Origin of the sequence: Arthrobacter sp. S2(2024), from assembly GCF_036662515.1 — a bacterium.
In the GTDB taxonomy this organism is placed as follows: domain Bacteria; phylum Actinomycetota; class Actinomycetes; order Actinomycetales; family Micrococcaceae; genus Arthrobacter.
The window spans coordinates 371,623-428,353 of the sequence record NZ_JAYKZI010000001.1 but is presented as its reverse complement, the minus strand read 5'-3'; the positions used below and the strand labels follow the sequence as shown (position 1 = coordinate 428,353).

Sequence of the window (56,731 nt, the reverse complement as noted above, 5' to 3'; positions counted from 1 at the left end):
TGAGGCGCTGGGCTTGCCCGAGGCCCTGGGATTGCCCAACTAACTCGCAGTAGTTGTCGTTTTCAGCCCTCAAAACGACAACTACTGCCAGTCAGTTGGGTCTCCACGCTGGCACAGGCCCACAAAGCCGCCCAGCTGCTCCAGCCCTTCCGGCCGGGTCGGCAGGTAGTTTGTCAGCTCCGGTGAGCGAACGACGACGGCGCGCCACTGACCGCGCGACACCGCCACATTGATCCGGTTGCGCGAGAGCAGGAACTCCATGCCGCGCGGCACCTCGGCGGCTGCGGACGCAGCCATGGACACAATCACCACGGGAGCTTCCTGCCCCTGGAACTTGTCCACGGTCCCCACCCGCACACCGCGAAGTCCGGCTGCCCTTAGTTCGTGCTGAATGAGCTGGACCTGGGCGTTGTAGGCAGCCACCACGAGGATGTCCTTTTCGGCCAGCGGCTGCTCCTCGGTTGATTCCCGGGGGTCCAGCCAAGCCAGCCCGAGGTGGGCCCTAACTTGCCGGACTACCTCCGCGGCTTCCTCGGGAGACTGGGTGGAGTTGCCGCCGTGCGGGACGTAGACGCATTCGACGCCGGCCCGAACGCCCGAGAGCCGCCGCTTGGAAGCAGCCGGTGCTGAATGCAGCCGACCATCGTAGGACAATTCCGAAACCGCGGCGCACAAATCCGGGTGCATGCGCCACGACGTCGCCAGGAAGTAGCCGAGCTTTGCGGGCAGCGTGTGCGCGCCGTGGGCCAGCCAGCCGAGAGCGGATTCATCGACGGGTTCCGGGTGCTTGCCCTGGGTGACCTGGGGAAGTTGCTGGGGGTCGCCAAGGAGCAGGAGCCGCTTCGTTGCCCGGCTCACGGCGAGGGTGTTGGCGAGCGAGAACTGACCGGCTTCGTCGATCACCAGCAAGTCCAGGGATCCCGGAGGAACGGTGCGGCCCGTCATGGTCCATGCCGTGCCGCCTACCAAGCAGCCTCCCCGCGATCCAAGCAGCCGCTCAATGTCGTCCTTGGCCTGCTGGTCCCAGGGAACGGGGTCGTCATGCTTCATTTCCTTGGCGATGAGCGAAGGATCCACCCCGGCCTTCACTGCGGCGTGCAGCATGTTCTCGACGACGGCATGGGACTGTGCAACAACCCCTACCTTCCAGCCCGCACGCACCAGGCGCTCGACAACATGCGAACCAACGTACGTCTTGCCCGTTCCCGGCGGGCCTTGGACAGCGAGATATGACTGGTCAAGATCCGACACGGCAGCGGTGATGGCATCCACATATGCATCGTCGCCAGGCCCGACGGCGGGCAGTTCCGCAAGCGTGGCCAGCCTCGGTGGGACGCGGCGCAACAGATCCAGCGCCGGATCCTTGGGCCACGACGGCAGACTGGAACGCACCCTGATGGCCAGTTCGCTCAAGGCCTTCCTCTGCCCGTCGGTGTTGACCGGAGCATCGGGCGTCAGGGCCATGGGAAGCTGGGAGTATTCCTCGCCACCCTTGGGCAGCCGCTCCGAAATGGTTACGGCATCCGAATCGCCGTCGTCGGGACCCGAAAGCAGGCCGCCGTCATCGAGGCCCTCGGGATCGCCGACCTCGGTCACCTCCGTGCCGGACATTCCCGACCTGCCCAGGGCGCTGACTGCCTTACCGTCGAAAGCCTCCGGCACGGGAGGCTCGTACATCCGGAAGTACTTCTTGCCGGGCGCGAAACCGGAGCCATCGGCTGCGTGGCCGAACAGCCTTACCTTCCGTGCCGGGTTGCTTCGGGGCGTCGGCTTGGCCCAGTCCTCCAGCACGTCGCCGCCCTCCACGATGAAGCAGTCCCTGGTGTCCTCCCATTCGGAGACTGGCCGGTCCAGGCGGTCGAAGTGTCCCCACCAGAATTGCTTGTCCTCACGCCGGTGAAAGCCGACTGCGGCCGCCACCAAGGCCACCGCCCTGTTGTCGTCGGAGCGGAGGGCATCGTCCGGCAAGTCGGCAAGGTACTCGAGGAGGGCTGTTTCCTCGGGCGCGGCCTGGTACTTGTCCGGCTCGGTCTCCGCGGGTAGCCCGGGTCCCGAGGTACCCGGAAAACCGGGTTCAATGGAGCGTTCGGCTGCCAGGCCCAGCAGCCAATTCCGCAGTTCCAGAGTGGAGAGGCAGTCATATTCGTTGTAGTCGGAGATGCCCGCCAGGATCGTTGCCGCTTCATCTTCGCGGTGTGCGTCCCTGGCCGTGCAGTAGTTGGCATAGGCAACCACGGAGGCCCCGGCGTCGGTCACGTCACCCGAGCGCAAATGTTCGCCCATGTACAGGGGCTCGAGTTTCTTGATGCTATAGGAGTCTTCGGAGATACGGATGCTGTGCCGCACGGTGTCGTAGAGGTCAACCAACACGCCTTCGCGGAGAAGGTTGTCCACGGCGGCCTCGCCCACGGTGTGGATGACCGACAGGTTCCGCAGCGCGGTTTTCTCGTAGGCGGCGTAGTGGTAGATCCGCATGTCCGGATACTTCATGCGGCGTTCTTCCACGTAGTCGAGGAAATCGATGAACGCCTGCCGTTCTTCAGCCCGGGAGTGTGCCCAGAACGGTTTGAACACGGGAGATCCGCCCGGCTCGGTCGGATTCTCGACCACCCCGAACAAGTACTCTAATCCCCAGCGGCCGGTTACCGGGTCTTGCCACAGGGGGTCTCCCTCGAAGTCGAAGAAGATGTCTCCTGCGTCGGGACGGGGGAGCCGGGCCAAGGAGTTCGACTCCAGCACGGAATAGCTGATGCTCTTGGCCGCGCCGGTCTTATCGGTGTAATTGACGGTTCCATCGGGCGTGGCCGTTCCGGTTTGCAGTCGGGCTTGTTCCTGTAGGCGCCGCGTGGCGGAATCGGCGGCGTCGGGCATCCCGGCGAGGGCGTCGATGGTGAAGATGCCGTTTTCCATGAGCTTCTTGCGCCGGGTGATTCTCATGCCCGCCACCATCAGCAGATCCCGGTGGAGGCGCACTTGTTCTTTGCAGTAGTCGCAACGACCGCATGCGGTGATTCCGGGCGCGCCCCATTGGATAGGCTCCAGCCGCGATCGGTGTGCGTACGTCAAGGCGAGGAAGCGGTCCCGGCGTTCCCGGAACACCGGGAGGACATCGGCGAGTCGGTGGTTGCTGTGCACGTAGTCGAAGCCGCCACGGCCGTCCGGATCAGCAGCGTCCCGCTGGATGGTGGCCCCAAGGACGAGGGTCAGATCCGGGGCCGGAGTGATTCCCGCCTTGAGTAGCTGCTCGCCGTAGGCCGCCAGTTGCAGGAGCGCCGTGACCTTGGCATGGCGGGCGAGCTTGGTGTCGTACACCGCATAGCTGCCGTCCGGCTGCTTGACGAGGAAATCGGACCGTCCGTGAAACTGACCGTCGAAGAACGCGGCCTGGAAGACCACGTCGGCGCCGGATCGCAACGCCTCGATGGATTCCGCATGCTTGGCTTGCAGGGTGGCGCGGTCCATCGCTTTGGCGGGAACGACGTCGAACACCCCCTTATGCGCGAGCGGATCCCAGGTGCCGAACTCGGCTACGAAACGGTCCAGAACCCTGTGCTCGTGAATGTCGCCCAGCGCGGCGGTCCGTTCCAGCATTTCGTCGACGTCGAAGGCCGGCTTCTGTGAGAGGCCCAGCTTTTCATCCAACGTGCGCAGCAATTGGTACTCGCAGGTGGAGGCCGTCACGAGGTCGCTCGCGGAAAACACCAAATCCTGCGCTTGCCCTGCATCTACCGATTCGAGAAAAAACACCGTGCCCCCAGACCGTTGAGCTGATGAAGCCAAGCTATCAGTGCGGTCCGACAGTAAGTGGTTGCCCAACAGGGCTTGTTAGCGCTAACATGTGACGCAGGTCAACCGGGGGTGATCTTCGGGGTTTTCTCGACAACGACGTCAACTGCAATCGAAGGACTGAAAGTGAAACTACGGAAGCTTATTGTCGGCGCTGTCGCCGTCAGTATGGCCCTCAGCGTTGCCGCCTGTGGTAGCCGCGGCGCTAGTGCCCAAAGCAGCGGAGGGGACAACAGCGGATCCTTGGTGGGCATTGCGATGCCGACAAAGACCTCCGAACGCTGGATCAAGGACGGTGATGCCATCAAGGCTTCGCTGGAAAAGCTGGGCTACAAGACGGACCTTGAGTACGGTGACGACAAGATTCCACAGCAGGTCCAGCAGATCAGCAACATGATCACCAAGGGCGCCAAGGTGCTGATCATCGCTGCGATCGACGGAACCGCGCTCAGCGACCAGCTGGACAACGCGGCCAAGGCCGGCATCAAGGTCATCGCGTACGATCGCCTGATCAACGGCAACAAGAACGTTGACTACTACACGACATTCGACAACAAGAAGGTCGGGGTCCAGCAGGCCACTTCGCTGCTGGCCGGGCTGGGGATCCTCGATAAGGACGGCAAGGAAACCGGGAAGAAGGGCCCATTCAATGTGGAGCTTTTCGCAGGCAGCCCTGACGACAACAACGCGACCTTTTTCTACAACGGCGCGATGGAGACATTGAAGAAGTACATCGACGATGGCACCCTTGTGGTCAAGAGCGGCCAGACGGGCTTTACGCAGATCGCCACGCTGCGTTGGGATCCCGCGACGGCCCAGAAGCGCATGCAGAACCTGATCGCCAGCACCTACTCGGGCGGCGCCAAGGTGCAGGGAATCCTCTCCCCTTATGACGGTCTCTCGATCGGGATCATCTCCGCGCTGACTGCTTCGGGCTATTCACCCTCGGCATTGCCGGTCATCACCGGTCAGGACGCGGAGGCTGCCTCCGTGAAGTCGATCATCGCCGGCCAGCAATACTCGACGATCTTCAAGGACACCCGCGACCTCGGAAAGCAGGCGGTCACCATGGCCGATGACCTGCTCAAGGGCAAGACTCCCGAGGCCAATGACACCAAGAGCTACGACAACAAGGCCAAGATCGTACCGACCTATCTGTTGCAGCCGGTCGTTGTCACGAAGACGAACTACCAGACCGTCCTTGTCGACAGTGGCTACTACAAAGATTCGGACCTGAAGTAGTCCAGCCCTGAACCGTGGTGGTGGCGGACCGTACCGCCACCACCACACTTCTGAGATCCACAGCGTGAAAACGCGAAAGCTAGGACTTGACGTGACGACGAATATTCTCGAGATGCGCGGCATCACCAAGACATTCCCAGGGGTCAAGGCCCTCCAGGATGTTTCCCTTGAGGTCCAGCGGGGCCACGTACACGCGATTTGCGGTGAAAACGGGGCCGGTAAATCAACGCTGATGAAGGTACTTTCCGGTGTCTACCCGGCCGGGACCTACGAAGGCGAAATCCATTTCGAAAACGAGCTTTGCGAATTCAAAGACATCAAAGGCTCCGAGGCCGCAGGCATCGTGATCATCCATCAGGAGCTCGCCCTGAGCCCCTACCTTTCCATCGCGGAGAACATCTTCCTCGGCAACGAACAAGCCAGGAACGGCTTCGTGGACTGGAACAAGACAAACCTCGAGGCCTCAAAGCTACTCGCGCGCGTGGGCCTCAACGACAACCCGATCACCAAGATCACGGATCTAGGCGTGGGCAAGCAGCAGCTGGTCGAAATCGCCAAAGCACTTTCCAAGCGGGTGAAGCTCCTCATCCTTGACGAGCCGACCGCGGCCCTGAACGACGAGGACTCGGCACACTTGCTGCGCCTGATCAAGCACTTGCAGGCCCAGGGCATCACCTCGATCATCATCAGCCACAAGCTCAACGAGATCAAAGCCATTGCGGATAAGGTGACCATTATCCGCGATGGCCGGACCATCGAGACTCTTGACATGCACAAGGATGACATCTCGGAGGAACGCATCATCAAGGGAATGGTGGGCCGGGACCTCGACCACCGTTATCCCGAACACGAGCCATCGATCGGGGAGGAAATCCTGCGGGTCGAGGACTGGACCGTGCACCACCCGGTGGACCAGAGCCGGCAGGTGGTCAAGAACGCGAGCTTCAACGTCCGCGCCGGCGAGATAGTCGGCATCGCCGGACTGATGGGCGCCGGACGCACCGAGCTCGCGATGAGTATCTTCGGCCACAGCTACGGGGCGAAGATCAGCGGCCACGTCTACAAAAACGGTCAAGAGATAAGAACCAACACCGTGGCCGCCGCGATTAATCACGGCATCGCGTATGCCACCGAGGACCGCAAGCACTATGGACTGAACCTGCTGGACAACGTCATGCGTAATGTCTCCGGCGCAGCCCTGGACAAGCTCTCTCGTTGGGGCTGGGTAGACAGCAACAAGGAGAACCTGGTCGCCGAAGGCTATCGACGCAGCATGAAAATCAAGGCAGCTACGGTCGCCGCGGTCACCGGAAAACTCTCCGGCGGCAACCAGCAAAAGGTCGTCCTGTCGAAATGGATGTTCGCCAACCCAGACGTCCTGATCCTGGACGAGCCCACCCGAGGAATCGACGTCGGCGCCAAATACGAGATTTATACGATCATCAACCAGCTGGCAGACGAGGGTAAGGGCATCGTTGTCATCTCCTCCGAGCTGCCCGAACTGCTGGGCATCTGCGACCGGATCTACACCCTCTCGGAGGGCCGGATCACCGCTAACATTCCACGGGAAAAGGCCACTGCCGAGTACCTGATGCAATACATGACCCTAGAAAAGGAAGCCTGATGTTTGCGCTTCGCTCCGCATTGCACTACCTGGCCGGCCAGTTGCGCCAAGTCGGCCTGTTCATCGCCCTGATTGTGATCATCCTGTTCTTCCAGGTCAGCACCAACGGCATCACGCTGGCTCCGATCAACGTCTCGAACCTGATCGTGCAGAACAGCTACATTCTCATTCTCGCCATTGGCATGGTGATGGTCATCATCGCCGGACACATCGACCTCTCCGTCGGGTCCGTGGTCGCCTTCGTCGGAGCAATGTCAGGTGTCATGATTACCCAATGGGGCGTGCCTTGGTGGCTCGCCATCATCCTTTGCCTAGCGATCGGCGCCCTCGTTGGCATGTGGCAGGGCTTCTGGATCGCCTACTTCGGCATACCGGCCTTCATCGTCACCCTGGCCGGTATGCTCACTTTCCGCGGGCTGACCCAGATCGCCTTGCAGAACCAGCAGATTTCCCCTTTCCCGGACGAGTTTCGATCCTTGGGCAGCGGCTTCCTCCCTGACCTAGGGGGCGGCACCTCCGCCCTTGAGCCACTCACAATGATCATCGGCATCGTCGCCACCATTGCTCTGGTTGTGCAGGACCTGCGCCAACGGGCGGCGCGCCGCAAGCACAACCTCGAGGACGAGCCGTTCGCCTGGTTTGTGTGCAAGATGGTCTTCACCGCGTTACTGATCCTGCTCATCACCTATCTGCTCGCAGGCTACCGCGGAACTCCGATCGTGCTCATCGTGCTCGGCCTGCTCACCGTCGCCTATTCAGCCGTGATGGCCAACTCGGTCTGGGGACGCCATATCTACGCTATCGGCGGCAACCGGTTCGCCGCAGAACTCTCCGGCGTGAAGGTCAAACGGGTCACGTTCACCCTGTTCGTGAACATGGGTGTTCTGGCGGCCTTGGCCGGCCTCGTCTTTACCGCGCAGCTGAACCTGGCCAACCCCAAGGCCGGGGACGGCTTCGAACTTGATGCGATCGCCGCGGTCTTCATCGGAGGCGCTGCCGTCACCGGCGGAATTGGAACGGTAATGGGCGCCCTCATCGGCGGCTTGATCATCGGCATCCTCAACAACGGCATGTCCATTCTTGGCGTCGGAACCGAATACCAGCAGCTGATCAAGGGCCTGGTACTTTTGGCCGCCGTCGCTTTCGATGTCTTCAACAAGCGACGCGCGGGAGGGTCGAACGGGAGCGGCCGCCAACGGAGGAAGACTACCCCCCGAAGTGCCCCCAGCGAGGCAAAGACCAGGACACCGGTCGCAAGCGCCTAAGCGAGATGGGCAAAAGCGCAGGTCCCGGCCCAACAGCCGGGGGCCTGCGCTTTTCAGCGCTACGCTGGGGCCAACACGGCAGTCCACGTCCCACTCGCAAAGCCCACCCGTTCCCCCACCTCCTGGAAAGCAGGCTCCGAATGACCCAGTCTGACGCCCAAACCTCCCACGATTCCGCCTTCGAAGCGGCCTATCAGGCAGCCCGGAAGAGCCTTGGCGAAGGCGGCATTCCCATTGGCGCAGCGCTTGCCCGTGGCGGGGTGGTGATCGCGAGCGGGCACAACGAACGTGTCCAGAACGGCGATCCCATCGCGCACGGGGAAATGTCGGCACTCCGCGCAGCCGGTCGGCAGAAGAGCTACCGGGACACCACCCTCTATACGACCCTCGCGCCGTGTGCCATGTGCACCGGCACCATCATCCAGTTCAAAATCCCGCGAGTGGTGGTGGGGGAGGCCCGCACGTTCGGCGGCGAATTCGAGCTGCTGCGGTCCCGGGGCGTGGAGGTGGTGGTCCTCGATGACCAGCGATGCGTGGACATGATGCGCACCTTCCAGGAAGAGAATCCGGAACTGTGGGCAGAGGACATCGCCGAGTAAGACCGGCAGAGCAACGAGTAATCCAGCGGGAGCAAACTGCATCTGGCCACAGCCAGACCCCAAGCGTAGGCTGACAGCATCGGCGTCGGTGCCGGGGGGTCCGCGTCGATACCCAATCGATCAAGGAGGACTCATGAGTGTTGTGCGCGAATTCATGACCACCAACGCCCAGTGCGTCAAGGAAGACCAGTCGCTGCTTGACGCGGCTGTCCTGATGCGCGATCTGGACGTCGGTTCCCTGCCGATCTGCGGCAACGATGGAAAACTCAAAGGATTCATCACTGACCGCGACATCGTGGTCAGGTGCGTTGCCGAGGGATTGGATGCTGCCCGGCTGACCGCGGCAGATCTTGCCCAGGGCACGCCGATCTGGATCGATGCCGATGCAAGCATCGACGCCGCCATCGACCTGATGGAAAAGCACCAGATCCGGCGCCTTCCGGTCATCACCGACCACAAGTTGGTGGGCATCATCAGCCAGGGCGACATCGCCCGGAACTACACCGAGGAACGCGTAGGCGAATTGGTGGAGCACATCTCCGCCAAGACTCCCATGGCGCAACTGGGCTAACCGCAAATTCCGCACCCATCAAGCGTCACGGCCCGCGGGCCGTGACGCTTCCGCATGCGGGTCAAGAAGCGCCGGAAGCTAGAGAAACGCTTCCCGCCCGGTGCCTTCCCGCATCACCAGTTCCCCGTCCTCGATGGACACCAGCAGGCTCTTTGCTTTTCCGTGGAGTTTCTTGCTCGCGCTCAGCCGACGGCTCGTGACCTCGACGCCCACGGTGGATCCCTTGGCGGGCAACTCCACGGAGATCTCTGCCGCCATTCCCAGCATCTCCCTGGTCGATACGTCGCGCTCGTGGTGGGCCTCTTTGTGGTTGACGGTGACTTCTACGTCATCTGCGTCAAAGCCGTCCTGCAGGATGATGAGCAGTTCTTGCATGATGCGCCTCTTCCTTGAGTAGCATTCCTGACCGGATCAACGGCGGCTCTTTCCACTACAGCACTCCGCGCCGTCTTTAGGTAGGGCAAAATGTCATGGTGACCCATCTTCCCCAGCCTCAGTCAGCACAGCCCCAGTCAGCAGACGCCGCCATCCACGCATTGATCGCCGAAGAGCTCGGCGTGAAGGCCTGGCAGGTCAAGGCCGCGGTTGAATTGCTTGACGCCGGATCCACCGTCCCGTTCATCGCCCGGTACCGCAAGGAAGTCACCGGGACGCTCGATGACACCCAGCTGCGCGAGCTCGAGGAACGGCTCCGGTACCTGCGGGACCTGGAGGACCGCCGTCGAACGGTCCTTGAGGCGATTGCCGCCCAAGGCAAGCTGACTCCGGAACTGGAGGCCGCCGTCGTCGGCGCCGATACCAAGTCCCGGCTCGAGGACATCTACCTGCCCTTCAAATCCAAGCGCCGCACCAAAGCGCAGATCGCCCGCGAGGCCGGCCTCGAGCCGCTTGCTGATGCGCTTCTCGCGAACCCGCAGCTGGAGCCTGAGCGTGAGGCGGCCAAGTATCTCAACGCTGAGCACTCCATTGACGATGCCTCCGCGGCGCTCGCCGGTGCCCGCTCGATCCTCGTGGAGCGGGTCTCCCAGGACCCTGATCTGGCCGAAACGCTGCGCGAGCGGTTGTGGACGCAGGGCCGGATGGTGTCGCGCGTGAAGAAGGGCCAGGAACTCGAGGGGCACAAGTTCAAGGACTACTTCGAGTTTTCCCAAGTGCCGTCCGGCATGCCTGGCCACCGCGTGCTCGCGCTCCTGCGCGGCGAGAACGACGGCGTCCTTGAGCTCGATCTCGCCGAGGCAGAACCAGCCGACGACGACGCCCTGGCCGCCGCGCGCGGCCGCTATGAGAACGCCGTGGCCACGTGCCTCGGGGTCGCCGAGCGTGGCCGGCCCGCCGATTCGTGGCTTGTCCAGACCGCACAGATCGCCTGGCGCTCGCGCATCCTGGACCGGCTGAGCAACGACCTGCGCGGTCGCATGTTCGCGCAGGCCGAGGACGAAGCCGTGCGGGTGTTCGCCGCGAACCTCCGCGACGTGCTGCTCGCGGCTCCGGCAGGAAACCGCGCCACACTGGGCCTGGACCCGGGACTGCGCACGGGCGTGAAAGTGGCTGTCGTCGATGGCACAGGCAAAGTCGTAACGACCGACACCGTCTATCCGCACGCCCCGGTCAAGAAGTGGGACGAGGCCTTGGTGACGCTGGAGCGTTTGGCGCGGCAGCACGGCGTCGAGCTCGTGGCGATCGGCAACGGCACGGCGTCGCGGGAAACGGACAAGCTCGCCGTGCAGCTCATCAAGTCGCTGGCAGCATCCGGCGGTCCCACGTTGCAGAAACTCGTGGTCTCCGAGGCAGGTGCTTCGGTGTACTCTGCGTCTGCGCTTGCAGCCGCCGAACTGCCGGGCATGGACGTGTCCTTGCGCGGAGCCGTTTCGATCGCCCGACGGTTGCAGGATCCGCTGGCCGAATTGGTGAAGATCGAACCGAAGTCGATCGGTGTGGGGCAGTACCAGCACGACGTCACGGCGGCGAAGCTCGACCGCTCGCTGGACGCCGTCGTCGAAGACTGCGTGAACGCTGTGGGCGTGGACGTGAACACGGCGTCGCCCGCGCTCCTGGCCCGGGTGGCCGGCGTCGGGCCGCTCCTGAGCGAGAACATTGTGGCGTACCGCAACGAGAACGGCCCGTTCGCCAAGCGAGCCGACCTCAAGAAGGTGCCGCGGCTGGGTGCGAAGGCGTTCGAACAGTGCGCTGGCTTCCTGCGGATCACCGGGGGAGCGGAACCGCTCGACGCGTCCAGCGTCCACCCGGAAGCGTATTCGGTGGCCCGGAAGATCGTGGCCGCCGCGCGTGGAGCTGCCGTGTCATCGCTCGATCCGCAGGCATTCGTGGATGGGACGTTTGGCCTGCCCACCGTGCGCGACATCATGTCCGAACTCGAAAAGCCGGGCCGCGACCCCCGTCCGGCATTCGCCGCGGCGACGTTCTCCGAGGGTATCGAGAAGATTTCCGACCTCAAGCCCGGCATGATCCTGGAAGGCACCGTCACCAATGTGGCGGCGTTCGGGGCTTTCGTGGATGTCGGAGTGCACCAGGACGGCCTGGTCCACGTCTCCGCGCTGGCCAATCGCTTTGTTTCCGATCCGCGCGAAATCGTGAAGTCGGGGCAAGTGGTACGCGTGAAGGTCCTGGAAGCCGATCCTGAGCGGAAGCGGATTTCGCTCACCCTCAGGCTCGACGACGAACCCGGCACCGAAGGCGGGTCCGGTTCGCGGGGCGGCGGGCGCGACCGTGGTGAGCGTGGTGGTGACCGGCGCCAAGGCGAGCGGAGTCAGCGCGGCCCGGCCCAGCAGGCTGGGCAGGGTGCCTCAGGCCGGAACGCGGCGCCTGCAAAGGGTTCGCCGGCGAAAGCCGCGCAGGGGAAGGCTGCGCCCAAGGCGCCAGTCAACACCGCGATGGCGGAGGCACTCCGCCGGGCCGGGCTGGGGAAGTAGCCTAGAGGGCCCCTCCGGTCGCCCGGACGGCGTTCTCTTCTACACCCGCAATGTCAACAGCTTCTTGACGACGAAGCACCTGTCCCAGGGCAATGCAGCACAGGGCGGACAGGAGCAGGGGGACGGCAAACACGTAGAAGATGGTGACGGGCGGCATGCCTGCTGCGATGAGATATCCCACCAGAATGGGCGCGACAATGGAGACCAGACGCCCGACGCCGATCATCCAGCCGAATCCCGAAGCCCGGGCCTTTGCCGAATACAGCGGAGGCACAATCGTGTAGTAACCGGCCACTCCTGCGTTGGTGAGCATGCCGACCATGGCAGCCAGGGCCAACGCAAGCCCGGTAGCACCGAAGGAACTGGCGAAGCCGACGTAGGCAATGCCGGCCAGAACGAGGCAGAGAGTGTTGAGGAGGCGGCTCTTGATCCACGTCGAAAGAATCCCGAATCCAAGGGCACCAACAATGCCGCCCGTGCTGATAAGGATGCCGGCCGTTACGCCGATCTGGTTGTTGCCTGCGGCCTCGGCCATGATCTTGGGTGTCCACGTATTGGCGAAATAGAACGCTGCGATGAGGAACGCATAGCCGATCCACATCAGGACCGTTCGGCTTAGCATCTTCGGCCCGAACACCTCCTTGAACACACTTCCCGATATCTGTTCCAAGGAAGCGGCCGGAGGGATCTCCTTAAGAAGGGGGCGGCCCATTTTGCCGAGAATCCTGTTGATCCGGGGAAGCGAGCTGGCAGTGCCCTTCTCGGCCAGATATTCGAGGGATTCGGGAAGGAGGAACCAACTGGCAACCAGCATGGCCACGCTGATGACGGCACCGAAAGCAAAGGCTGCCCGCCAGCCGTATCCGGCAATCAATGCCCCGGCGATGACACCGCCCATCGCGCCGCCAATCGGATAGCCGGCGGAGAAGATTCCCATGGCCAGGCCGCGCCGCCGGTCTGAAGAGTACTCGGACACAATGACGCTGAGATTGGCGATCATGCCGCCAATACCCAGACCGGTGAAGACCCTGCAGGCGATCAGCTGCTGGACGTCCGCCGCGCCCACGGACAGGATCATTCCTATCGAAATAATGGACAGCGCCACCAAGGTCAGGTTCCGGCGACCAATCTTGTCTGCGAGGGGCGTCAGGAAAATGGAGCCTGCCGACATGCCGAACAACCCGGCACTGAGGAGGTATCCCAGCTCGATGGGCGGGACCTTCCACTCTGCGGAGAGGGCCGGGGCTGTGAACGACATGACCAGCACGTCGAATCCGTCGATCATGATCAGGATCAGGCAGATCGAGACAGTCACGACCTGAAAGCGACTCATGGGTGAGTTTTTGATCTCATGCTTAATGTCCAAGGCAAACCTTTCGTAGGGATACTTCGTCGTATCGTGCGCTCCAGCGAACGGAAGACGTTGCCGCGGCGGCGGTCACGAGACCTCGATGGTGACTACCGCCGGGCCGGCGGCGGAGGCTTCTGCCGCCAGGCCGGTTGGGGAGGTGACGGCCCGGGAAACGCAGCAGGCCATCTTCTCCGTGGCGTTCTTCTGCCTGGCGCTGTAAAAGACGTCGCGGTGGTCGATGGCGCCTTGAAGCCCCAGGATCCGGACCTCGCAGAGCCCGCATTCGCCTTTGCGGCAGTCGAACATCATGTCCGCGCCGGCATCCTCAAGGGCTTCGAGCATGGAGCGGCTCTTGCCCACCGGCACCTCCAATCCCAGGCTCGGGATTTTGACAATGAATTCCTCCGGATCGTGCCAGCCGCTGTTGCCGAAGGTTTCGTAGCGCAGGTTGGGGTAGCTGAGCCCGCGCTCGGTCCAGGTGCGGCGGACTTCGTCCATTAGCCTGATGGGCCCGCACATGTACAGTTCAGTGTCTTCCGTGGCGGAGGCCACCAGGGCGTTGACGTCCAGGGGCGATCCCTCGCCATCGATGTGGACCACGAGGTTCTGCCCGTGCAGTTCCTGCAGTTCCGTCAGGTAGGCCATCACCGCGCGGCTGCGGCCCGCATACACGAGGGTGTAGTCCGCGTTGAGATTCCTCAGTACCCGGGCCATGTTGACCATTGCCGTGATGCCGATACCCCCGGCCAGCAGGATGTAGCGTCCCGCGCCCACGCGGAGCGGGAAGTTCTGCAACGGCTGCGTGATCTCCAGCTGGTCTCCGGGCTCGAGTGTGTGGATGAAAAGGGAGCCGCCTCGGGATAGGGGCGCTTTCAGCACGCTGATCGCCAAGCGGGTGCCGTCCTCGCTGGACTCGACGATGGAGTAGGAGCGTTTGTCCTCATGTCCGTCTATGTTGACCATGACGTCGATGTGTGAGCCCGGTTCGGCTTTCTTGGGCCGGGACGGCTCTATCACGATGCGCTGGATGTCCGTGGCGACGTTCCGGACTTCGACAACCGTTCCCAGCTGCCAGACCTCAATGTTTGTTGCTGCCATGCCTATATCAACCTGTCTCGCGCTTGCCTGTCTCCGCGCTACGCGAGAGGAATCAGGCGTCCTTCGGATTCGAGCTGGCGTTCGATGAGCCGGCGGACCCACATGCCTCCGGCGTCGATGTTGAGGTTGTAGAACTCGTAGTCCGGGTTGGCGTCGATGGCTGCCTGCTGCGCGGTGAGCATGGCCTCATCTTCGCCGAACACCCCGTGGACGCCCTCGCGCAGTTGGGTGGTGATGAGCTGGCTATCCAGGCGGTAGTTGCGCATGAACGCCCAGAAGTAGTGGCAGGACTTGTCGCTTTCGGGCGTGATCGCGTTCATCACGAAGCCGTTGACCCCTTGGCTGCGGTTCCCATCGAAGGCGCCGGTGCCGGCCTTGGCAACACCGACATCGATATTGATCACCGATGGCGAGCGGAAGGTGATGATCTGCCAGCGGTCCACTTTGCCTTCGAATCCGGGGAACTTGTCGCGCATGTTCTTGAGCCAGAACGGAGGCGCGTCGATGTTGAACATCCATCGGGACACTGTGACGGTCCCGTCGTCGTGGGTGACCGTGAAGTCCGATTCACTCAGCTCTTCTTGTCCGATTGAGGAGGAGTGGATGAATTCCTCGTGCGTCAGGTCCATGAGGTTGTCCAGCACCAGCTGGAAGTTGCACGGGGCGTAGATGGTTTCGCCATCTCCTGCCCATTCCGGGGAGTCCAGCTGGTGCATGTCCGGAACCAGTCCCGGATCGGCTTTCGTGGGGTCCCCGAGCCACACCCAGACATAGCGGTGGCGCTCCACCACCGGGAAGGACGGCACGGTAGCGCTGGGATTTATCGTCTCTTGCGCCGGCATGGAGACGCAGCGTCCGGCTGAGTTGTAGACGATGCCATGGTATGGGCACTGGATCTGGTCCTTCGCGAGGGTCTTGCCCATGGACAGCGGCGCCAACCGGTGCCAGCAGGCGTCAGCCAGGGCCACCGCTTTGCCGCCCTCCGTTCGGTACAGCGCGAGTGGGCGTCCGGCCACCTTGCGCGACATCGGCTTGCGCGTCACTTCCTTGTCCCAGGCGGCGACGTACCAGACGTTCAGCGGGTAGCCGAGGACCTTGTTGGTGGTGGAGCTCTGTGTCCGGACATCAGTCACGGTTCTTCCTTCCAGTCGCCGGCTCGGCGTCGACCATGACGCCGCCGGGTGGGTGGTCTTAGTAACTATCTCCATAGTTAGTGCGTTGGATCACACTATCTATGGATATAGTTATTGGCAAGAGCTAAGAAAGGGGTCATCCGTGAGTCTCCGGTACGCGTTGCTGGCACTGCTTTCCGTTGAGCCAATGACCGGTTACGACTTGTCCAAGCGTTTCGAGTCGTCGGTGGCCTACGTCTGGCACGCCCCCGATTCGCAGATCTATCCCGAGCTTCGGAAGATGGAAAAGGACGGACTGCTGGCCGGCGAGGAAATCCCCTGGGGGCCGCGCGGCAAAAAGACGCAATACCGGATCACCGCGGAAGGCCGGGCAGCCTTCCGGGACTGGATGAACACGCCCCTGGAGTACTCCCGCGAGCGCGATCCCGTTCACCTCAAGGCGGCCTACCTGGAATGGGCAGACCCTCGCGCCGCTCGAGCCCACATGCAGGCACACATCGACTACCACACGCTGCGCCGGGAGCAGTGGGCAGGCATGATCCAGGAACTGAAGAACGGCACGAACGTCATGCTGAGAAAACGGCTGGCCGTGACTCCGGACGCAGACCGCCGTCGCACCTTGGAGTACAAGATCTTCACCTACGAGGGCTTGGTTGCCCGCGCGGACACCGAAATAGAGTGGGCGCGCCGCGGTTTGGCTCTCATCGACTCCCTGGAGGAAGCACCGTGACCGCATCCAACCCCAGTTTGTGGATAAGGTGAAAGCCAGCATCATGTAGGAGATGAGCAGCGTTAGCTTGTGGCAGGGGGCCATGTTTCGAACGCGCGGGCCGAAGGAGAGCATTCGGGCGTCCATGCCCCGATGGTGGCTGCTTGTCATCATCGTCTTGGAGGCCGCTGTTGCCTTGACTGCAGGCCTTCCCTTGATGCTGGGCGAAGAACCTTGGGACAACTTCGGTTGGCCCGTCTGGATTCCTGATGTCATTGCGTTGCTCGTGGTTCCCGTCGTGGTTTTCGCGTCGTTTTCTTTGGTGCGGCAGCAGTTCCGGGAGCGCGCTGAAGCGTCCCGGACCACCCGCTTGATGGATACGGTGCTGACCACCAGCAAGGAGTGGTTGTGGGCCATAGGACCCGATGGGCGCTTCACCTTCTCGAGCCCGGCGGGAGCGGAATTGACCGGGTACGAGCCTGCCGAAATACTGGGCAGGCATTTCAGCCTGATCATTGATCCCGACGAGCTGGCGGAGGCCCTGCAAGCGCTGGCTTCCACCCAGGACGCAGATGCCGGCTGGTCCGGACTCCATGCCGTATGCCGCCGCAAGGATGGCAGCAAGGTCCCGGTCGAGGTGTCCGGAAGGTCACTTCGCGATGCCGCCGGACGGCCTGCTGGTTTCGAAGGTACGAGCAGGGCCCTTGATCCCGGGACAGCGGACACGCTCGCTGCCGGAGAGATCAGGAGCCGGATCGAAGCGACGCTCGCCGGGCGTTCCTTGATGACGGCGTTCCAACCGATCCGCTCCCTGGAATCAGACTCGATCACTGGAGCCGAAGCCTTGACCCGGTTTCCGGGCTCTCCGAGCATTTCCCCCGAGGGTTTGTTCGCTGAGGCTACCGCCGTCGGACTGGATGTTGAGCTTGAGATCCTCGCTCTTGAGACCGCACTCGCGGCTGCGAAGGGGCTGCCGCCCACGCTGTCGGTTTCTGTGAATCTCTCACCCCGGGCATGCCTTGACGCGAGACTCCCCGATATTCTCGCGGACTCCGGAATATCGACAGGCCGGATCGTGCTCGAGGTGACGGAACGCCACCACGTCGTGGATTATGGTCCCCTCGCAGCGGCGCTTGCACCTTTACGAGGCCGTGGATTGAGGATCGCCGTTGATGACGCAGGTGCTGGCTTTGCGTCCATGCGCCACGTCCTGCTCCTCAAGCCCGACGTGATCAAGCTGGACAGGGAGATCATCGCCGGCATCGACACGGACCCGGGCCAGCGGGCCCTGGGGGCGGCCATGGTCGGCTTCGCGAAGGAGATCGGAGCAGCCCTGGTGGCCGAAGGGATCGAAACCGAAGCCGAGTTGAGCGCGGTAGTCGAGCTCGGCATGACGGCCGGGCAAGGTTACCTGCTGGGCCGACCGTCGGTGCGGCCGGAGGACTGGGCACACTGGGGTGAGGCGCTCCAGCACCCGGGAAAGCCGAAGACATCGACGAACCCCGGGTCGAACTAGTCCCCATCGGCACCCTCGCCTCGCAAGTCCCCGCCGGCTCCCAGCCTTCGCAAGCTCAGGGCAGGGACCCTCGCGGTGGGCCCCACGGCCAGGCCAGGGAACCAGAGTGCCATCGTATTCACGAAGGAGCCTAACGGCGTCTTCAATGAAACTACTCATTCATCCGAGCAAAAACACTCATTTTTCCGCCAAACAACACTCAATTCGGCGCTATCAGCACCTGGTCGCGACTTTCCTCTAACAAATGCAACTTACGATGGTCACTCACTTGCTACAACTCAAAGGGGGGAGAAATGGGCATTGGGAAGAAAATACGAAGCGTCATTGCAGTTGTGGTGACAAGTGCCGCTCTGTTGGTTGGTGGAATTAGCGGCGCAATGGCGGCAACTGTTACAGCGCCACCGCCGCCAAAAACAACGTCGCAGTTGCAAACACCTGAACAGATTCAAACCGCGATTTCTGAGGCGTTCGACGGTGATAGCAACCGTCTAGCATTGCTCCTTGAAAGTCCTCAAGTCTCGGAGACGCAAGCGGCGCTAAAAATCCGGATTGAAGAGCGGGGCGACTTTTCGGGTGGCCACTTCCTAGCAAGCAAAAAGGCACCCGGCGGCGCCATTGCCCCTATGTCGACGGGACGATATGACTACTACTGCACGGGTTATAACGGAGCCACCATAGGATGGAACGGCAAGGAGATCCTAGCCTGTCACGGATGGCTTGATACCTACATCTCGGGCCGCCATGTTGCACACTACAACCCCGATCTGATTCCCCGTGGCGGACCGGTGTCAATAGGATGCGCGTATGCAGGGTTTGGTGTAATCGTGTCTCTTATGGGACCGATAGGAGCAATCGGTTGGGCCGCCTACGGTGCGGGTGTCCTTTTCGCGGCAGGAGGGGTGGTCATTTCTTGTGGATAAGGTGAAAACAACGCCTTGGTCGGCCATCATCACGACCCAGTTGGTTGCAGCGCTCGGGCTGCTGGCGTTGCTCGTTCGATTCGACGCCCGCTGGTATGACTACATGTGGGTTGTCGCCTTGGTGGCCTACGAGATCTTGGTTATGCGGGCGCTCGTCCGTCGGCAGAACGTCTAGCTCGAGCCGCTATGGTGCCGGAATCGGGAAGAACGCCCGCGGATCCTGCAACAAGGCCGGGTAGTCGAAGTCCGAGCGGTCGATGATCTTGGTGACCTCGAAGTTGCGACCGAAACGGCCGTCTTCCAGGGTGATCGGTCGTCCGTGGATCTTGCCCAAGGCAAACTTGGCGCCGCCCTCGATGGGGACGAGAACTGGCGTGTTGCCGGGGAGCGTCCGGAAGGCCTCATCTTGGCGCTGGCGATTGCGCGTGGGCTTCTTCACCAGCTGTTTCGGGGCTTTGCGGGCGGTCTTGCCCGGACGGCGGGACGTTTCCGAGGCATAAACGAATTGGTAGCCGTCGCCCTCACTGTTCGCGGCCTTCGCCTTGCCTGCTGCCGGCATCCCCACTTTGTCGATCTTCTCGGGTTCGACGTCGCCCACCGGAGCGCGAAGCACCCAGATGAAGTCGTCGTAGGGGTCTTCGGGGATGAACTCGTGACTGGGCTCGGGCCAGAGGTACTCGAGGTCGTTCGGAGTGTCCGGGAAGAGCTCGGCGTAGAAGCGGGGCTCCTTTTGGAGCAGCTTGGAGCGGTGGCTCAGGTGGAAATCGGCGTCGCCCAGCCACGGCGGCATAGGAATCTTGGAGGCGTAGTCAGGGTGGGCTGCCTGGGGTGCGAACTCGGTGATGCTGGCGCGGGTGTTGTCCGGATTGCCGCGGGCGACCCATTCGTCCACCATGGCCAGGCCGTAGAGGGTGAGCGCGGGAACGTAGCCCATCCACATGCGGATAGCGGGGTGGGAGGGCCGGCCGAACTCGGGGATCACCAGTGCGCGAAGGATCTGCAGTGCTTCGACACGCTGCTTGCCAAGCCTTGCGGTGTCCAAGACGGCAGCACTTTGCTTGAAATCGGGGAACGGGAGGAAGGTCTGCATCCTTTCAGTTTGGGGGCCGAACGGCGTAGATCCAAGTTGACGCGGTGTGGCCTTCCCCTCGCTCGTGTTATCGGGGCCTGATGATCGCCGTTGGACGGGAGTATTCGTCCTACTCTTGTCGGGTGGAAACTTTTGGCGAATCGACGACGACGGCGGCACCTCCGGTTGCCGAACTGCACCTACACATCGAGGGGACGCTTCAGCCGGAGCTGATTTTCGCGCTCGCGGAACGGAACGGGATTGAGCTTCCGTATGCGGATTTGGACGAGCTGCGTGCACGGTACGAGTTCACGGATCTGCAGTCATTCCTGGATCTGTACTACGCCAACATGGCCGTGTTGCGCACCGAGCAGGATTTCGCGGACATGACCAGGGCCTATTTGGCACGTGCCGCGGCCGGTGGCGTGCGGCACGTCGAGGTCATGATGGATCCGCAGGCGCACATCTCGCGCGGCGTGGCCCTCGAGACGTGCGTGAACGGTGTGGCGTCCGCGCTCGCGACGTCGGTGGAGGACTTCGGCGTCTCGACGCTCCTGATTGCCGCGTTCTTGAGGGACATGTCCGAGGAATCTGCGCTGGAGGTTTTGGAGCAGCTTCTGGCCATGAAGGCGCCGATTGCCGGCATCGGCCTGGACTCGGCTGAGGTGGGCAATCCGCCGTCGAAGTTCGAGCGACTATACCGCCGCGCGGCGGAGGCTGGACTGCGACGGATCGCGCACGCGGGCGAGGAAGGCCCGGCTTCGTATATTTACGAGGCCCTCGATCTGCTCGGCGCGGAGAGGATCGACCACGGCATCCGTTGCATGGAAGATACGGCCCTCGTGGAAAGGTTGGCGGCCGAGCAGATTCCGTTGACCGTGTGTCCCTTGTCCAACGTCCGGCTGCGCGCGGTGGACACCTTGGCCGATCACCCTTTGCCTGCGATGTTGGCAGCCGGACTGAATGTCAGCGTGAACTCGGACGATCCCGCGTACTTTGGCGGCTATGTGGACGACAACTTCGAGCAGCTTGTCGCCGTGCACCGGTTGTCCGTTGCGGACCGAGCACGCCTGGCCGCGAACTCGGTGCGTTCGTCGTTCGCGGACGAGGCCCGGAAGGCTGAGCTGCTGGCCGAGGTTTCGGAGTGGGAGAAGGCTGCCGTCAATTAGTCGGTCGCGGGTCGATCACCGCGCTGCGCGGAGCTAAGCCCTCGCTGTCGGCCCACCAGCCCTATCGAAGTTCCCGGACCACTTCCTGAAACGCGAAGTGAGTTGGATAGCCTTGATTGCTCATTGCATGCACCATGGCTTTGGTCATCCAATCCTGGGGGAGCCATGTCCGGTCGGTCATCTGGGGATGGGTCGGATTACAGACGGACGCCCAGAGCATGAAGACGAGTTCGGCCCAATCAGAGTGAAGGATCCACTTGATCGGGCCATTCTCCGAAACTCCGTCGATGCTGAGCTGCCCTGGACCCACCAATGAGGCCATATGGATGCCGTGCCAGTTCCAGGCATGGATGCCAGTGGGGGAGTGAAGGTAAAACCCAAAGTTGCTCACGGCGACCGTCCCGTGGTCGATTGGAACCCAACGCGGCTGGGCCATTTCAGCTGCCTGCCGGCGTCGTGATGCGTTGCCAATAGCCTGCGCGGCGGCGAAACCGGCCATCATGGCCAGTCCACCTCTTCCGGTGGCAACCATCATTCCGTGGCTGTGGGCGTAACTACCGTCACCGGGTGCATGCCAGGAGAGCAGCTGAAACCCTCCATGTGCAACGATCCTCTCCTCGGGTCCGCCCAGCCGAAGGGCGAACGGTACTGGAAGGTGCTGACGTTGCCCCAACTGGCCGCGCATCGTGAGGACTGCCAATTCCGCGGTGGTCCAAAGTGCCTCGTCGCGGGCAGTCCATTGCTCGTTTTCGTCTTGCATAGGCTTTTTCCCCATGGCGTTTAAGCTAGCCGATCCCTGAGGGGATGTGCCTGTCGAGGTTCAAGGTTGTGGATATCAGCTGACGCGGCGCCACTCGGAAGGAAGCGGATTCTGGCCGGGGCCCTCCCGGAGGCCTTCGAGGGTACCCCAAGCGCCAGCTACCGGCCGGTACCCGAGAGCCGCCCATCACTTGCCGGCGTTTGGGCGTAATAGTGGGTCACGACACACGGTGTTTACCAAGAACAGTCGCCAGAATTTACAGAACATTGGCAGACTGCTGAAGGAATGTTCGCCGTTGAAGGAGACCCAGTGGCCAAGTCCACCGTCGAAAAAAGCAGTGCCCGTCTCAAGACCGTCCTGGACGTCTTGGCTGAGGGAACGTGGTCCGAGAAGTCGTTGAATGCCGGCGAGATCCTGGCAGAGGCGATAGTCCGTGTCCCGCTGGATGAGCGTGAGAGTGAGCTGCTCAGTGGAGGCATTCCGCGCGGCCATAAGAGCCTGACGACGGAGACAGCGAAGCTGGTCAAGGCTGGCTGGCTCGTCAAGGGCCGTTCGGGCTGGACCATCACCGACGACGGCCTGCGTGCCACGGTCGCTTTCGCCAAGCCGGACGAGTTCGTCACGGCGCTGACTGAGGGCATCCCCGTCCCGGCAGATACCCCGCTTCCCACGGCTCCCGTCAAGAAGGCTCCCGCCAGGAAGACCGCGGCCAAGAAGGCTCCCGCAGTGGAAAAGGCACCTGCTGCCAAAGCCGCAGCAACGAAGGCCCCCGCCGCCAAGGCAACGCCCAAGAAAGCTGCAGCACCCAAAGCGGCTGCCGCCGTCGAGAAGCTCGAGCAGCCGTCCGCCGTCGCGATCGCTGGTGACTTCAACACGATTCTCGGCGCGCCGGAGGACTGGGCCCCGCAGTACGACGAGGTGCAGATGAAGTTCAACGCCCGTCGCAAGGTGTGGACCCTCGCCGCCACGTTGCCTGCCGGTTTCTACACGTACAAGATCGCGCTGAACCGTTCGTGGGACGAGAACTACGGCGCGTTCGGCGCACGTGACGGTGCCAACCACGAGCTAAAGCACGACGGCGGCAAGGTCACCTTCACGTACGACCACGCCACACGCGACATCGTCACGGCTTAGCCGGTTCTTCCACGTTTTCTCCAAGTCCACATGCGACTTGGAGAAAACTTGGGAACAAGCGCCCAGGCTCCGAGGTTAGGGTAGGTCAACAGAACCTAACCGAGGAGCTAGCGATGACCGATGCCACTTTCCGCCACAACGTTGACCGCGAACGCTTTGAGGTGCTCGTTGACGGCCACGTCATCGGGAAGGCGGCGTACAAGGCGTACGACGACGGCGGGTCCCCGCAGCGGATCTTCTACCACACCGTGATCAACGAGGAGTTCGGTGGACAAGGGCTTGCGGGCAGGCTCGCCGAGGTGGCCCTGAACGAGACCATGAGCGAGGGACTCCGGATTGTGCCGGTGTGCCCTTTCATCAAGAAGTTCCTCACCAAGCACCCGGAGTACGCGGCGAACGTTACTGCCCCGACGCTGGCGCACCTGGAGTACCTCAACGCGGCCCTCGTCCCCGCCGCCAGGGCCTAAAGCGGCGGGTCGCGCCGCCGTCGAGCCTCACGAATACATCAATGAACCGGGAGTCGTCAGGACTTCGCCGGTCTCCAGCCAGGTCTTGAGGCCGGAGAGGATCATCGGCCAACCGCCGTAGATCTGGTCGTTTCCGCCTTCGCGGAGGTCGCTGTGGGTGACGGTCAGGTGGCAGGAATCGCCGACCGGTTCGATCTCCCACGTGACGCGTGATGTGCCCTCGGCTTTGACGTCTTCACCCCAGAGCGCGCGCATGGTCTGGACGAGCCGGCGCGGGGGATCGACTTCCACGTTTTCGCCTTCGCCCAGGACCATTCCGTTCGCCTTGGGATTGTGCATCTCGTAGTGGCCGCCCGGCGTCCAGTCGGCAGTGTGGGTGTTGCCGAACTGGTACTTGCTGCGGGTGTCGCTGTCCGTGATGGCTTCCCAGAGCCGCTCCGGAGTGGTCTTGATGTAGATTTCGAAGATCTTTTCCACGGGACTTTCCAATCTGGTCTTGAGGTCGCTCAACGCAGCGGCCCATGGTTCTGCATATTTGCTCACCCAGCGGTCGTGGACGAGCCTGATGGGTACCGGATTCAGGTAGTGGAGCTTTTCGCGACCACGACGGCGGGTCACAACCAGCCCGGCTTCCTCAAGGATCTTGAGGTGCTTCATGATCCCGAAACGGGTCATGTCGAACCGTGCTTCAAGCGCGCTGAGCGTCTGCCCGTCCTCGCGGAACAGTTCGTCGAGCAGATCCCTGCGGGTGGGGTCGGAGAGTGCCTTGAAGACGGCGTCCATGCATTCAGAATAGGTGACCATTTGGTCACATGTCAACGGATTTTGGCGGACTGGGTCCGGCGCATTTCCTGCGTGGGCGGGTTTATGTCCGGGTGGGTCTGAAGTGGTGGTTGCGTCGGGGTGTTTGGCGGGGGTCGAGGTGGGGTGGTGGATTGAACCATGCGGTGCCGTTGTCCAGGGTGATGGTCCAGTGTTCTTTGTGGATGACGTGGTGGTGGTGGCTGCAGAGCAGGGTGCCGTTGTCGGTGCTCGTGGTGCCGCCCTGTGACCAGTAGGTGATGTGGTGGGCTTCGCACCAGGGTGCGGGGATGGTGCAGTCGGGGAAGGCGCCGCCTTGGTCGCGGGCGATGATGGCTTTGCGGATGTGGGGCGGGAAGATGCGGGTGGTGCGGCCGATGTCCAGGACGCGGCTGTCGCTGCCGAGCAGGACGGGGATGATGTCCGCGTCGCAGGCGATCTTGCGGATGACTGTGGGGTGGATGGGGCCCTGGAACGTGGACGCGCCGCTGCTGAGGCGCGGGCCGGGGCGGGTGGGCGTTTCGCGGTCGAGGTGGTCGAGGTGGTCGAGGTGGTCGAGGTGTTGGAGGCGGACGAGGAGGTCTTGGTAGTCGATGGTGACCATGACCTGGGGCCGGAGGCCGCCGTTGGCGGGCAGTTGCCCGGTGGTCAGGGCCGCTGCGCAGGCGCCGGTGAGTCCGTCGAGGAGTTTCTGGGCCCGGGAGCGGCGGTCCAGGGCGGGGTGCGCGCCGGTGTCAGCCGCGCCGTCGTCGGCTGCGTCGGTATCGGCCGCGCCGCCGTCGTCGGCTGCGTTGGTGTCGGTGGTGTGCTGGAGGCGGGGGTTGGTGGCGGTGTTCATGGCGGTGGCGAGGGTTTCGTATTGTTCGGCGGTGGCGAAGATTTCCAGGTGGTGCAGGCCGTGGCGGGGTTTGCGGATGAACGCTCCCTGGCGGTGGCGGAGTTCTTCCTCGCCGGGTTCGGTTCCGTCCTGGTCGATGGCGTCGACCCAGCGTTTGGCCGTCCGGTGCACGAAGTCGGGATCGCTCTCCAGGGCGGTGCGGGTGAGGGAGTGTTCCATCTGCCGGGCGGTGTCCGGGTCGGCGTGGTGGCGTACCTGCTCCAGGGCCGTGCTGATGATCGTGGCCGAGCGGGTCGGCACGGCTGCGGTGGACAGGGCCGCGGCGAGGACTTCGTGGCGTGCGGGGAGGTCTTGTCCGGTGAGTCCTGTCTGCGGGAGCACGCCGGAGGCCAGGGCGAGCCGGCGCCGGGCTTCGCCGATGCCGATCCGCAGCCGGGCGCGCAGGAATTCGGCGGCGTTCCGGTAGCCGTCGTCGACCGCGGCCGCTGCCGTGGGGCCGGGCGCGGACCCCGGCACGGCCGCCGCGTCCGGCGCGTCTGCCGGAATTCCCGCGTCCGCTGCTGCGGTTCCCGTATCGGCTGCGGCGGGTTCGGTCCAGCCGGTCCGCCAGCCCGGCGCCGCGGACGGCCGGCGGGAGGCCTGGGCTTCGCTGCGGGTCCGTTCCACGGCGTGGGCCGCGACGAGCTGCAGGAACTCGACCGTCCGGGAGATCTCTTCGACCGTGCCGGCGAAATCCGCCGCATCAAGGAAACCGAACGAGCGGGCGTCGGCGACGGCGGTTGAGCGCAGCGCATCCATCGCCGCGACCGCCAGATCAAGGCCACCCGCGGCGGACGGCACGGCGGCCGGGTTTCGGGGCCGGGAAGGGCTTTGGAACTGGGCCGGGTTTTGGAACTGGGAAGGGTTTTGGAACTGGGAAGGGTTTTGGAACTGGGAAGGGTTTTGGAACTGGGCTGCGAATTGGAGCTGGGCATGCCGGGCGGGGACGGGCTTCAGCCGGCGGGACAGGCGTCCCGGCGACGGGATCCCGCCGTCGGGCGCGGCTGCCCGAGGTGCGACGAGTTGACCGATGCCTTCCATGAATAAACCCTGTCACGGGGGTCTGACATTTTTACCTCCCGCACGGCCGTTCGGCGTCGCGACAAGCGAAACAAGGAAAACACGTCCCAAGAATCAGGTGCTGAGCTCCCAGTGAACCCGGATCGCGTCGGCGATCGGGCCGGCGGTGACGTCAACTTGGAAGGCCACAGGGGCGGTCCCTGTCGCTTCAATGACGGTGTCGTGGTAAACCCGGCCGCAGGACGGACACAAGGTGTAGAGGTCCTCATCGTCGGGCCACGGGGCGAGTCCGGCGGGCACGGGCTTGTCGGCCCCGGCGAAAACAGGGAGGCCCTGCGAGTTGGCCTGAATCAATCCCTCTTTGCTGACGGTGTTTCCGCACAGGCAAGTGATCGTCGTGACATCATGGCCGATGACATCAGCGAATTCAGTGTCCATTTGAGCTCCCCGGCGTCGGAAGAGACGTTCTGCTTGTAGCTTATGCCCGCGGATCGCCTCCCGTCGCTGCCTACGTGGTCATTTTGAATACCCGGGCAGGGTGCGCCCGATCTGCCGCCTAGACTCCTTGGATGGCTATGGACCTTGAGAGTGTTTTCCTCAACGGCACGGTTGGTGCCGGCAAGACGACCACCGGCGAAGCCTTGCACTGGCTTCTCGCCGACGACGGAATCAGCAACGCCGTGATTGACCTCGAAACAGACACGAGCCGAACGGCCAGGAGCTGACCTGGCACCTGGATCGCAGCGTGGAGCTCGGTGAAATCCTGAGCGAGACCCAAGTCGAAACTCATGTGTTGCCGACGGGACCACGAACCCCACAACAGGTTGCCCAGGCGGTTCGGGCTCTGATTGGGTGGTAGGCGTAGCCAACGCACCACTGAAAGGACGCGATGAGATCCAACGAACTGCTGCTGGATTCCTTTGGCCGGATCCGTGACGTCGTGGCCGCAACGCTGGAAGGGGTCGACGACGAGTCCTTGATCCACCGGCCCGCCGGCACTGGAAACTCGATTGCGTGGTTGATCTGGCACCTCAGCCGGGTGGAGGACGTCCAAGTCGCGTCCGCCGCCGGCGTCGAACAGGTGTGGACTTCGCAGGAGTTCGCGGGCCGCTTCAAGCTGCCGCTACCCGAACGCGACACCGGCTATGGCCACTCGAGCGATAAAGTCGATGCGGTTCAAGCTCCGCCGGAGCTGTTGCTCGAATACTACGACGCCGTGCACCGGCAGACGGTTGCGTTCCTGAAAACGCTCGGTGACACGGACCTTGATCGCATCGTCGACACCCGCTGGAATCCGCCCGTCACTCTCGGCGTGCGCCTGGTCAGCACGATTGCAGATTGCCTTCAGCATGCGGGTCAGGCCGCCTACGCCAAAGGCCTAGGCGGCCGGTAAAAACCGTTCAGACCGCTTTCCGGGGTTTGAAGACCAACCCCAGGACGGCTGCCAGCGCGAGCGCGGACAGGACAGTTGCAGACCAGAACCCGGCCCGCCCGCCGGTCAGGAAGTCGCCGGGGATCGCGAAGGCCGCGTAGATCGAAGCCACAATGGCCAGGCCGACAGCTCCGCCCAGCTGCTGCATCGTCTGGAAGAGTCCGGACGCAGACCCTGCGTGCTCGGGTTCGACGTTGCGCAGCGCGAGCGTGGTGAGCGGCATGAACGTCATGCCGGCCGAGATTCCAGTGCCCAGCAGTGCAAGCAAAACGAGGGCGAGCGGGGTGTCCGTGTTCAGTTGCGTCAGCGGCAGGAAGGCGACGACGCGGAGAGCAGTACCGAAGATGACCAGCCGGACGGCCCCGAAGCGCTCGAGCAGGCGCGGGACGATACGCGACATCGCGAAGATGCTGAGCGGCATCGGCAGGAACGCCAGTCCGGTGACCATCGGCGTGAGGTGCAGATCGTCTTCGAGGTACTGGACCATGAGGAAGAACATGGCCAGCATCCCGCCGTAGGTTGCTGCCATCGCTGCCAGCGCCGCCACTCGGCTCGGGCTGCGCAGCAGTTGCGGACGAAGCAGCGGGTGGGCCACCCTCCGCTCGGTAACGGCGAGAATTGCGATCAATGCGGCCCCGACAACCAGGCCGCCGATCGTGCGCGGGCTGGACCATCCGACGTCGCCCGCTTGAATGAGACCCCACACGATGGCGATGGCGCCGCCCGTGGCGGTCACGGCTCCGAGGATGTCGAAGCGTCCGGGCCGCCGGGGCGTTTCCGCGACAAGGCGCGGCACCGCAATGAGGACGACGACGCCGATCGGCACGTTGATGAAGAGGGTCCAACGCCAGCTGGTGGTGTCGGTGAGGAGCCCCCCGAGGATGAGCCCGAGCGCGCCACCCATTGAGGCAATGGCGGAGAACAGGGCGAGCGCCCGGTTCCGCGCGCCGTCGTCCTTTGCGCTGGTGGTGATGAGCGCGAGAACGCTCGGGGCGGCGAATGCGGCGCCGAGGCCCTGGAGCGCGCGTGCGATAACAAGGAGGAGGGGCGAGGTGGCGAGGCCACCAAGCAGGGAGAAGAGCGTGAAGGCTGCGACGCCCACCAGGAAGGTGCGACGGCGGCCCATCACGTCTCCGATCCGTCCGCCGAGCAGCAGGAGGCCGCCGAAAGCGACGGCGTAGCCGTTCAGGACCCAGCTGAGCTCGGCCCGGTCGAAGTGGAGGTCGGTGGCGATGTGGGGGAGCGCGACGTTCACGACGGTCGCGTCGAGGACAAGCATGAGTTGGGCCAGCATGACCAGCCAGAGGCCAATGCTGCCGGCGCGACGGCCGGATGTAACGATCCCGGCTGGGGCGCGTGTGGCGATTGTGGGTGTCATGGGAGGTGTCCTGTTCTAGCCGAGGGGGCTGACGTACACTAAAAGGAGAGTTGCTCCGTTTAGAACTATACGGAGACACTCTCCGTTTTTCAAGGGTGAATCGAAAGGTGTTTCTGTGCGCGCTGACGCTCAACGCAACCGCGACCGGATCGTGGAGGTTGCGCGTGCACTCTTCCGCGTCAAAGGCTTCGAAGCCGTTTCGATGGACGAAGTCGCCAAAGCGGCCGAGGTGGGACCCGGTACGCTCTACCGGCACTTCCCCACCAAGGAGTCGTTGTACGACGCCGTCCTCGAGGCGTGGGCAGAGAAGGTCCGCACCGCCGTCGACCGGGCACTGTCCCTCGACGCCCCGGCACGGGAACGGTTGTTGAGCTGGCTGACCGACTATGCGTCGATGCTGACTGAACACAAAGGCGCCGCCGCGCGGATCACCGCAGCGCTGGGCGACCCCGGATCCCCGTTTGCCGCGAAGTGCCAGACCTACCTCGGTGCCAATCAGCGCGTGATCGAGGCGTTGGACTCGGCCTTGCGCCCCGGAGTCGATGCGATGCAGATCAGCAGGCTCGTCGGCGGCGTGGCCGCGGTAGTGGACAACAGCGAACTTCCCGCCGATGCGGCAGCATCAATGCTGGCGGTAGTCGCGGATGGACTCGTCGCTTCCTGACGAAGGTCTGGCGCAGAGCTGAGTACTCCGGCGTCTGGGCTGTACTCCAAGTGCACCACGCCACTTACTCGCAAATTCGTTAACCAAGTCCAGTAGAGATCACTCAAGGCTGCCCAGAAGCCCGTCCGTAGGATCCGTAGTGAGCCGAAGATGGCTCACTGCCATTGCTTTTGGGATGCAATGTGCGGCAGTACCAACCCCGGCAGGGCCCTGAACCATGCCAAGGACGCACATCATGAAAACTGCAAAAATCATGGCCGTTGCTTGCCTCTTGTTAGCTACGACCGCCACACCATTATCCGCCGCTAATGCCGCTCCCATGGAAGTTTCTGGGATCTCCTTGGGCAGCGACATTTCCTGGCCCCAATGTGGTGGCGGACTTCCTTCCGGCCAGGCGTTCGGAATTGTCGGCGTGAACGGCGGCCGTCCGGGCACCGCGAATCCCTGTTTCGCCGAGCAGCTGGGCTGGGCCAGCGGCTCGGCGGGCGGGACAAGCCAACCCGCAGCCGCTGTGTACGTCAACACCGCCAATCCCGCGGGCTATGGCGCGTGGTGGCCCGGATCCGATGCGGAGGTGGGTCTGGCCGGGCCCAACCCGTATGGGAGCTGCGACGGGTCAGCTTCGGCGGCGTGCGCCTACCTTTACGGTTACGGAATGGCCTTCGACGCCGTCACCCGGTACGGCGTGCCCGATCCCGCCAAGCGCCTGTGGTGGCTGGATGTGGAGACCGGGAATGCATGGTCTTGGGACACCGTGGCCAACGCCGCCGACATTGAAGGCATGGCCGCGTTCCTGCAAAGCATCGGCGCCCAGGTTGGCATCTACTCAACCTCGTACCAGTTCGGGCTCATCGCCGGCCAGCTTCATCCCGACAGCAATCTGAACGGGCTTAAGAGCTGGCTTGCCGGAGCAACATCACCAGAGACGGCGGCGGAACTCTGCTCGGCCCCTCCCCTGACTGCCGGCGGCGTGGTTGTGCTCACCCAATTCACCACGGACTTCGACTACAACTACTCCTGCCTTCCGCCCGCACCGCCGCCGCCACCACCGGCACCTGCGCCGGTAGTGGCCCCGCCGAAGCCTCCGGCCCCGACGCTGACCCAAGACGCCAGCGGCAAAAAGAAGCCGGTACTGTCCGTAGCGCAGAGCTGAGGGCCCGGCATCGAGGTTCGTGACGCGCCGTTTCGTGACCTCAGGCAACGATGGACCAGACTTAGGGACGTGACCAACAAACCCCGCCCCGGCCTAGCGATCGCTGCACTGAGTCTCGGGACGGCGCTGAATCCGCTGAACTCGTCGATGATCGCGGTCGCACTGGTGGTGCTGCGCCAGGACTTCGCGCTCGACGTCGCCACCGTCACCTGGGTGATCACGTCCTTCTACCTCGCCTCGGCGGCCGGCCAGCCGCTCATGGGCCGGCTCGCGGACCGCTTCGGTCCGCGAAGGTTGTTCACCTTCGGTATGGCGGTGGTCGCCATTTCCTGCCTTCTGGCGCCGTTCTCGCCGAACTTCGCACTGGTCTGCGTGGCCCGCGCACTCATGGCAGTGGGGACCGCGACGGCGTACCCGTGCGCCGTCGTCATGGTCTCGACGCTCAGCCGGCAGGCGAACATCAGCTCAACCCGACCCCTGGGGCGGATCCAGATGGCGAACACGTCGGCAGCGGCGGTGGGACCCGTCGTCGGGGGCCTCCTGGTGAGCCTGGTCGGCTGGCAGGCGCTGTTCGCGATCAACGTGCCGATCTCGCTTCTGGCCCTCATTGTGGTGCAGCGGGTGGCGCCGCCCGACGTCGGACGCGAAAGCGGCAAGCTCTCCGCCCTCCTGCGCGATTCCGACATTCCGGGCATCCTGGCGTTCATCGCCTCACTGACGCTCGCCATGATGGCGCTGCTTAACGTGATGCCGGCTTATCGTTGGTGGTTCATCGCCGTCGCGGTTGTCCTTGCGGGGCTGTTCGCGTGGCGCGAGTTCCGGTTCAGTCCGCCGTTCCTGGACTTGCGGCTGCTCGGCCGGAACCGGCCGCTGCTGCTGTTGTACTTGGGTTTCGCGGTGTTCAGTGCGGTCTACTATTTTGCGTTCTTCGGCCTTCCGCAGTTGCTGCAGCAGGCTGGAAAGTACGACGCCGGCGTGGTCGGCCTGCTGATGCTTCCCCTGGCTGCCATGTCGGTTTTCATGACGCCGGTGACGGTGCGGTTCATTGAGCGGTTCGGCGTGCGGTCCGTGATGATCGCCGGCGTCGTGCTTTTGGCGCTGGCTTCCGGTGCGCTCGGAGTGTTGACGTTGTCCTTCTGGCCGCCGCTGGTGCTCGTGCTCACGGCGCTGATGGGTGTGCCATATGGCGTGGTCAGTACGGCATCAAACCAAGGTTTGTACGTGTCCGCACGGCCGGAGGACAGGGGAGTGGCAGCCGGGATTTTCCAGACGTGCCGATACCTCGGAGCGATCACGGCGACGGTGCTCATTGGTGTGCTGTACGGTCCCGGGGTGAACCAGGCAAACTGGGGGCTCATGGTGTTGGTGATGCTGGGGTTGAGCGCGGTGGTGTTTGTGTTGGCGCTGGCTTGGCGGAAGCCGGGGGCAGTGGGGTAATTCCCATCGCGCCGCTCCGATACCCGCTGCGGGTCGACAAACCCCCATTCCTACTCCGACGCACCTTCCCCACTCATTTTCGGTGCAATGCCTACTCAATTTCCGTGCAATGCATACTCAGTGATCATTTTCGCCCGTAGCGTTGGATAGATTGTCAGGCTAGGGCTCTGGGGCGCTCTCCTCGGATGTGGAATGCCACTAGGCTCACATTTCAAAGCTGGGGTGTCTGCGTCAGGAGTTGCGAAGTGTTCGAAGAGGAAGTCCGGCGGGCACTTGACTACGTGGCTGGCGGTGTCAGTGTTCGGATCGTCGGCGGCCCCGGAAGCGGAAAATCAACGGTCCTGGAGTCGATCGCCGCTGGCCTCGAAAGGCCGGGTTCACGGTCTACAGCCTCTCGGGCTCGCCGCTTCTGAATGATACTCCGTTCGCAGGGATTGGCGCACTCGGACTGGAAGGGCGCAGGCAAGAGAATGGGCCGCTCGGAGTCGCGAACGTGCTCGCCGAACAGTTGGCGCAGCGAGGCGCCCGGGCAATAGTTGTTGACGATATCGATGAGCTCGACAAGGAATCGGTGGCAGTCATCGACGTTGTTCAGAGGCGGACCGAACGGCCGCTGGTGGTGACGATGGACGATGCCCCACTGTATTCAATGGCCTCCGTGTTCACGCCTGCCCGATGGCCGGAGACAACGATGCGACTCAGTCCTCTTGACTACGATCAAGTCAACAAACTCCTGGCCCAAACGCTCGGGTCGCCGCCGGACGTGGATTTGACCACCGCCGTGCTCATGAAATCCGGTGGCAACCCGCGGCTCGTGGTCAGGATCGCCCAAAGCGCGGAGCTGAGCGAGCAGCTTGTTCTCCTTGACGGACAGTGGAGCATGAGCGGGCACACACTCTGGAACGAATATCTCCAGAGCACCGTCCAGGAACTACTTCACGGACTAAGCGCCGATGAGCGGACGGCTCTGCATACCCTGTCCGTGGTGGGAGCCCGGCCGCTGGGGTCCCTGAAGCCGGTAGTTGAGGCAGATATCCTGGACAGGCTCGAGGTGCGGGGGCTGGTTGCGCTGACCGAAGACAGCGGTGGAGCCATATGGGTAAGCGTCAGTCCGCACGTTTGTGCCGACTATTTCCGGGACCCTTACGTGCGATCCTCCCGCAGGGTGCTGGCGGATCGGAGTAACCGGGTGATCGATTCCCCCTCCCGGCGGGTAAAGAGTCCCTCTCTTGAGCTTCTGGCCGCGTTGATCAGAGACCTGCGGAGTGAAGCCGGCGACGGCACGGCTGCGACGCTGCATTTCCAGGAACAGCTACGGGAACTGGAGGAATCACAATTCAGCGTCTGGGAGTCCGAAAAGACCATGTCCAACGCAGCGTTCCTCAAGTTCTACTGAGGTGGGCCGATCGATCCCTCACGCATCGAACAAGTCTTCAGCGAAACTGAGGCGGTAGGAGCTGATTCCGGCGATCACTTCTTCTTCGCCATGACCCGGGCGCTGTGGGCCATAGTCAACGGCGGCCAGTTAGCTGTGGCGACGGACATACTCCAGGCGATCGGCCAAGCTCACCCCGATTGGAAAGCAGAAGCCCAGGCGTTCGCACTCTACTTGAAGGCGTCGTTTGACCGAATGCCTGTGAACCTCGACGAGACCCTGGACAGGCTATGCAGCCGCCACCCCAAGAGTGGCGTTCTGCCAGTCATCAGGGGCATTCTGGAGCTCTACCGCTTCGATGCGCAGGCTGCCCTCCGGGCCCTTGATTCAGCAGATGGCTTCGACCTTGCCGCTGGCATGGAGCCGTTTGTCCGTGGACTCGCTCTCCAGCAAGAATGTCCACTCGCTGGGGATTCAGGCGCGCAAAGACGTCGCCGACATCGGGCCCCTGCCTGGAACCGGAAAAGCAGTCTATGAGCTCGTTACCCGGAAATACGCCGATCCAGCCGAATTTGGCGAAAAGGCTGCCGACCTTCTGGAACAACAACTAGACCGGGGTTACATCACCGAAGCCGTGTATGCCTCACTGTTCATGCTTTCCCTCTATCCCGGGCATAAGATCCTGGAGATCACGCAACGGTTACTGCAAGAGAACGCGGTGACATCGCATGCCAAGTTCATCGCCATCGCCGGTGCCGTCCGTGACCGCGACCACCAACTGCTAAAAATCCTGTTGGACCAATATGAAGCCGACTCCGACCTTCCCGCGATCACCAGGCTGCTGAAAGGCGTGGTGAAGGATCACCTCCTCAAACGCCACCGGGGAGTGGCCAAGACCTTTCATCAGATCATCTCAACTTTCGAAAACCGCTTCCCGGCACAAAAGGGGTACAACTCACCCTCGACATGGGAGGGCATCCCCAGGGTCTGACTCCTTGCGAGAGGGAAGTTGCCCTCCTGGCAGGCAGCCAACGCACCCCAGAAATCGCTGCCCTCCTGGCAGGCAGCCAACGCACCCCAGAAATCGCTGCCCTCCTGGGGATCAGTCCCCGGACCGTGGAAAACCACATCTCCTGGGCCCTTGCCAAGACCGGAACCACTACGCGCCAGTCCCTTCATACGCACGCTCGAAACTCCCAAACAAACGGCGGATAATTGGACGCCCGGCTGTAGCTCCTCGGCTGCGCCCGCCACGGTGAGTACGGGCCCTGCCTGAGTTGGGGCTTGACTCACTCCCTATCTGCCGGTGTCAAGCGTTTTGCCTTTAATGAGTGGTGAGTACTCGAAATTGAGTATGTAAGGACCTCAAATTGAGTGGTCCCAAAGCCGGAATTGAGTATTAGCGAAGCCCGCACGGACGCAAAAATCAATTCTGGTTCTGACCTTAAAATTAAAGTCCTCCATCGGCTATTGATTTTTTATATTGATTGCAAATATTGTTGATGAACAAGCTTTTGGCTTACCTTTTTGGGGGAGATCCGTTATGTTCAATTTCCGCAAGACACTTGGCTCAATCGCGCTTTCTTCAGTGTTGGCCTTTTCGGGCACCAGCGTCGGTATCGCCACCGCTGCCCCGACTACGGGCTTTGCTGGCGCCGTTGTGGATGCAACCATGGAGCCGCAGGTTGCCCTTGTTTGGAACGTCTGGCAAGACAACTTCTACAGTAAAGAGACGTGTAAAAGGGCTTCCTTCGCAGTCCTGAGCATGCACGGCTATATTCGTGACTATGACTGTCTTCAGAATCGTCCCGGCACCTTCAACGCCGGCCGCTGGTCGCTCTGGGTGTTGGTTCCTGATTCCGTGCGGTAACTACGCCCTATGAATAGAAACAGATCATCAAACAGCGGCCAGCAATTGCTTTCTGTCCAAGACGGAAGCTTGGTCGAAGCGCGCGGTCGCCTGTTCACGGGAGCCGACGGACGTGCTTATGTGCGGCCGAGAATGCACCCCGATGAACCGCATATCGGTTTGCCCGAGCAGGCTCAAATGGACACAACAACACTAAGAATCAGGGTCACGGGCCTTGAAACTGGTGAATCCGTGCTTGGCAACCTAGAGGGTTCCTGGCATACCATCCGAGGCGTTCTAAGCGGGATGAGGATCGAAGTAACTGCTGTGCTCGATACCCCTGCGCAATGGCTCGACTCGTGGGAGGAAGCGGACCCAAGATATGCAGAGTCGAAGCCTGATGCGCCGTCGGAGTGGTTCCTTAGTCCAGACCGCCAGAAGCTTCTGGAAGGAATCTTTGCCAGCTTTGATGAGCACAAGGACTTCTATCCCCTTATTTCATTGGGACTTAACGGCACCTACGAAGGCACCTTCCGCGCCAAGTTGTACATGCTTGCGATCAACGAGAGCTTCGCATTGTGGGCAGAGAATTACAGTCCCGGTGATCTCCTTGTTAGATCGTTCGTGAGGGCCTTGTAGCTGGCGGGTGTTGTGCGTTGGAGAAGCAATGCAGGCATAGTTTCAGCGATGCTGATCTGCGGAGACGCGTTGACTGCGTGCGACAAGGGTGTCCAACGTCATGCCGGCTCAATACGAGTTACGGATCCGGTCCAGATTACCGAAGCGGCACCGCAGGACGGGGCGCTGGCGTCAGCGGCAAGCCTCCTCACCAAAGAGTTGAGCGGCGACCCCAACTTCGGGTCAGTCGCCCTTGGACAGGGGAAGCTCGTCATCACGTGGCACGGCCCGGAGAACGACCGCATCGCACTTTTGCGCGACCAACTCCCCGGCGTTGATATCTCGCTCCGTTCCGCAGCGTGCGTTCCGGGAACTGCCATGGACCGGGCGGGAACCCTTTTAGCAGAAGATGTAAGAGTCAGGGTCGTCGGGATGGCCAATGACGGATCCCATGTGGTGGCCACTGTTTCAGAGGGCGCAGACAGCAGTGCCCTTGCCGCCGCTTACGAAGCCCGGCTCGGCTACCCGGTCCGCCTCGAAACAGGGGGCGTGGTCCCGGCCACGGGGAACTGAAGGGCTTCTTTGAGACGCTCGCGTTGTGGCTTAGCAGAGCTTGTTGACACCCCTATCCGGTGGGAATAATCTCGGCCTTACGAGGTTCGTGGGTCTCATAGTGAGTGTTTTCGGCGCTGCCTCTGGGGGAGCTCCGCTAGTCGAATGAACTAGCGAGGAGAGTCCTCAATGTCTTGGGAAATGTCCGGAAAATATGTTGCCAATTGCAGTTGCGCTTTGATCTGTCCCTGTCCGGTGGACGGCAGACCCAACAGTGCCAACGGCGAATGCCGCGGCGTGGCAGTGTTCCATGTTGCGAACGGGAAGCTCGATGACACCGACCTTTCGGGTGTCGACTTCGCCTTCGTCAATTTCTTCCCGTCGAACCTCACAGCGGGCGGCTGGAAGATCGGCGTCGTCGTCGATGAAGGCGCTTCCGATGGGCAGACGACCGCCCTTGAAAGCATCCTGCACGGCGAGGTCGGCGGACCGTTCGGGGATCTGGCGGCCCTGTACGGCGAATGGCTGGGCGTGCAGCGGGCCGCTGTCGCGTTCTCGGATGGCGATAACCCGTCCGCCTCGGTGGGAGACAGTGTGAACTACGCACTGGAAACGCTGCCCGGACCGGGTGGCAGCGTCACTACCGTCAAGAACGCGATGTACGCCTTCGCGTCCGACTACATGATCGGGAAGGCGCCCGGTCACTCGGATCTCTTCGGCCTGGACTTCGATGGGATCTACGGCGAGAGCGGAGAGTTCGCCTACGCAAGCGAAATGGCTGAAGGCGCCCCCAAGGGCAGGGCATGACAGCCGGGAACCTGCCTCGTAGAAAGTTGATTCGGGGAGCTGTGGCGGCCGGTACGCCGCGAGCCACAGCTTTCAGGATGGATCCACGCGAAGCCGGTCTGGTTGCTGTATTGCTGATCCTCGCGGCCGTGAGCTGGATCGTTTCTGCGGTGCAAACATCCGGGATGGACATGGGCCGTTGGACAGATCCGGGACCGCTTGGCTTCTTCCTCACCACCTGGGTGGTCATGTTGGCGGCCATGATGTTTCCGTCGGTGGCGCCCATGGTGGTTGCTTACGCCCGGATCACCCACCACCGTCGGGAGACCGGACGATATGCCCCGGCAGGTTCCACGGCAGTCTTCGTGGCCGGCTACCTGGTCTCCTGGACGATCTTCGGCCTCGCCGCGTACGCGCTCTACGCGATGGTCGCGTCCCTCATCCCCGGATTGTTTTCCTCCGATCCGGGCGGTCGCTACCTAGCGGCCGGAGTGATTTTTGTGGCGGCCGTCTACCAACTCACGCCAGCCAAGAACGTCTCCCTGATGAAATGCCGGACGCCGATGGACTTCATCCTGCGCCGCATCCGCTATGGACGGTTTGGCGCGCTGCGTCTTGGACTCGAGCACGGTGCATGGTGCGTTGCCTGCTGCTGGGCGCTGATGGTGGCACTCTTCGCGCTCGGCGTGATGAGCGTCGGCTGGATGGCTGTGGTGGGGGCATTCATTGCCTTGGAGAAGATGCTTCCGTGGAGACGTATCGCCAACCGATTGGTCGCCGTCGCGCTGGCCCTGATCGCGGTGGCGATCGCCGTTGCACCGGGGATGGTGCCCGGCGTCGGGATGTAAGTGCGGGGGAAAAATGGGACGGTCTCGTTCATTAAGGAGACGGAAATGACTGATGGCACTGGACTGATCGGGCGTTTTTACAAGGAAATCATCGAGGGTGGAAACCTCGATCTCATTGATGAACTGGCCACGGACAACCTGGTGGACCACGAAGAGGCTCTCCCCGGGCAACCGCCCGGGAAGGAAGGCGTCCGGTTCTTCGTCACCGCCATCCGGGCGGCGTTCCCGGACATCAAGGTCAAGACGATAGAGCCGTGGCTGACTGACGGACGATTGGAGGCGTGCCACGTGGTGATGACGGGTACGCACCGCGGGGACATGGCGGGCGTTCCAGCGTCGGGCAACACCGTCGAATTCGGCGGGACCGACATCATCCGCGTCGAGGATGGCAAGGTTGCCGAGCACTGGGGATCTACTGACACCCTCAGCCTCATGCAGCAGATCGGCGCTATTCCCCAGTAGCGATTCCGCGATAGCGTCTCCCGCCCGCGCTCCTAGCTGTGGGCGGGAGGCATTCGGAGGTGAGCCGGGAAGTCTGGTCGGCAGCTCGATAAGGCTGTCATGGAACCGGAGGTCCCAGTGAAAATTCCGAGCGGAACGTCCCCCGGAGGTGGACTGGGAAGAGGCCTGCGTTCCCGCACCGCACTTCTCTTGGCGTTTGCCTTCGCGGTCATGGCCGACCCCGTCTCCTCCGTCGCGTACGCCATCGAAGCGGCCCTGCGCGCCCTGGACGGCGATTTGGCGTTGCTGGTCCCGGCGATGGTCCTGGTGGTAGCCATCGTCGCCTTGGTGATCGTGAACTACCGGCAACTCGTCGCGCGCTACCCGAGAGGTGGCGGGGCGCCGGCCGCGGTGGGTGAGGCCTTCGGAGACGGCTGGTCCTTCATCCCGATCGGCGCGCTGGTGGTGGACTTCCTGCTCACTATCGCGATCAGCGTCTCGGCGGGATCCTCGGCGGTGATCGCCTATTTCCCCGCCCTTGCTCCCTGGCGTTTGTTGCTCGGACTCGGCTTGGTGGTCCTCGTCGGCGCGGCGACCTGGTTCGGTCACCTTGGCAGGTTGGTCTTCGCGGCGATGACAATGGCCTTTATCGTCGTTTCCGTTGTCGTCCTTCTCTACGGCCTGGGCGCAGCACCTAAACCGCTCAGTACGATCGCCGGCGCTCCCGGGCATCCACCGGTCCTTGCCGTGGTGCTTGCGTTCCCGGTCGCCATGGCCATGGCCACAGGTGTGGAAGCGGCGACCTCGGCGGTTGCCCAGCTCGGGCAGCTCGACAATGACGGGAAGCGACGCTTCGGGCAGCTCACACTCTGGCTGACCCTCGCCATCGTCGGCACTATCACGCTATGCCTCGCCGCGGAGGCCGCGCAGCTGCACGTCGGCATCCCGCCGAAGGACAGCACGCAGATCGCCGAACTCGCCCGCCTCGCTGCCCCGGCGCCCGTGTTCGCCGCCTTCCAACTCGTCACTTCCCTGCTGCTCCTCGCGGCGGCTTCCTCGGGTTTCCAGGCGGGACCGGGCTTGCTCAAAGCCCTGGCGCGCCACAGCAACCCCCACGGTGAGACCGTCGGCGTCCTTCCGCTCTTACTGGGCCGTACCAACCACCACCACACGCCCTATTGGGGCGTGGCGGTGTTCATCGTCCTGGCCGGTGCAGTGACAGCCATCGCCGGCGGCGACGACCAGGAGCTTGTCCTGTTCTACGCCGTCGCGGTCTTCCTCAGCTTCCTCGGTGGCCTGGTTTCCATGGCACTCTTGGCCCGGAGGGACCGCCGGCCGGGAGCCGTCATCCTCAACACCGTCGGTGCCTTCGCTGTGGCCTTCACCCTGGTCGCCAATCTCTCCCGTGGCTTCCCGATCGTCAGCCTCGCCGCCGCCCTCGCCGTCGCAGGCCTCCTCTACCGGCTCTGGACCAAAGCAGGACGGCCCCGCGGCATCCGCAATGTAGCCGCGGAAGCAGAAATCGAGTGATGCTCGCACCGAGCTAGCTGCCGGCGTCGCCCGCGTCGCCCGTGCCGTCCGCGACGTCGAACGCTTGGAGCAGCGCCGCGCCCTCCGCGAGGAGGGGTTCGCGATCGGCCGGCTGGGCCACGAGCCGGGTCACGTCGCTCATGAGGGTCTCGACGTAGCGCCGCACGACGGCGTGGTGGGCCGCGTCGCCGAACCACACGAGCTCACGGCACACGCGCAACAGGGCCCTGACAACGCGAGGCTCGTTCGCGCCGTACCGTCGCACCTGTCCGAGGGCCAGATCCACGAGATAGGCGAAATCGCGGCCCGGGACGTGCAGCCTGACCATGCCTTGCGCGTCCGCCACGACCTGCGGCCCGTGCTGCCGGAGTGAGAGGGCGGCGAGGATCGAGCCGAGGTGGTCCACCGCTTGGTTCGCGGTGTAGGGGTCGTTGATGGCGGGCGAGAGCGCCTTGGACGCGACGTCGGCGAGTTGCCGGATCCCGAAGGCGACGTCCTGCTCGAGGGTCCGCTCGTAACCGATCCGCACGCTCTGGGCAAGCGCCCGGCGCAGTTCAGTGCCGCCGTCGGGGGCTAGGGGACGCATGCGCTCGCCGGTGGTCTCCCACACCCAGGCGAGCGGGGAACCCGCGACGACGTGCCGGCCGATCATGGGCACCATCAGGGCCGTGAGGCCCCGGCTCGCGAGCACTTCGACGAACGCCTCGGCATGGAATGCCTGAACATATCCCGATTGCGGCACCAGCAAAGCGGTGGCGCCGGGCGGCGGGTCTGGCATGCGGATTCCGGGATCACCAGGGACGAAGGACCGCGCGATCACCTTCAGCGTGGCCTTCTCAACGCCCTTCATGACTTGGTCCACCTGGATCGAGTGGGACAGATGGTGGGCGAAGAAGACAAGCATGACCATGCTCACGAACAGCAGCAGGAGTGCGCCGCTCACCGCGAGGCGAGGGTAGTCCTGGGTGCGCTGTCCGGCGGCGATGCCTACCGTGTAGAGGCCCGCGGTGCTGTACGCGAACGTGGCCACGAAGGCGCTGAGGGTTACCTGGTTGGGTATGTCGCGCAGGAAGTTCCGCAGCAGCCGCGGGCTGAACTGCGTCGACGCGAGCTGCAGTGCCACCACAGTGAGGCCGAGCACGACGGCGATGACCGTCACCATGGTGCTCGCGATCCCGATGAGCAGGTTCCGCGCGTCGTCGGATGTCCCTTGGAAGAGGAGGACGGCGAAAGGTGACGTAGTGTCGAGCTGCACCGCGGAAAGGCCAGCACCCGCGATGATCGCGACGACGACGGCGCAGGTCGGCATCGCCCACAGGGCACTCGCCAGATACTCCCGAACGGCATCACGCCTCACATGTGACACTCTCTGCTGACGGTGCTCGCCAGTCAAGGGGAGGCATGTTGAATATCCGGAGGACCTTGGACCCTATAACGGCCGCCCGGAGCCGGGACAGACTGGCATATGGCCAACATCTACATTGCTTACGGGACCGTTGAAGGACAGACGGCCCAGATTGCTGAATATATTGCCGACGTCGCTCGTGGCCATGGCCACGAGGTGCAGACGGCGGACATCAAGAAGTCCGGAGATACCTTGCCGGACGGTTACGACGCCGTCCTGGTGGGGGCGTCCGTCCATGTGGGCAAGCACGAGGGCTATGTCCGGGACTTTGTCCGGAAAAACACGGCCGCGCTTCAGCGCCTTCCCTCCGCCTTCTTCTCGGTCAGCCTTGCCGCCCAGGGCGATGAAGTGAACGCCGAGGGTTATGTGGAGAAGTTCGAGACAGAGACGGGGTGGCGTCCGGCCCACGTGGGTCTCTTCAGCGGCGCCCTCCTCTATACCCATTACGGTTTCCTCAAACGCGCCATGATGAAGAAGATCGCCCGCGACAAGGGCAGCCTGGACACGGATACCTCGCGCGACTACGTCTACACCGAGTGGGACGGGGTGAGACGGTTCACCGAGGACTTCCTGGCTGGATTGGCTACACACGTGGCTTAGGCAAGGGCCGGATCGCACCAGAATCCTTGACTTCATGCCGAGGCTCAACAAGGGTGGAAGGGATCGATCCACGCGAAATTCTTTCGAATCAGGAGATCCAAAAATGACTCTTCCCGCAGGTTTGACTTCAGGCACCTGGTTGCTGGACATGTCCCACAGCGAGATCGGCTTCAGCGTCAGGCACGCCGGCATCAGCAAGGTCCGCGGCCGCTTCACGGAAGCGAGCGCCGAGGCCCGCGTGCGCGAGTCCCTGGCCGACGCGTCACTGCATGCAACCGTCAAGACCGCGAGTTTCGACTCCGGCGATGCCAACCGTGACGGCCACGTCCGCGGCGCCGACTTCTTCGACGTCGAGAAGTTCCCGGAGATGACCTTCCGGGCCACCAGCGTAGAGGGCGACGGCGAGGACTACACCCTTACGGGCGACCTCACTATCCGGGGGATCACCAAGCCGGTGGAGCTGGAAGTTGAGTTCACCGGCGTCGCGGTTGATCCTTTCGGCGCGACCCGCGCCGGGTTCTCCGCCGAAACCGAGATCAGCCGGAAGGACTTCGGGCTGACGTGGAACGCAGCGTTGGAGACCGGCGGTTTCCTGGTGAGCGACAAGGTGAAGATCAACCTCGAGGCTGCCCTTGTGAAGCAGGCCGAGCCCGTAGCGGCCGAGTAGTCAGCACCAAGTAGTCAAGAAGTAGCCGGCCGTCCGCTCAACTCACCGTATAGGAGTTGAGCGGGCGGCCGGTGCCGCCATACGTGAGGTCCAAAACGAGAAGACCTTTTTGCTCCAGGACACTGAGGTAGCGCTGCGCTGTCGGGCGGCTGACACCGAGCTGTCCGGCGATTTCAGCGGCGCTGATGGGACCCCCGGCGGCGCGGACGGCGTCGAACGCTTTTTGCATGGTGGGTTGCAGGCGAGGCGCCGGGGCCGCGGGCCTGACCCCGGCAGAGCGCGCGTTGTAGAGGCTATCAATAGTTGCCTGGTCGGCAGTTGAAGCGGAATCCAGCTCCTGCCGCCAATTCCGATAAGCCTCCAACTGTGTGCGGAGCCGGTCAAAGCTGAAGGGCTTGACCATGTAGTAGACCGCGCCGCTGGTCATCGCTGACTTGACGGTGGCCAGGTCCTGGGCCGCGGTGATGACGATGCAGTCGACGTCGGTACCGGCGGCCTGCAGGGATCGCAGCATCGCGATCCCGTCCTCGTCCGGCAGGTGTACATCCAGCAAGAGCAGGTCCGGGTTGAGGCGCTCGATCGCCTCCCGCGCGGCCGCGGCGGTGTACACCTGACCGACGCATTCGAAACCGTCAACCCTGGCCACCCGGGCGGCGTGGATTCCGGCGACCCGGAAATCGTCGTCAACCACCAATGTCCTCATCAACGTTGTGGGCTCCTTTCCCGGGCACTTCCTTAGTAGTTGAGGCGACAGCAGAAAACGCACAAAACGTGCACTTTTGCGGCTAAGGCGCACAACTTACTGAAGACTTCTGGGCCTGATGATCGCTTCCTAAGCTTTACATAGTTTCAGTGATCCACATCACGAATTCGTCGGACTCCCAAGGACGGGATCCGTAAGACAGAGAGGTCTTAGCAAATGAATGCCATCCACCCCAACCGGCCGCCCGGGGCCCCCGAGAGGGCTGAGGACGCCGCGGGCATCGACATTGTCGGGTTGACCAAGCGTTACCTCACTCCCAAGAACGAGACGTTCACTGCCATCCGCGATGTGACCCTGAGGGTCGAACCCGGCGAGTTCTGCGCGATCGTCGGACCGACGGGCTGCGGCAAGTCCACCACCCTGGCCCAGGTTTCCGGACTCGAGCGGCCGAGCGCCGGCTCGGTGAAGGTCCACGACCAGATCGTTGACGGCATCACCAACGGCGTCAGCTACATGTTCCAAGCGGACGCGCTCTTCCCCTGGAAGACCGTTCTCGGAAACGTGTTGATCGGCCCGGTCCTGCTCGGGACACCCAAGAAGGAAGCCACGCTGCTCGCAAGGGATTGGCTGCGCCGCGTGGGCCTGGCCGGCTTCGAGGACCGTTACCCGCACCAGTTGTCCGGCGGTATGCGCAAGCGCGTCGCGATGGCGGCGGCGCTGATCAACAACCCGCGGATCCTCTTGATGGATGAGCCGTTCGGCGCACTCGACGTGCAGACCAAGGCCATCATGCAGAACGAACTGCTGCAGCTCTGGGAGGAACTGCGCCCCTCTGTCCTCTTCATCACGCACGACCTCGACGAGGCAGTGGCGCTCGCCGACAAGGTGGTCATCATGACCAGCAGCCCCGGCACCATCAAGGATGTTTTCGAGATCGACCTGCCCAGGCCGCGTGGAGATGTCCAGAAGATCCGGCACGAGGAGCGGTTCCTGGAGTTGCAGGGCCAAATCTGGGAGTCCTTGAAGGACGAAGTTACCCGCGCCTACAAGCAATCGGCGGGTGTAGCAGCATGACAACCACAATCAGTAGGGGTGCTCCCGTGCAAGAGCAAGAAAAAGCACAAGCGAGTGAGCTTAAGAATTCCGCCCGGCGTGCCATGAACCGCCGCACCACGTGGGTTTGGGCCGGCCGCGCCATCCTCGCGGTCATCGTGATCGGCGGCTGGCAGTGGTTCACCACGGCCGGCTGGGTGGACAAGTTCTTCTTCGGCCAGCCGTCCGAAATCTGGAACAGCCTGGTGGATCTCTTCACCAAGGGCACGGCATTCGGCACCATCTGGGAGAACCTCTGGGTTACCATGCAGGAAGCCATCTACGGCTTCGCGCTCGGAACGCTGGTCGGCGTCGTGCTCGGAATACTCCTCGGCTCGAATAAGTACTTGTCCGAAGTTGTGGGCCCGTACATCCGGATTGTGAACTCGATCCCCAGAATCGTCCTCGGCTCGATCTTCATCGTGGCGTTCGGCCTCGGCGTCTTCCCGAAGGTGCTCCTCGCGGCGGTACTGGTCTTCTTCGTCGTCTTCTTCAACGCCTTCCAGGGCGTCCGTGAAGTGGACCAGAACCTGGTCGGAAACGTCCGCGTCCTGGGCGCATCGCCGCTTCAGGTTGCGATCCACGTGACCATCCCCTCGGCAATGACCTGGATCATCGCGAGCTTGCACACGGCGTTCGGTTTCGCGATCATCGGTGCCCTTGTTGCTGAAGTGCTCGGCGCCCAGCAGGGAATCGGCCTCATCATCAGCCAGGCGCAGGGAACCTTCGATCCCAACACGGTCTTCGCCTGCATGGTGATCATCGCAGTCATCACGCTCGGCGCGGAGTACCTCATCGCCTTGCTAGAGCACACCCTGCTCAAGTGGCGGCCACCAAACCGTTCCGAAGCACAGGCGATCTGACGCTCGCCGTCTTCCATTCAACTCACCCAACGCTCGAATCCTCACAATAGAAGGAAAAGCACAACCATGATGAAGAACAAGATCTACGCCGTCGGCGCTGCCGGAGTGATCGCCCTGAGCCTCGCGGCCTGCGGCACCAGCACCGCAAGCAGCAACAGCACGGCAAGCGGCAGTGCTGCCGCGGACACCGCCTCGATGCCCACCGTGAAGCTCATGGTCGGCGGCATCGACAAGCAGATCTACCTGCCGTACCAGCTCGCAGAGCAGCTCGGCTTCTACCAGAAGTACGGCGTCAAGATGGAGCTTTCCACCGAGTCCCAGGGTGGCGTGGGCGCCGAAGACGCCATGGCATCCGGGCAGGTGGACATGGCCGGTGCATGGTACGTCCACACGGTCGACTTCCAGTCCAAGGGCAAGAACGTCATCAACCTCGTGCAGCTCTCGAGCGCACCGGGCGAACGCATCATGTGCAACCCCAAGGCGAACGTGAAGACGGGCGCAGACCTCAAGGGCAAGACCGTGGGCGTCACCGACCTCGGCTCGGGGACCGATGAGCTGACCCAGTTCATCGCTGCAAAGGCCGGGCTCGCGAAGAGCGATTACCACACGATCGCCGTCGGCGCCGGAGCAACCGCAATCGCGGCGATCCAGCGCGGGTCCGCTGACTGCGTCATGACCACCCAGCCGACCGTGGGCGCCCTCGAGAACAAGAACCTCGCCGTTTCCGCGATCGACCTCGCCACCTCCGACGGGGCCAAGGCAGCGCTTGGCGGCACCTTGCCGTCGGCCGGCCTCCTGGCCCAGTCGGACTGGGTCAAGACCCACGAGGACGCAGCCCAGAAGGTAGTCAACGCCCTGGTGGACACGATGCACTGGATCAGCACCCACTCCGCCCAGGAGATCGCCGATAAGCTGCCCCAGTCCTACGTCCAGAACAGCACCATCTCCAAGGACCAGTACGTCGCCGCACTGAACCAGGACAAGGGTCAGTTCCTCCCGGACGGCATCATGCCTGCAGGTGGCCCCAAGACGATCTTCGACGAAGAGAAGACCATCGGCGTTGACACCTCCAAGGTCAACATCGCCGACACCTTCACCCAGAAGTACGCCCAGGCCGCTCTCAAGCTTGAGGGCTACACCGCCGCCACCACCCCTGCCGGCAACGACGGCTAATACCATCTAGCTCCCAGACGATCGGCCTGCGTGGTTGTCCACGCAGGCCGATTGTTTTGGTTTCTCAGGCGGTCATCATCTCAGTTGGGTATCGCGCTTGAATCTTGTTCTGCTGACCGTCCACAGCGTGACCCAGAGTAGAACGACGGCGATCAACGTCTCGGTCCCGTTGGGAGCAACACCGAACAGTCCCCAGGCAACGTACGGAACGACGAACACAAGTATCCCCGTTGCCACTGCGGCAAATACAACAGCACGAGTAGTCATCTTGCAGACCTCTCTACAGCCCTCATCGAGTCTCCGGCTTATGGCTGGAGGCTGATCAGATTGAGCGCCGGTCGGCCCAGGAAGTGAAGGACCCGGCGTGTGAGAAGTCTAGAACGCGACTCCATAGATAGGTGGCTGGACCCTCTAAATTGAGTGTGCTTTGGGGCGGAATTGAGTGGTCGCGCTCGCTAAATTGAGTGCGGCTCGGAAGCGCTCATATGTGGGCGTCTGGGTTCAGGTGTCGATGCTGGCCATGTTGGGGTAACGAGATCCCGCAGCGGACCCTGCCGGGACCAGTTCGTCGAGGCGCTTCAGGTCCTCTTCGGAGAGTACGACGGCGGTGGCCCCCAGGTTCTCTGCCAGGCGTTCGCGCTTCTTGGTGCCGGGGATCGGGACGATGTGCTCGCCCTGTGCCAGCAGCCACGCGAGGGCCAGCTGCCCTGGGGTGCATTGCTTCTGGTCGGCGAGTTCCTTCACCCGGTCCACCAGTTCGAGGTTGCGCTTGAAGTTCTCACCCTGGAACCTAGGGGAGTGCCGGCGGTAGTCGTTCTCGGCGAAGTCCGCCTCGCTGCGCAGTTGGCCCGTCAGGAAGCCGCGGCCGAGCGGGCTGTAGGGAACGAATCCGATGCCCAGCTCTGCCAGGACCGGGAAGACCTTTGTTTCGGGTTCCCGTTCCCAGAGGGAGTACTCGGTCTGCAAAGCGGTGATGGGATGGACGGCGTGGGCGCGTCGGATGGTGTCCGGCGCGGCCTCGGAGAGTCCCAGGTGCCGGACCTTTCCGGCCTGGACCAGTTCGGCCATGGCGCCCACGGTGTCTTCAATGGGGACGGTCTTGTCCACCCGATGCTGGTAATACAGGTCGATATAGTCGACGCCGAGGCGCTGCAGGCTGGCGTCGCACGCGGAGAGGACGTATTCGGGCCTGCCGTTGACGCGCAGGAAGGATCCGTCCTCGCGGCGTTCGTTCCCGAACTTCGTGGCCAGAACGACGTCGTCACGCCGACCGGCGATCGCTTTGCCCACGAGCTTTTCGTTGGTGAAGGGCCCGTACATGTCGGCGGTGTCCAACAGGCTGCCGCCAGCGTCGAGGAAGGCGTTGATGGTGGCGAGGGACTCACGGTCGTCACCCTCGCCGTAGAACTCACTCATGCCCATGCAGCCGAGGCCGAGGGCAGAAACGGTCAATGAACCAAGCATGCGGTTTTCCATGGGGTTCTCTCCTGTAGGTGGCAGAACGTGCTGGACGGCAGGACGGTGCTCAGAGAGGGGTGCGGGTAGGGCCACTATAGGCACGTCGGTGGAGGAGGGACAACGTTGGGGTGCCTTCAATGGAAGGCGATGGCGCTGACCAACGAATCCCTGTCCACCGGGTACCGTGTCCGTATTCGACATTCAAGGGGAGACATTGGGCAATTTCGAGACATCAGTTTTTGGGTCAGGGGGCTGGAAGAACGGCGAATCGTCTGACTGGCAACTCCGGATTTCCGTACATGACAGCAGCTTTGCCGCTGTGGACTACCGGCTCGACAGCGTCGTTGCTGGTCGCTTCTACCTGGGATTCCAGCCGCGGGATTATTTCGAGGATCCATCGGCCAGCGATCCCGTCGATCTTGCTGTTGAGTCGTCCCGGTTTTCTCGTTGGGCTTCGATCGTCCTCGGAACGGAGGTGGACCCCTCTGACTTGCTGTCGATGATGGCCGCCGAGGACATCGCTGAACCGGCCGACGTCTTTGTAGAAGACACGGTGGTTAGACTTCTGGGTCGCCTTCGCATGCCTTTGCCCGTCTGGTTGCAATCTCAAGGATTCATGTCCCACAGTGAACCCGCCGAGCAAGGAATTGAAAAGGAATGGGCCAATGTGACGGCCGCAATGACGCGAGACCTCGAGACGATGGCAGGTCGCCACTATCTTCTCGTTACCTACGATATTGGCCGTCATGATTACTCCGTCTATGGACAATTCGCGCTCAACGACCTCACCTTTCAATGCGAAGTTGTCTCGGATCGCTTCCTGCCGGCCGACGTCTGGCCTATTGACAGGCCGTACCCCTGAGCAACGGATGGTCGGCTCCCGATCAACGAAACCCTAATTGGTCCCAGCTCCAGATAGGGCCAGAAGAAGCTGCGGTACCCGTTCTGACCGCCATGCGGATGGGTCTCGGGTGCAGTGACCCCAGACTGTTCAGATGATCCTTAGGCACGTTTTAGTCCATCAGGGCGTTGCCAAGCAGGTTCGCTCTCAGCGGTGACGGCTGGGTGCTTTCACCAGTTTCGAGGCGAATACCCGTGCTATCGAGGATCTATTGTCCGAACAGTTCTGCGTGGAGTTGGTCGAGGGCTTCGGGATACCCGGCCACGTCGATGGGTCCGTACGTGGTCTCGAGTGAGACCACTCCGAAACCCGGTCCGAAGTTGACTGCTGCGAAATCCGACAGCTCCAAGTGTCCGCGGTCCGGGGGGATGCGCCCATTGACGAGGAAAGTAGCTGGACTTACCCATGAACCGTCCCGGTACTCATTTGTCACGAAGTCAACAAGCGGTGCGCGGACGGAAAGCAGGCCCCGAACCCAGCCGTTGGCCAGGCCGCCGGGCAATGGTTCGGGGGAACGAATCCAGCATTCCGTCCATCCGCGCCGTCGCCATAGCTTGAACCTAAGTCGATTAGTCGCGCGGGCTACCGCTGACCCAACCATCCACGCGGCCACCAAAATGATAAAGAACATGGGAAGCGAGTTGGGTTTTTCCCAGCCGAGTGACAGCAGAACGATCCAAGCAAAGGCCGCGCCAAAGGCATAGCCGAGGCCGATTGAAAGCAGATGCTTGATCCTCGCTCGCTTCCCGGTCATGCCACACTATAGGCAGGGTTCCCGCCCCCTGTCCCAGACAAGGCCCCATGAGTGAGGTGCTCTAACTGCCGAAGAGCTCGGCTAATTTGCAGCAGGTTTTCATGGCGCCAGTTACCACTCTTCATTGCGCGATTCGTTGTGGTGGGGGTCTTGTTTGGAGTTCGTGGCACTCGGGCTTGTTGGGTCCGAGGTGAGCTAAAAAGCTGGTCCCGGTCCTCGTCTGGCCGCAGCACCACGGCAGGGCTCGAAACTCACCCACTAACCGAAATGAGCCAGGTCAGGTCTGGCGAAGTCTCGGTTGCTTAGCTTTACCAAGAGCTCCCGACGGTTTTGACATCGTCCTTCTCGTCTCGACCGGAAGGCCCCCGGTCGGGGCCCTATGCTTCTTCCTTCTGGTGAAGCAGGAGGTCGTAGATGCAGATTGCTTTTGCGATAGGGGTGTACATAACGTGGCCCGGGGCCTCAATCTCGTTTTTGAGAGCAGCATGGAGCATGTCCATATCGATCTTGGATCTATCCATGTAGGGCAATACTCGCGCGATCTCGTGCCAAGAATTGCCTTGGAGGAAAGCCGAAAAGTTCGTGACTTTTTCCGCCCAGGCTTTGAGGTTGGTCTGCTCTCTCGGATATGCGGATTCGAAGAAGGTCATCCCCTGCGTCACGCGTAACCGGACCCTTGTTGGGACATCGTCGGATGACACCGTCCCGCCTGGATTCAGATATCCGGAAGCCCTCAGGTATTTATAGATCGGAGTGTTCGTTCGCCCGTGGAGATTCTTTGGTAGCACTGAGGAAACAACTAATTTCATTGATTCAAGATCGCTAGGAAGCATTGGATTGATTATGTCGATGAGCAGGTCATATCTGTCCCGACCGACTATCCCTTGGCCTGTCATTGTCAGCTTGTCATAAACACCTATGCCAATCACAACATCCACATCGTCGCCCTTCAAAGCATCATCAATCGACATCACATATGTCTTATTCTTCGGAGCGCTCGTCAAAACGAGCTCGGTAACTTGTTTCTTGATCCTTCGAAGCAAGTTTAGGGGAAGCCGCTCCTTCAATGTCGAGAGGGCAAGGAAGACGTCATGATACTCGGACACGGTGATTTCTAGAATTGGCAATGTCACAGCATCCATCGGATAAACAGTCCTGTTTATGCGAGGATGATTTGCGTTCTGATCCCACTGGACAAATATAAGGCGATTTTGAAGCATTTCAATATTGCTCTTCGTGAGAACATTGGCGATATTCCCGAGGATTTCACGCACGTTCTTATCAGAGAGGGAATAACCCAGAAATACAACAGGGTGTTCAACAAATATCGTGAGTAACTTGGCAGCCAAATAGGCGTTGCGGGCACCATAGTTCTCATAGTCATCTTGAGTTAGCACGAGGGAGTCTGGATCACTGTAGCTGCCGTGGATCTTGTAGATCTCCCCGACACCTTCAGGATTGCTGAAGAGCAGGTCTTCCTGCCCCACGTATACTTCCAAATCTGGGAAGAGACGCTCAAGCAGGGGATCATAGTTAGTGGTGATGATCCCCTGGATGACAGCTTTTTTGAGGATCTCCAGTTCCTCAAACTCGCTACCCTCGACAGGAAGGTTGCTCATGAGACCGCTGACGTACTCAGAAATTTCGATCTTTAGCGGCGTACTTACGAATTCGGGGTCTGGGTGAATAATCCTCGTGAGATCGTAGTCATCCGATGAGAACCAGTACGGATGGAAGTCTCGCGCCAGTTCGGTCGCAATAGTCGGGAAGTCTCCATTCGCTGCTGACGCATACTGCGCATATGGCTTATCCAGCTTTGCCGCGAACCGCGAGAGTAGGCCAGCCCAAGTTTCAGATTGGATGTATCTTCGCGACATTCCACTACCAACAAATAGGAACGGAGCCGTCTCAAATGTTGAAAGGTGGTCGTGCAGTTCATCCCTTAACGACAATTGACGTCCTCCCGTTTGCTGTCCCGATGGTCCGGGGCAGGTACCGCTCAGCACTAGCCTACGGTTGGTGCATCCCGCATCCCGTCATGCCAGGAGGCGTTTCGCCTGGGGCCCCGCGTTCTTTTCAACGCCGCGCCCCGCGTTTGAGAGAGGTCGGGCCGGATCGCAATCCAATCTTGCATCGTCACCTTGTCGGCGACCTATCGCTGAACCGTTCGCGAAATGCTCCCACGATTGATACCGCCTGCTTGGCTGAACGTGTAATTTCGGGTTCTCGCAACCTCACCGACAAGCCGACAGTGCGACAGTCGAAACGGTGAGGGGACCAGTCAAGTGATAGCGTGACTTCATGCATGAAGGGACCGTGCGAAGCCCACGCTTTCTGACCATCGAACAGGTTGCAGAGGATCTCGCGACAAGTGTCGTTCAAATTCGAAGCTTGCTCAAGTCAGGGCAATTGAGGGGTTTTCAACTCGGAGGCAGGGGCGTTTGGCGGATCGGGCGCGACGACTTGGAAGCGTATATTCAAGAGGCCTACCGGCGTGCTGCGGAGTCAGTTGCAGCCGGTAGCACCGACGAAATGAGTTAGTCCACCGGCAATGAACGAACCCCTAATAGGCGACTCGGGCGAGAGAGGGAACTCATCTACTGGCGAGGACGGCGCAGTGCGACATAAGCCGAACTCTGCAATGTCGACGTGACAACTGCCGACTGGACAATGGGCAGAATGGTCGCGTATCGACCACTCGCTTCCCAAAGCCAAGCACAATCGGAACGCTCCAGCCAAAGCATGGTGCCGTACCGCCAAAGCACGGCACGTTCATGAACGAGCATGATGTCCCTTCGCGGTCGACAACGATCAACCTGGATGGGTCCCTTTCCCGATGAGTTAGATAGGTGCGCAAAGTTGTGACCGGGGCTCCGCGAGTCTCGGGAGGACCTCTAGGTTGGATGAGATGGCTTTTTGGGGGCTAAAATACCATCGATTTAGCACTTGTTGGGTTCGTTGCATGGCGTGACAAGCTCCCGATCTTCGAGACTCAGTAGGAGTAATACTGGCTCCGCGCATCCGCACTCAGCGCAAGGTTGATTCCCTAGTTAAGAAGGTTTGCGCTCCGTGCGCCTCCCGCGCTGGAAGAAATCCAGTGTTCTACCAGTGTGTCGAGCATCGGGTTGCGGTCCGCTCTTACTGTTGTGGAGGTAATGACGTCGACTGACGCGCTTGCGTCACGGACGACGCGGTACTGATGTGCCTCGGGCGACGGGAACAGAAGCAGCGCGTGAAAGGGGTGCTGTGGATTACCCTGGTTGAAGTTTTCTGCATACCCGAGCATTTTGTAGATCTCCTCAGTACGGCGTTTGTCCGGCAGCGCTTCGCGGAACTTGGCGTCAACGAAGAGAGGAGTGGTCCCGGAGGTGACCAGGGTGATGTCCGGAATTCCTCGTAATGGGGCAGCATCCGCGTAGAACCAGCCGGCTAAGCCAAGGGGAGAAGCTCTCTGAAACAGCACGCTTACCTTCTGGCCGCGGCGCTCGAACAACGCAATCTCTTCAGCCGTGGTGTGAAGTGGGCGTATGTAGGTTGCGATGAATCCCAGCCGCTGAAGGGACGCCATACACTCGCCCAAGCACCAAATTTCGAAGATCCTGTTCCAGAAGGCGTCCCCTGAGGGAAAGCTCAGCGGAAGCGTTTCGTCATTCTCGTCGTCGGCGGGCCCAAATTGAGCGCCCCAGCGGTCTAGCCATTGCAACAACTTCCTATAGGCGCGATCATTCCCCGTTCTTCGGCGGTCAACTCTGGCGGTTGCTTCCCGGTACAACCGGGGGATCGCTGCAGCGCGAACCTGCTCGAAGCAAGGACTTTTCGTGAGGATCTCAAGCTTGGAGCGGTGGCGGCGAGCTGCGCGGTGCTCGCTGCTCTTGATCGGGAACGGGTTCGACGCAAGCCGCGTTCTGACGGTCCTCAAAACGCTCAGAGCCAGTTGGTTTTCAGGCGTGTCGTACGAGTATCGGGATCGGACAACCGGAAGTATTCGTGGGCTGGTTCGTGTTTGGCCAGGGCCTCTCTGCTGGACGTATCGAGGAAGATCTAGAAGACCTTGCAGGCCCCCACGGCTGTCCTCTCTTGCTAGGAATATTCGTTTGGAAGGGTTGTCCCGGATCTGATCGATTACGCGGTAGAGATCCGGGAGGAACGCAAGGAGCTGTCGAAAAAGGAAGTATTCGTGAAAGATCTCTTCCGATGTTCCGAGTTGGACGTCGACATCTTTGTTCTCCAGCGTCACGTCAATGTGACTACCGTGGCTTGTGAGCAGCGGAAGTGCCTGGCGAAAAATGGATTCCCTGTAACGATTTGTCTTCATCAAACGTAGCTTTGGCCCGCTACCGCGTGCCTCCTGAGCTCTGTGGCAAAGCGGCTGGCGGAGGATAGATGCGTCAGTTTTAGGGCATATGCTCCTACCTGATCAGAATCCAGGTGATCAACGTCAAACAAGGATCCAAGCTTTGCCGCCGCGGCCCAGTCCAACGCCTCGTTGGCATCCTTCTGTGGCTCAAGGCTCAGCCGGCTCAGAAAAAGCTCAACGGTGTCGATCAGAGGTGCGGTCCCGATTGGAAGGAATGGATAGTCGCTGCCTTCTTTTGCGTAGCGCACGAGCTCAATGAGGGAGAAAAGGTTGCCGAGGCGCCGGGAGTGGGCCTCAATTATGGAAACGGCGTGGTGCTCCTTGCCCGTTTTTGTCGTTAGTCGGCTGCACGCCGCGTTGACTACGATGCGGAACTCCCTTGCCGCTGGTGATTCACCTTCGGTCCATGACTCCGCCTCTGGTTTTTGAGCGGGAATATCCAGAGTAATGAATGTAAACCGCCGCCGGATGGCCAGGCTCATTGAGTTGACGAACTGCTTGTCTATGGAGTTGATCGTGCCGATGAGACGGAACGCGCCAGGAATGTATAGCATTTCGTTCTTGGAACCGTGATATTTCAAGGGCACGCCCACAGGTTCGTCAGTCCCAAGAACCGTGAAGAGTTCACCGAACGCCCTGTCCATGTTTGCTCGGTTGAGCTCATCGATAACAAGCCAATGCCCGGTTGAAGGGTTCTCCTCGGGGTCGTCCTGATTCCGAGACACGGCTCCAGCACATTCGATGACCGCAGTTGTGAAGGCGCCGTCTGTCGGAACGACTATCTCCTGTTTGGACGCTTCGTCGAACACCAGATCTTGCCGGCCGATTAGGTCATAAGCACTGAGATCCTCGCGGCCGGTAATGGTTGACCGGCCGACCCTGAAGGCACGGCATATCGCTGACGCAAGGGAAGTCTTGCCGGTCCCAGGAGGGCCCTGCAGCACGACGTGACCGGTCAGGAGCGCGGAAGCAATTTCCATGAGAACGGACTCCTCTACAAGGAGGCCAGACGTCTCTTTTTTTAGGCGGCCCAAAATGTCGTCAGGAACTTGAAGCGGGGCACGCACTAGATGTTCTGTGAGCGAAATTCGGTCGTAAAAGCTGTCTGGAAGGATGACCACCTCATCCTCGAGAGTGCCTTGGTCAACTGTACGCATCAGTCATCCTCAATCAGATAGGGAAGTATAGGTTCCGGCCTTGTTATCGGTTTGGATCGGTTGACCACGAGTCGGATCTTTCCGTCTGAAGTGCGTTGTTTGTCCTTGACCCGATAGGTGAATTTTAGGTCATGGCTGAAGATCACTCGTTGGTTGCGTCCGATCCTGCACAGAATAGAAATGTCGCCTTCTACGTGTCCCTGAGGGGTCACATTGTAGTGGTGTACCTCGGTTAGGATGGACACGGAATCGGAACCATACGGCAGAGACGGCACTTCCACGCTCGTCGCCCTGACAGCTGACTCCATAGTGGGGACAGCAGCCCCCAGATAGTCAAAATATTGGGTCTCTTCGCCACTCTTGAACGTCGGAGGCAGCGGCATCCGCGAAACAAATTGGCCCGGATCTGAGCATTCCACGTCGGCTTGAGTTGCCCCGGCTCCAATAGCAAAGCGCACCAACTCTTGGAACTCTCGTTCCACGCTGTGCCGTCTCACAGTCACCGAATCAGGCTCGTAGGGATTCTCAACTTTCGTGCTGTCCAGAAGCTGGTAGTAGAGGCCGCCATGAACGACGACCTGGTTGAGGGAGTTGTAGACGCTTTTCTTGACGTCCGGAACCTGCGATTTCGGCAAAAGCGTTCGTCCAGCTCGTAGATCTCGGACGGCTGCGATGGCGGACACTGCCTCCATGTGGCTACCGACAGTACAAAGGATGCGTTCCAGTTCCGGCCACAGGATATATTCGTCTAAATCAAAAAGGGCCGCCCAGAGGAACCAGTAAATTGGAAAGTTTGGCGCGCGGCTGGGTGCGTCGAGTCGCCGGGGTGGTCCGCAAAGTGGGAAACGAAGGAGCAGATTTATCGCGATCCAGGCGAATTCTCGCTGATCGCCTTGGTCGGCCGCCTCCAGCAGCTGCCGTCCGCCGGGCGTGATGACGATTCTGTCTGAGCCAGCCAGCACGTATAGGAGGCCAAACTCCTCGAAGGATGCTTTGCGGCTTTCGACGGCAGCGTGGTCCAGCTTGTGCTCTGCATTGGGGGACTGCCAGAAGAGCTTGACTTTCTCATAAGAGCTTTCGTTGACAAATGATTGAAGGATTTCCCATGAGAACTGGGCGTTTTTGTCGCGAAACGGGTTGGGGTACCCATAACTCGCAACCCGCCAAAAGGGCACGCTCAATGAGCCACCTCATGCGGATCCAGAGTCAGCGAAGGAAGAATGAACGAGTTGGAGGCCAAACGGCGAGGAGACTTGGCAAAAGTGAGGACCCAGTCGATGAGGATGATCCCGCCGCGACCGGCTCTGGGGAACTTCATGTAGTGCCGTCTGACTCGATAGCCGAACGAATGCTCGAGGTAAAGGCCATGCGCTTCCGCCAGTTCGATAATTGATTCGTGAATCGGAACAGTCCCTGTTCCAGTCCGGCTGTTCCCGACGACCATCACATAACGGCCGTCCGGGGTTAGTACTCGACTCATTTCACCCAGGTGGGCAT

The 56,731-nt window shown here is 61.9% G+C and carries 57 protein-coding genes (2 of these 57 running past the window's edge); 36 read left to right on the top strand and 21 right to left on the bottom strand.

Features of this window, described 5'->3' with window-relative positions:
• Window positions 1-43: the final stretch of a triose-phosphate isomerase family protein gene (locus VLA65_RS01960; protein WP_332601645.1), read on the top strand. The gene continues 791 nt to the left of window position 1, outside the view; 43 of the gene's 834 nt are visible here — the last part of the coding sequence; the start codon falls outside the window, past its left edge; it ends in the stop codon at window positions 41-43.
• A gap of 38 nt (window positions 44-81) precedes the next feature.
• On the opposite strand, the gene VLA65_RS01955 is transcribed toward VLA65_RS01960, so the two are convergent.
• Window positions 82-3,747 (bottom strand): TM0106 family RecB-like putative nuclease, encoded by a 3,666-nt coding sequence (locus VLA65_RS01955; RefSeq protein ID WP_332601644.1) that lies wholly within the window; start codon window positions 3,745-3,747, stop codon window positions 82-84.
• 165 nt (window positions 3,748-3,912) lie between these two features.
• On the opposite strand from VLA65_RS01955, the gene chvE reads away from it, so the two are divergent.
• The 5 genes from chvE (at window position 3,913) to VLA65_RS01930 (ending at window position 9,087) form a co-directional block, all read left to right on the top strand.
• On the top strand, window positions 3,913-5,028 hold the full coding sequence (gene chvE, locus VLA65_RS01950; RefSeq protein WP_253257199.1) for a multiple monosaccharide ABC transporter substrate-binding protein: 1,116 nt from the start codon (window positions 3,913-3,915) through the stop codon (window positions 5,026-5,028).
• Between the two features lie 112 nt (window positions 5,029-5,140).
• Window positions 5,141-6,652 carry a multiple monosaccharide ABC transporter ATP-binding protein gene (mmsA, locus tag VLA65_RS01945; protein ID WP_059388111.1) on the top strand — a complete coding sequence of 504 codons (1,512 nt, stop codon included), beginning with the start codon at window positions 5,141-5,143 and terminating at the stop codon, window positions 6,650-6,652.
• Window positions 6,652-7,917 (top strand): multiple monosaccharide ABC transporter permease, encoded by a 1,266-nt coding sequence (gene mmsB, locus VLA65_RS01940; RefSeq protein ID WP_059388110.1) that lies wholly within the window; start codon window positions 6,652-6,654, stop codon window positions 7,915-7,917. The genes mmsA and mmsB overlap by 1 nt, the downstream gene beginning before the upstream one ends.
• 140 nt (window positions 7,918-8,057) lie before the next feature.
• On the top strand, window positions 8,058-8,516 hold the full coding sequence (locus VLA65_RS01935; RefSeq protein ID WP_306962229.1) for a nucleoside deaminase: 459 nt from the start codon (window positions 8,058-8,060) through the stop codon (window positions 8,514-8,516).
• Window positions 8,517-8,649: 133 nt separating this feature from the next.
• On the top strand, window positions 8,650-9,087 hold the full coding sequence (locus VLA65_RS01930; protein ID WP_332601643.1) for a CBS domain-containing protein: 438 nt from the start codon (window positions 8,650-8,652) through the stop codon (window positions 9,085-9,087).
• A gap of 78 nt (window positions 9,088-9,165) precedes the next feature.
• Here the strand turns inward: VLA65_RS01930 and VLA65_RS01925 are convergent, their stop codons facing one another.
• Window positions 9,166-9,462: a hypothetical protein gene (locus tag VLA65_RS01925; RefSeq protein ID WP_059388107.1), complete on the bottom strand. Its 297-nt coding sequence runs from the start codon at window positions 9,460-9,462 to the stop codon at window positions 9,166-9,168.
• Window positions 9,463-9,557: 95 nt separating this feature from the next.
• On the opposite strand from VLA65_RS01925, the gene VLA65_RS01920 reads away from it, so the two are divergent.
• Window positions 9,558-12,017: a Tex family protein gene (locus VLA65_RS01920; RefSeq protein ID WP_306962233.1), complete on the top strand. Its 2,460-nt coding sequence runs from the start codon at window positions 9,558-9,560 to the stop codon at window positions 12,015-12,017.
• Window position 12,018: 1 nt separating this feature from the next.
• Here the strand turns inward: VLA65_RS01920 and VLA65_RS01915 are convergent, their stop codons facing one another.
• From VLA65_RS01915 to VLA65_RS01905, 3 genes are all read right to left on the bottom strand, one after another.
• Window positions 12,019-13,350 (bottom strand): MFS transporter, encoded by a 1,332-nt coding sequence (locus VLA65_RS01915; RefSeq protein WP_332601641.1) that lies wholly within the window; start codon window positions 13,348-13,350, stop codon window positions 12,019-12,021.
• A 105-nt stretch (window positions 13,351-13,455) separates the two neighbouring features.
• Window positions 13,456-14,466, bottom strand: a complete 1,011-nt coding sequence (locus VLA65_RS01910; protein ID WP_332601640.1) for a PDR/VanB family oxidoreductase — start codon at window positions 14,464-14,466, stop codon at window positions 13,456-13,458.
• A gap of 38 nt (window positions 14,467-14,504) precedes the next feature.
• Entirely contained in the window at window positions 14,505-15,599 is a 1,095-nt protein-coding gene (locus tag VLA65_RS01905; RefSeq protein ID WP_306962237.1) for an aromatic ring-hydroxylating dioxygenase subunit alpha, read from the bottom strand.
• A 142-nt stretch (window positions 15,600-15,741) separates the two neighbouring features.
• Here VLA65_RS01905 and VLA65_RS01900 point away from each other — a divergent pair, with 142 nt between their 5' ends.
• From VLA65_RS01900 to VLA65_RS01885, 4 genes are all read left to right on the top strand, one after another.
• The gene (locus VLA65_RS01900; protein WP_332601639.1) at window positions 15,742-16,329 is read left to right on the top strand and encodes a PadR family transcriptional regulator; all 588 of its coding nucleotides are present in this window, start codon (window positions 15,742-15,744) and stop codon (window positions 16,327-16,329) included.
• Window positions 16,330-16,453: 124 nt separating this feature from the next.
• Window positions 16,454-17,824, top strand: a complete 1,371-nt coding sequence (locus VLA65_RS01895) for a sensor domain-containing phosphodiesterase (protein WP_332601638.1) — start codon at window positions 16,454-16,456, stop codon at window positions 17,822-17,824.
• Between the two features lie 293 nt (window positions 17,825-18,117).
• Window positions 18,118-18,744, top strand: coding sequence for a hypothetical protein (locus tag VLA65_RS01890; RefSeq protein ID WP_306962240.1), 627 nt, complete (start codon window positions 18,118-18,120; stop codon window positions 18,742-18,744).
• Window position 18,745: 1 nt separating this feature from the next.
• Window positions 18,746-18,919 (top strand): hypothetical protein, encoded by a 174-nt coding sequence (locus VLA65_RS01885; RefSeq protein WP_306962243.1) that lies wholly within the window; start codon window positions 18,746-18,748, stop codon window positions 18,917-18,919.
• Window positions 18,920-18,928: 9 nt separating this feature from the next.
• On the opposite strand, the gene VLA65_RS01880 is transcribed toward VLA65_RS01885, so the two are convergent.
• Window positions 18,929-19,834, bottom strand: a complete 906-nt coding sequence (locus VLA65_RS01880; protein WP_306962244.1) for an MSMEG_6728 family protein — start codon at window positions 19,832-19,834, stop codon at window positions 18,929-18,931.
• A 122-nt stretch (window positions 19,835-19,956) separates the two neighbouring features.
• On the opposite strand from VLA65_RS01880, the gene VLA65_RS01875 reads away from it, so the two are divergent.
• Window positions 19,957-20,982, top strand: a complete 1,026-nt coding sequence (locus VLA65_RS01875; protein ID WP_332601637.1) for an adenosine deaminase — start codon at window positions 19,957-19,959, stop codon at window positions 20,980-20,982.
• A 61-nt stretch (window positions 20,983-21,043) separates the two neighbouring features.
• On the opposite strand, the gene VLA65_RS01870 is transcribed toward VLA65_RS01875, so the two are convergent.
• Complete coding sequence (locus VLA65_RS01870) at window positions 21,044-21,757, bottom strand: hypothetical protein (protein ID WP_306962248.1); 714 nt, start codon at window positions 21,755-21,757, stop codon at window positions 21,044-21,046.
• 294 nt (window positions 21,758-22,051) lie between these two features.
• Between VLA65_RS01870 and VLA65_RS01865 the strand changes: the two genes are divergently transcribed.
• Window positions 22,052-22,876 carry a pullulanase X25 domain-containing protein gene (locus VLA65_RS01865; RefSeq protein ID WP_113990616.1) on the top strand — a complete coding sequence of 275 codons (825 nt, stop codon included), beginning with the start codon at window positions 22,052-22,054 and terminating at the stop codon, window positions 22,874-22,876.
• Between the two features lie 113 nt (window positions 22,877-22,989).
• The gene (locus VLA65_RS01860) at window positions 22,990-23,343 is read left to right on the top strand and encodes a GNAT family N-acetyltransferase (protein WP_059388095.1); all 354 of its coding nucleotides are present in this window, start codon (window positions 22,990-22,992) and stop codon (window positions 23,341-23,343) included.
• A 27-nt stretch (window positions 23,344-23,370) separates the two neighbouring features.
• On the opposite strand, the gene VLA65_RS01855 is transcribed toward VLA65_RS01860, so the two are convergent.
• The 3 genes from VLA65_RS01855 to VLA65_RS01845 all read right to left on the bottom strand — a co-directional run bounded on the left by VLA65_RS01855 (window position 23,371) and on the right by VLA65_RS01845 (window position 26,479).
• Window positions 23,371-24,126, bottom strand: coding sequence for an ArsR/SmtB family transcription factor (locus VLA65_RS01855; RefSeq protein ID WP_078106162.1), 756 nt, complete (start codon window positions 24,124-24,126; stop codon window positions 23,371-23,373).
• A gap of 82 nt (window positions 24,127-24,208) precedes the next feature.
• A complete protein-coding gene (locus tag VLA65_RS01850; RefSeq protein WP_332601636.1) occupies window positions 24,209-26,062 on the bottom strand; it encodes an HNH endonuclease in 1,854 nt (617 codons plus the stop codon).
• A 93-nt stretch (window positions 26,063-26,155) separates the two neighbouring features.
• Window positions 26,156-26,479, bottom strand: coding sequence for a hypothetical protein (locus VLA65_RS01845; RefSeq protein WP_332601635.1), 324 nt, complete (start codon window positions 26,477-26,479; stop codon window positions 26,156-26,158).
• A gap of 131 nt (window positions 26,480-26,610) precedes the next feature.
• Between VLA65_RS01845 and VLA65_RS01840 the strand changes: the two genes are divergently transcribed.
• A complete protein-coding gene (locus VLA65_RS01840) occupies window positions 26,611-26,766 on the top strand; it encodes an ATP-binding protein (RefSeq protein ID WP_332601634.1) in 156 nt (51 codons plus the stop codon).
• Between the two features lie 164 nt (window positions 26,767-26,930).
• Window positions 26,931-27,434, top strand: a complete 504-nt coding sequence (locus tag VLA65_RS01835; RefSeq protein WP_307054052.1) for a mycothiol transferase — start codon at window positions 26,931-26,933, stop codon at window positions 27,432-27,434.
• A gap of 7 nt (window positions 27,435-27,441) precedes the next feature.
• On the opposite strand, the gene VLA65_RS01830 is transcribed toward VLA65_RS01835, so the two are convergent.
• Window positions 27,442-28,851, bottom strand: a complete 1,410-nt coding sequence (locus VLA65_RS01830; RefSeq protein WP_332601633.1) for an MFS transporter — start codon at window positions 28,849-28,851, stop codon at window positions 27,442-27,444.
• 115 nt (window positions 28,852-28,966) lie between these two features.
• On the opposite strand from VLA65_RS01830, the gene VLA65_RS01825 reads away from it, so the two are divergent.
• From VLA65_RS01825 to VLA65_RS01765, 13 genes are all read left to right on the top strand, one after another.
• Window positions 28,967-29,515: a TetR/AcrR family transcriptional regulator gene (locus VLA65_RS01825; protein ID WP_059388091.1), complete on the top strand. Its 549-nt coding sequence runs from the start codon at window positions 28,967-28,969 to the stop codon at window positions 29,513-29,515.
• A gap of 235 nt (window positions 29,516-29,750) precedes the next feature.
• The gene (locus VLA65_RS01820; protein ID WP_284991799.1) at window positions 29,751-30,668 is read left to right on the top strand and encodes a hypothetical protein; all 918 of its coding nucleotides are present in this window, start codon (window positions 29,751-29,753) and stop codon (window positions 30,666-30,668) included.
• Window positions 30,669-30,737: 69 nt separating this feature from the next.
• A complete protein-coding gene (locus VLA65_RS01815; protein WP_332601632.1) occupies window positions 30,738-32,105 on the top strand; it encodes an MFS transporter in 1,368 nt (455 codons plus the stop codon).
• A 493-nt stretch (window positions 32,106-32,598) separates the two neighbouring features.
• Entirely contained in the window at window positions 32,599-33,501 is a 903-nt protein-coding gene (locus VLA65_RS01810) for a hypothetical protein (protein ID WP_332601631.1), read from the top strand.
• A gap of 373 nt (window positions 33,502-33,874) precedes the next feature.
• Window positions 33,875-34,471: a hypothetical protein gene (locus VLA65_RS01805; protein ID WP_332601630.1), complete on the top strand. Its 597-nt coding sequence runs from the start codon at window positions 33,875-33,877 to the stop codon at window positions 34,469-34,471.
• The gene (locus VLA65_RS01800; protein ID WP_332601629.1) at window positions 34,447-34,695 is read left to right on the top strand and encodes a helix-turn-helix domain-containing protein; all 249 of its coding nucleotides are present in this window, start codon (window positions 34,447-34,449) and stop codon (window positions 34,693-34,695) included. Before VLA65_RS01805 ends, VLA65_RS01800 begins: the two co-directional genes overlap by 25 nt.
• 268 nt (window positions 34,696-34,963) lie before the next feature.
• Window positions 34,964-35,350, top strand: coding sequence for a hypothetical protein (locus VLA65_RS01795; RefSeq protein WP_332601628.1), 387 nt, complete (start codon window positions 34,964-34,966; stop codon window positions 35,348-35,350).
• A gap of 177 nt (window positions 35,351-35,527) precedes the next feature.
• On the top strand, window positions 35,528-35,968 hold the full coding sequence (locus VLA65_RS01790) for a hypothetical protein (RefSeq protein ID WP_148667453.1): 441 nt from the start codon (window positions 35,528-35,530) through the stop codon (window positions 35,966-35,968).
• Between the two features lie 48 nt (window positions 35,969-36,016).
• Window positions 36,017-36,520 (top strand): hypothetical protein, encoded by a 504-nt coding sequence (locus VLA65_RS01785; protein ID WP_306962273.1) that lies wholly within the window; start codon window positions 36,017-36,019, stop codon window positions 36,518-36,520.
• 168 nt (window positions 36,521-36,688) lie between these two features.
• Complete coding sequence (locus VLA65_RS01780; RefSeq protein WP_059388082.1) at window positions 36,689-37,306, top strand: DUF1326 domain-containing protein; 618 nt, start codon at window positions 36,689-36,691, stop codon at window positions 37,304-37,306.
• A gap of 77 nt (window positions 37,307-37,383) precedes the next feature.
• Complete coding sequence (locus VLA65_RS01775) at window positions 37,384-38,133, top strand: DUF2182 domain-containing protein (protein ID WP_332601627.1); 750 nt, start codon at window positions 37,384-37,386, stop codon at window positions 38,131-38,133.
• A gap of 45 nt (window positions 38,134-38,178) precedes the next feature.
• Complete coding sequence (locus VLA65_RS01770; protein WP_059388081.1) at window positions 38,179-38,595, top strand: ester cyclase; 417 nt, start codon at window positions 38,179-38,181, stop codon at window positions 38,593-38,595.
• Between the two features lie 117 nt (window positions 38,596-38,712).
• A complete protein-coding gene (locus VLA65_RS01765; RefSeq protein WP_332601626.1) occupies window positions 38,713-40,104 on the top strand; it encodes a hypothetical protein in 1,392 nt (463 codons plus the stop codon).
• 13 nt (window positions 40,105-40,117) lie between these two features.
• Here the strand turns inward: VLA65_RS01765 and VLA65_RS01760 are convergent, their stop codons facing one another.
• On the bottom strand, window positions 40,118-41,461 hold the full coding sequence (locus VLA65_RS01760) for a DUF2254 domain-containing protein (protein ID WP_332601625.1): 1,344 nt from the start codon (window positions 41,459-41,461) through the stop codon (window positions 40,118-40,120).
• A gap of 108 nt (window positions 41,462-41,569) precedes the next feature.
• Here VLA65_RS01760 and VLA65_RS01755 point away from each other — a divergent pair, with 108 nt between their 5' ends.
• Entirely contained in the window at window positions 41,570-42,109 is a 540-nt protein-coding gene (locus VLA65_RS01755) for a flavodoxin domain-containing protein (protein ID WP_332601624.1), read from the top strand.
• A gap of 103 nt (window positions 42,110-42,212) precedes the next feature.
• Window positions 42,213-42,776 (top strand): YceI family protein, encoded by a 564-nt coding sequence (locus tag VLA65_RS01750; protein ID WP_306962285.1) that lies wholly within the window; start codon window positions 42,213-42,215, stop codon window positions 42,774-42,776.
• A gap of 37 nt (window positions 42,777-42,813) precedes the next feature.
• Here VLA65_RS01750 and VLA65_RS01745 read toward each other — a convergent pair whose 3' ends face one another.
• Window positions 42,814-43,479, bottom strand: a complete 666-nt coding sequence (locus VLA65_RS01745) for a response regulator (protein WP_307054066.1) — start codon at window positions 43,477-43,479, stop codon at window positions 42,814-42,816.
• Window positions 43,480-43,695: 216 nt separating this feature from the next.
• Here VLA65_RS01745 and VLA65_RS01740 point away from each other — a divergent pair, with 216 nt between their 5' ends.
• From VLA65_RS01740 to VLA65_RS01730, 3 genes are all read left to right on the top strand, one after another.
• The gene (locus VLA65_RS01740; protein WP_306962292.1) at window positions 43,696-44,553 is read left to right on the top strand and encodes an ABC transporter ATP-binding protein; all 858 of its coding nucleotides are present in this window, start codon (window positions 43,696-43,698) and stop codon (window positions 44,551-44,553) included.
• Window positions 44,554-44,579: 26 nt separating this feature from the next.
• On the top strand, window positions 44,580-45,434 hold the full coding sequence (locus VLA65_RS01735) for an ABC transporter permease (protein ID WP_284991788.1): 855 nt from the start codon (window positions 44,580-44,582) through the stop codon (window positions 45,432-45,434).
• Window positions 45,435-45,500: 66 nt separating this feature from the next.
• Window positions 45,501-46,607 (top strand): ABC transporter substrate-binding protein, encoded by a 1,107-nt coding sequence (locus VLA65_RS01730; protein WP_284991787.1) that lies wholly within the window; start codon window positions 45,501-45,503, stop codon window positions 46,605-46,607.
• Window positions 46,608-46,682: 75 nt separating this feature from the next.
• Here VLA65_RS01730 and VLA65_RS01725 read toward each other — a convergent pair whose 3' ends face one another.
• A complete protein-coding gene (locus VLA65_RS01725; RefSeq protein ID WP_332601623.1) occupies window positions 46,683-46,874 on the bottom strand; it encodes a hypothetical protein in 192 nt (63 codons plus the stop codon).
• Between the two features lie 234 nt (window positions 46,875-47,108).
• On the bottom strand, window positions 47,109-48,083 hold the full coding sequence (locus tag VLA65_RS01720; protein ID WP_332601622.1) for an aldo/keto reductase: 975 nt from the start codon (window positions 48,081-48,083) through the stop codon (window positions 47,109-47,111).
• A gap of 196 nt (window positions 48,084-48,279) precedes the next feature.
• Between VLA65_RS01720 and VLA65_RS01715 the strand changes: the two genes are divergently transcribed.
• Window positions 48,280-48,927 carry a hypothetical protein gene (locus tag VLA65_RS01715; protein ID WP_332601621.1) on the top strand — a complete coding sequence of 216 codons (648 nt, stop codon included), beginning with the start codon at window positions 48,280-48,282 and terminating at the stop codon, window positions 48,925-48,927.
• 247 nt (window positions 48,928-49,174) lie between these two features.
• Here the strand turns inward: VLA65_RS01715 and VLA65_RS01710 are convergent, their stop codons facing one another.
• Both VLA65_RS01710 and VLA65_RS01705 read right to left on the bottom strand, forming a co-directional pair.
• A complete protein-coding gene (locus VLA65_RS01710) occupies window positions 49,175-49,399 on the bottom strand; it encodes a hypothetical protein (protein ID WP_332601620.1) in 225 nt (74 codons plus the stop codon).
• A 698-nt stretch (window positions 49,400-50,097) separates the two neighbouring features.
• The gene (locus VLA65_RS01705) at window positions 50,098-51,672 is read right to left on the bottom strand and encodes an SIR2 family protein (protein ID WP_332601619.1); all 1,575 of its coding nucleotides are present in this window, start codon (window positions 51,670-51,672) and stop codon (window positions 50,098-50,100) included.
• Window positions 51,673-52,021: 349 nt separating this feature from the next.
• Here VLA65_RS01705 and VLA65_RS01700 point away from each other — a divergent pair, with 349 nt between their 5' ends.
• Window positions 52,022-52,261: a helix-turn-helix domain-containing protein gene (locus VLA65_RS01700; RefSeq protein WP_332601618.1), complete on the top strand. Its 240-nt coding sequence runs from the start codon at window positions 52,022-52,024 to the stop codon at window positions 52,259-52,261.
• Window positions 52,262-52,766: 505 nt separating this feature from the next.
• On the opposite strand, the gene VLA65_RS01695 is transcribed toward VLA65_RS01700, so the two are convergent.
• The 4 genes from VLA65_RS01695 to VLA65_RS01680 form a co-directional block, all read right to left on the bottom strand.
• The gene (locus tag VLA65_RS01695) at window positions 52,767-53,957 is read right to left on the bottom strand and encodes a hypothetical protein (RefSeq protein WP_332601617.1); all 1,191 of its coding nucleotides are present in this window, start codon (window positions 53,955-53,957) and stop codon (window positions 52,767-52,769) included.
• A gap of 77 nt (window positions 53,958-54,034) precedes the next feature.
• A complete protein-coding gene (locus VLA65_RS01690; protein WP_332601616.1) occupies window positions 54,035-55,234 on the bottom strand; it encodes an AAA family ATPase in 1,200 nt (399 codons plus the stop codon).
• On the bottom strand, window positions 55,234-56,415 hold the full coding sequence (locus tag VLA65_RS01685) for a hypothetical protein (protein ID WP_332601615.1): 1,182 nt from the start codon (window positions 56,413-56,415) through the stop codon (window positions 55,234-55,236). Before VLA65_RS01685 ends, VLA65_RS01690 begins: the two co-directional genes overlap by 1 nt.
• Window positions 56,412-56,731, bottom strand: the 3' portion of a protein-coding gene (locus tag VLA65_RS01680; protein ID WP_332601614.1) for a DNA methyltransferase. The gene runs 1,021 nt beyond the window's last position; only the last 320 of its 1,341 coding nucleotides appear in the window; its start codon lies off the right edge, out of view; its stop codon occupies window positions 56,412-56,414. The genes VLA65_RS01685 and VLA65_RS01680 overlap by 4 nt, the downstream gene beginning before the upstream one ends.

Excerpts from the sequence above, each read along its gene's own strand:
- VLA65_RS01780 (WP_059388082.1), top strand. The coding sequence starts at position 36,689 with ATGTCTTGGGAAATGTCCGGAAAATATGTTGCCAATTGCAGTTGCGCT.
- VLA65_RS01925 (WP_059388107.1), bottom strand. The coding sequence starts at position 9,462 with ATGCAAGAACTGCTCATCATCCTGCAGGACGGCTTTGACGCAGATGAC.
- VLA65_RS01880 (WP_306962244.1), bottom strand. The coding sequence starts at position 19,834 with ATGCAGACCTTCCTCCCGTTCCCCGATTTCAAGCAAAGTGCTGCCGTC.
- VLA65_RS01740 (WP_306962292.1), top strand. The coding sequence starts at position 43,696 with ATGAATGCCATCCACCCCAACCGGCCGCCCGGGGCCCCCGAGAGGGCT.
- VLA65_RS01920 (WP_306962233.1), top strand. The coding sequence starts at position 9,558 with ATGGTGACCCATCTTCCCCAGCCTCAGTCAGCACAGCCCCAGTCAGCA.
- VLA65_RS01745 (WP_307054066.1), bottom strand. The coding sequence starts at position 43,479 with ATGAGGACATTGGTGGTTGACGACGATTTCCGGGTCGCCGGAATCCAC.
- VLA65_RS01805 (WP_332601630.1), top strand. The coding sequence starts at position 33,875 with ATGGCTTCGACCTTGCCGCTGGCATGGAGCCGTTTGTCCGTGGACTCG.
- VLA65_RS01895 (WP_332601638.1), top strand. The coding sequence starts at position 16,454 with ATGCCCCGATGGTGGCTGCTTGTCATCATCGTCTTGGAGGCCGCTGTT.
- VLA65_RS01930 (WP_332601643.1), top strand. The coding sequence starts at position 8,650 with ATGAGTGTTGTGCGCGAATTCATGACCACCAACGCCCAGTGCGTCAAG.
- VLA65_RS01690 (WP_332601616.1), bottom strand. The coding sequence starts at position 55,234 with ATGCGTACAGTTGACCAAGGCACTCTCGAGGATGAGGTGGTCATCCTT.
- VLA65_RS01850 (WP_332601636.1), bottom strand. The coding sequence starts at position 26,062 with ATGGAAGGCATCGGTCAACTCGTCGCACCTCGGGCAGCCGCGCCCGAC.
- VLA65_RS01915 (WP_332601641.1), bottom strand. The coding sequence starts at position 13,350 with ATGAGTCGCTTTCAGGTCGTGACTGTCTCGATCTGCCTGATCCTGATC.
- VLA65_RS01785 (WP_306962273.1), top strand. The coding sequence starts at position 36,017 with ATGCTGATCTGCGGAGACGCGTTGACTGCGTGCGACAAGGGTGTCCAA.
- VLA65_RS01845 (WP_332601635.1), bottom strand. The coding sequence starts at position 26,479 with ATGGACACTGAATTCGCTGATGTCATCGGCCATGATGTCACGACGATC.
- VLA65_RS01725 (WP_332601623.1), bottom strand. The coding sequence starts at position 46,874 with ATGACTACTCGTGCTGTTGTATTTGCCGCAGTGGCAACGGGGATACTT.
- VLA65_RS01775 (WP_332601627.1), top strand. The coding sequence starts at position 37,384 with ATGGATCCACGCGAAGCCGGTCTGGTTGCTGTATTGCTGATCCTCGCG.
- VLA65_RS01770 (WP_059388081.1), top strand. The coding sequence starts at position 38,179 with ATGACTGATGGCACTGGACTGATCGGGCGTTTTTACAAGGAAATCATC.
- VLA65_RS01800 (WP_332601629.1), top strand. The coding sequence starts at position 34,447 with ATGGGAGGGCATCCCCAGGGTCTGACTCCTTGCGAGAGGGAAGTTGCC.
- VLA65_RS01840 (WP_332601634.1), top strand. The coding sequence starts at position 26,611 with ATGGCTATGGACCTTGAGAGTGTTTTCCTCAACGGCACGGTTGGTGCC.
- VLA65_RS01790 (WP_148667453.1), top strand. The coding sequence starts at position 35,528 with ATGGACACAACAACACTAAGAATCAGGGTCACGGGCCTTGAAACTGGT.
- VLA65_RS01755 (WP_332601624.1), top strand. The coding sequence starts at position 41,570 with ATGGCCAACATCTACATTGCTTACGGGACCGTTGAAGGACAGACGGCC.
- VLA65_RS01720 (WP_332601622.1), bottom strand. The coding sequence starts at position 48,083 with ATGGAAAACCGCATGCTTGGTTCATTGACCGTTTCTGCCCTCGGCCTC.
- VLA65_RS01855 (WP_078106162.1), bottom strand. The coding sequence starts at position 24,126 with ATGGACGCCGTCTTCAAGGCACTCTCCGACCCCACCCGCAGGGATCTG.
- VLA65_RS01910 (WP_332601640.1), bottom strand. The coding sequence starts at position 14,466 with ATGGCAGCAACAAACATTGAGGTCTGGCAGCTGGGAACGGTTGTCGAA.
- VLA65_RS01890 (WP_306962240.1), top strand. The coding sequence starts at position 18,118 with ATGGGCATTGGGAAGAAAATACGAAGCGTCATTGCAGTTGTGGTGACA.
- VLA65_RS01860 (WP_059388095.1), top strand. The coding sequence starts at position 22,990 with ATGACCGATGCCACTTTCCGCCACAACGTTGACCGCGAACGCTTTGAG.
- VLA65_RS01835 (WP_307054052.1), top strand. The coding sequence starts at position 26,931 with ATGAGATCCAACGAACTGCTGCTGGATTCCTTTGGCCGGATCCGTGAC.
- VLA65_RS01935 (WP_306962229.1), top strand. The coding sequence starts at position 8,058 with ATGACCCAGTCTGACGCCCAAACCTCCCACGATTCCGCCTTCGAAGCG.
- VLA65_RS01750 (WP_306962285.1), top strand. The coding sequence starts at position 42,213 with ATGACTCTTCCCGCAGGTTTGACTTCAGGCACCTGGTTGCTGGACATG.
- VLA65_RS01820 (WP_284991799.1), top strand. The coding sequence starts at position 29,751 with ATGAAAACTGCAAAAATCATGGCCGTTGCTTGCCTCTTGTTAGCTACG.
- VLA65_RS01870 (WP_306962248.1), bottom strand. The coding sequence starts at position 21,757 with ATGGGGAAAAAGCCTATGCAAGACGAAAACGAGCAATGGACTGCCCGC.
- mmsA (WP_059388111.1), top strand. The coding sequence starts at position 5,141 with ATGCGCGGCATCACCAAGACATTCCCAGGGGTCAAGGCCCTCCAGGAT.
- VLA65_RS01730 (WP_284991787.1), top strand. The coding sequence starts at position 45,501 with ATGATGAAGAACAAGATCTACGCCGTCGGCGCTGCCGGAGTGATCGCC.
- VLA65_RS01830 (WP_332601633.1), bottom strand. The coding sequence starts at position 28,851 with ATGACACCCACAATCGCCACACGCGCCCCAGCCGGGATCGTTACATCC.
- VLA65_RS01700 (WP_332601618.1), top strand. The coding sequence starts at position 52,022 with ATGCATGAAGGGACCGTGCGAAGCCCACGCTTTCTGACCATCGAACAG.
- mmsB (WP_059388110.1), top strand. The coding sequence starts at position 6,652 with ATGTTTGCGCTTCGCTCCGCATTGCACTACCTGGCCGGCCAGTTGCGC.